This is a genomic window from Porticoccus sp. GXU_MW_L64 (assembly GCF_052983295.1).
Window position 1 is genome coordinate 115,344 of the sequence record NZ_JBRKJK010000010.1, and the last position, 45,572, is coordinate 160,915.

The 45,572-nt window shown below is 55.3% G+C and carries 40 protein-coding genes and 4 tRNA genes (1 of these 44 only partly in view); 38 read left to right on the forward strand and 6 right to left on the reverse strand.

Annotated elements, in window-relative coordinates:
* From uppS to rpoS, 25 genes are all read left to right on the forward strand, one after another.
* Positions 1-343, forward strand: partial view of a polyprenyl diphosphate synthase gene (uppS, locus tag ACVBEJ_RS09870; RefSeq protein ID WP_447129464.1) — the 3' portion only. The gene continues 404 nt to the left of window position 1, outside the view; 343 of the gene's 747 nt are visible here — the last part of the coding sequence; the start codon falls outside the window, past its left edge; the stop codon is at positions 341-343.
* A complete protein-coding gene (locus ACVBEJ_RS09875) occupies positions 336-1,196 on the forward strand; it encodes a phosphatidate cytidylyltransferase (RefSeq protein WP_447129465.1) in 861 nt (286 codons plus the stop codon). The genes uppS and ACVBEJ_RS09875 overlap by 8 nt, the downstream gene beginning before the upstream one ends.
* Before the next feature lie 8 nt (positions 1,197-1,204).
* Positions 1,205-2,368 (forward strand): 1-deoxy-D-xylulose-5-phosphate reductoisomerase, encoded by a 1,164-nt coding sequence (gene ispC, locus ACVBEJ_RS09880; RefSeq protein ID WP_447129466.1) that lies wholly within the window; start codon positions 1,205-1,207, stop codon positions 2,366-2,368.
* Between the two features lie 17 nt (positions 2,369-2,385).
* Positions 2,386-3,780, forward strand: a complete 1,395-nt coding sequence (rseP, locus tag ACVBEJ_RS09885) for an RIP metalloprotease RseP (RefSeq protein WP_447129467.1) — start codon at positions 2,386-2,388, stop codon at positions 3,778-3,780.
* A gap of 5 nt (positions 3,781-3,785) precedes the next feature.
* Positions 3,786-6,305, forward strand: a complete 2,520-nt coding sequence (gene bamA / locus ACVBEJ_RS09890) for an outer membrane protein assembly factor BamA (RefSeq protein ID WP_447129468.1) — start codon at positions 3,786-3,788, stop codon at positions 6,303-6,305.
* A gap of 45 nt (positions 6,306-6,350) precedes the next feature.
* Positions 6,351-6,869: an OmpH family outer membrane protein gene (locus ACVBEJ_RS09895; RefSeq protein WP_447129469.1), complete on the forward strand. Its 519-nt coding sequence runs from the start codon at positions 6,351-6,353 to the stop codon at positions 6,867-6,869.
* Between the two features lie 252 nt (positions 6,870-7,121).
* Positions 7,122-8,168: a UDP-3-O-(3-hydroxymyristoyl)glucosamine N-acyltransferase gene (gene lpxD / locus ACVBEJ_RS09900; protein ID WP_447129470.1), complete on the forward strand. Its 1,047-nt coding sequence runs from the start codon at positions 7,122-7,124 to the stop codon at positions 8,166-8,168.
* A gap of 319 nt (positions 8,169-8,487) precedes the next feature.
* Positions 8,488-8,922, forward strand: a complete 435-nt coding sequence (gene fabZ, locus ACVBEJ_RS09905; protein ID WP_447129471.1) for a 3-hydroxyacyl-ACP dehydratase FabZ — start codon at positions 8,488-8,490, stop codon at positions 8,920-8,922.
* Positions 8,923-8,926: 4 nt separating this feature from the next.
* Entirely contained in the window at positions 8,927-9,697 is a 771-nt protein-coding gene (lpxA, locus tag ACVBEJ_RS09910; RefSeq protein ID WP_447129472.1) for an acyl-ACP--UDP-N-acetylglucosamine O-acyltransferase, read from the forward strand.
* Between the two features lie 131 nt (positions 9,698-9,828).
* Entirely contained in the window at positions 9,829-10,992 is a 1,164-nt protein-coding gene (gene lpxB, locus ACVBEJ_RS09915) for a lipid-A-disaccharide synthase (RefSeq protein WP_447129473.1), read from the forward strand.
* A 25-nt stretch (positions 10,993-11,017) separates the two neighbouring features.
* On the forward strand, positions 11,018-11,653 hold the full coding sequence (gene rnhB / locus ACVBEJ_RS09920) for a ribonuclease HII (RefSeq protein WP_447129474.1): 636 nt from the start codon (positions 11,018-11,020) through the stop codon (positions 11,651-11,653).
* Between the two features lie 166 nt (positions 11,654-11,819).
* A complete protein-coding gene (gene dnaE / locus ACVBEJ_RS09925) occupies positions 11,820-15,503 on the forward strand; it encodes a DNA polymerase III subunit alpha (protein WP_447129475.1) in 3,684 nt (1,227 codons plus the stop codon).
* 267 nt (positions 15,504-15,770) lie between these two features.
* On the forward strand, positions 15,771-16,727 hold the full coding sequence (locus tag ACVBEJ_RS09930) for an acetyl-CoA carboxylase carboxyltransferase subunit alpha (RefSeq protein WP_447129476.1): 957 nt from the start codon (positions 15,771-15,773) through the stop codon (positions 16,725-16,727).
* 390 nt (positions 16,728-17,117) lie between these two features.
* Positions 17,118-18,392 (forward strand): tRNA lysidine(34) synthetase TilS, encoded by a 1,275-nt coding sequence (gene tilS, locus ACVBEJ_RS09935; protein WP_447129477.1) that lies wholly within the window; start codon positions 17,118-17,120, stop codon positions 18,390-18,392.
* Between the two features lie 478 nt (positions 18,393-18,870).
* On the forward strand, positions 18,871-20,499 hold the full coding sequence (locus ACVBEJ_RS09940) for a CTP synthase (RefSeq protein WP_447129478.1): 1,629 nt from the start codon (positions 18,871-18,873) through the stop codon (positions 20,497-20,499).
* The gene (gene kdsA, locus ACVBEJ_RS09945) at positions 20,496-21,344 is read left to right on the forward strand and encodes a 3-deoxy-8-phosphooctulonate synthase (protein ID WP_447129479.1); all 849 of its coding nucleotides are present in this window, start codon (positions 20,496-20,498) and stop codon (positions 21,342-21,344) included. The genes ACVBEJ_RS09940 and kdsA overlap by 4 nt, the downstream gene beginning before the upstream one ends.
* 115 nt (positions 21,345-21,459) lie before the next feature.
* A complete protein-coding gene (gene eno / locus ACVBEJ_RS09950; protein WP_447129480.1) occupies positions 21,460-22,752 on the forward strand; it encodes a phosphopyruvate hydratase in 1,293 nt (430 codons plus the stop codon).
* Between the two features lie 156 nt (positions 22,753-22,908).
* The gene (ftsB, locus tag ACVBEJ_RS09955) at positions 22,909-23,205 is read left to right on the forward strand and encodes a cell division protein FtsB (RefSeq protein ID WP_447129481.1); all 297 of its coding nucleotides are present in this window, start codon (positions 22,909-22,911) and stop codon (positions 23,203-23,205) included.
* Positions 23,198-23,905: a 2-C-methyl-D-erythritol 4-phosphate cytidylyltransferase gene (gene ispD / locus ACVBEJ_RS09960; RefSeq protein ID WP_447129482.1), complete on the forward strand. Its 708-nt coding sequence runs from the start codon at positions 23,198-23,200 to the stop codon at positions 23,903-23,905. Before ftsB ends, ispD begins: the two co-directional genes overlap by 8 nt.
* Positions 23,906-23,911: 6 nt before the next feature.
* On the forward strand, positions 23,912-24,394 hold the full coding sequence (ispF, locus tag ACVBEJ_RS09965; protein ID WP_447129502.1) for a 2-C-methyl-D-erythritol 2,4-cyclodiphosphate synthase: 483 nt from the start codon (positions 23,912-23,914) through the stop codon (positions 24,392-24,394).
* Positions 24,395-24,554: 160 nt separating this feature from the next.
* Positions 24,555-25,529, forward strand: a complete 975-nt coding sequence (gene truD, locus ACVBEJ_RS09970; protein WP_447129483.1) for a tRNA pseudouridine(13) synthase TruD — start codon at positions 24,555-24,557, stop codon at positions 25,527-25,529.
* A gap of 85 nt (positions 25,530-25,614) precedes the next feature.
* Positions 25,615-26,256 carry a protein-L-isoaspartate(D-aspartate) O-methyltransferase gene (locus ACVBEJ_RS09975; RefSeq protein WP_447129503.1) on the forward strand — a complete coding sequence of 214 codons (642 nt, stop codon included), beginning with the start codon at positions 25,615-25,617 and terminating at the stop codon, positions 26,254-26,256.
* 16 nt (positions 26,257-26,272) lie between these two features.
* Positions 26,273-27,208: a DUF368 domain-containing protein gene (locus ACVBEJ_RS09980; protein ID WP_447129484.1), complete on the forward strand. Its 936-nt coding sequence runs from the start codon at positions 26,273-26,275 to the stop codon at positions 27,206-27,208.
* Positions 27,183-27,992: a peptidoglycan DD-metalloendopeptidase family protein gene (locus ACVBEJ_RS09985; RefSeq protein ID WP_447129485.1), complete on the forward strand. Its 810-nt coding sequence runs from the start codon at positions 27,183-27,185 to the stop codon at positions 27,990-27,992. The genes ACVBEJ_RS09980 and ACVBEJ_RS09985 overlap by 26 nt, the downstream gene beginning before the upstream one ends.
* A 318-nt stretch (positions 27,993-28,310) precedes the next feature.
* The gene (gene rpoS / locus ACVBEJ_RS09990; protein WP_447129486.1) at positions 28,311-29,216 is read left to right on the forward strand and encodes an RNA polymerase sigma factor RpoS; all 906 of its coding nucleotides are present in this window, start codon (positions 28,311-28,313) and stop codon (positions 29,214-29,216) included.
* Between the two features lie 91 nt (positions 29,217-29,307).
* On the opposite strand, the gene fdxA is transcribed toward rpoS, so the two are convergent.
* Together fdxA and mutS are read right to left on the reverse strand one after the other, a co-directional pair.
* Entirely contained in the window at positions 29,308-29,631 is a 324-nt protein-coding gene (fdxA, locus tag ACVBEJ_RS09995) for a ferredoxin FdxA (protein ID WP_447129487.1), read from the reverse strand.
* A gap of 144 nt (positions 29,632-29,775) precedes the next feature.
* A complete protein-coding gene (gene mutS / locus ACVBEJ_RS10000; RefSeq protein WP_447129488.1) occupies positions 29,776-32,367 on the reverse strand; it encodes a DNA mismatch repair protein MutS in 2,592 nt (863 codons plus the stop codon).
* Between the two features lie 80 nt (positions 32,368-32,447).
* Here mutS and pncC point away from each other — a divergent pair, with 80 nt between their 5' ends.
* From pncC to csrA, 10 genes are all read left to right on the forward strand, one after another.
* Positions 32,448-32,930 (forward strand): nicotinamide-nucleotide amidase, encoded by a 483-nt coding sequence (gene pncC, locus ACVBEJ_RS10005; RefSeq protein WP_447129489.1) that lies wholly within the window; start codon positions 32,448-32,450, stop codon positions 32,928-32,930.
* Between the two features lie 131 nt (positions 32,931-33,061).
* A complete protein-coding gene (gene recA / locus ACVBEJ_RS10010) occupies positions 33,062-34,093 on the forward strand; it encodes a recombinase RecA (protein ID WP_447129490.1) in 1,032 nt (343 codons plus the stop codon).
* A gap of 53 nt (positions 34,094-34,146) precedes the next feature.
* On the forward strand, positions 34,147-34,605 hold the full coding sequence (locus ACVBEJ_RS10015) for a regulatory protein RecX (RefSeq protein ID WP_447129491.1): 459 nt from the start codon (positions 34,147-34,149) through the stop codon (positions 34,603-34,605).
* A gap of 94 nt (positions 34,606-34,699) precedes the next feature.
* Positions 34,700-35,107, forward strand: a complete 408-nt coding sequence (locus ACVBEJ_RS10020) for a DUF6491 family protein (RefSeq protein WP_447129492.1) — start codon at positions 34,700-34,702, stop codon at positions 35,105-35,107.
* Positions 35,100-35,975, forward strand: a complete 876-nt coding sequence (locus tag ACVBEJ_RS10025; RefSeq protein WP_447129493.1) for a M23 family metallopeptidase — start codon at positions 35,100-35,102, stop codon at positions 35,973-35,975. The genes ACVBEJ_RS10020 and ACVBEJ_RS10025 overlap by 8 nt, the downstream gene beginning before the upstream one ends.
* 65 nt (positions 35,976-36,040) lie before the next feature.
* On the forward strand, positions 36,041-36,223 hold the full coding sequence (locus ACVBEJ_RS10030) for a Trm112 family protein (protein WP_447129494.1): 183 nt from the start codon (positions 36,041-36,043) through the stop codon (positions 36,221-36,223).
* A gap of 6 nt (positions 36,224-36,229) precedes the next feature.
* Positions 36,230-36,580 carry a histidine triad nucleotide-binding protein gene (locus ACVBEJ_RS10035; RefSeq protein ID WP_447129495.1) on the forward strand — a complete coding sequence of 117 codons (351 nt, stop codon included), beginning with the start codon at positions 36,230-36,232 and terminating at the stop codon, positions 36,578-36,580.
* A gap of 81 nt (positions 36,581-36,661) precedes the next feature.
* Entirely contained in the window at positions 36,662-39,274 is a 2,613-nt protein-coding gene (gene alaS / locus ACVBEJ_RS10040; protein WP_447129496.1) for an alanine--tRNA ligase, read from the forward strand.
* Positions 39,275-39,387: 113 nt separating this feature from the next.
* Entirely contained in the window at positions 39,388-40,623 is a 1,236-nt protein-coding gene (locus ACVBEJ_RS10045; protein WP_447129497.1) for an aspartate kinase, read from the forward strand.
* A 191-nt stretch (positions 40,624-40,814) separates the two neighbouring features.
* The gene (csrA, locus tag ACVBEJ_RS10050; RefSeq protein WP_289151850.1) at positions 40,815-41,000 is read left to right on the forward strand and encodes a carbon storage regulator CsrA; all 186 of its coding nucleotides are present in this window, start codon (positions 40,815-40,817) and stop codon (positions 40,998-41,000) included.
* Positions 41,001-41,222: 222 nt separating this feature from the next.
* Here the strand turns inward: csrA and ACVBEJ_RS10055 are convergent, their stop codons facing one another.
* From ACVBEJ_RS10055 to ACVBEJ_RS10065, 3 genes are all read right to left on the reverse strand, one after another.
* The gene (locus ACVBEJ_RS10055; protein ID WP_447129498.1) at positions 41,223-42,827 is read right to left on the reverse strand and encodes a solute:sodium symporter family transporter; all 1,605 of its coding nucleotides are present in this window, start codon (positions 42,825-42,827) and stop codon (positions 41,223-41,225) included.
* A gap of 433 nt (positions 42,828-43,260) precedes the next feature.
* A tRNA-Asp gene (locus tag ACVBEJ_RS10060) sits at positions 43,261-43,337 on the reverse strand.
* 76 nt (positions 43,338-43,413) lie between these two features.
* Positions 43,414-43,489 (reverse strand) — tRNA-Val (locus ACVBEJ_RS10065).
* Positions 43,490-43,648: 159 nt separating this feature from the next.
* Between ACVBEJ_RS10065 and queD the strand changes: the two genes are divergently transcribed.
* Positions 43,649-44,005 carry a 6-carboxytetrahydropterin synthase QueD gene (gene queD, locus ACVBEJ_RS10070; protein WP_447129499.1) on the forward strand — a complete coding sequence of 119 codons (357 nt, stop codon included), beginning with the start codon at positions 43,649-43,651 and terminating at the stop codon, positions 44,003-44,005.
* Here the strand turns inward: queD and ACVBEJ_RS10075 are convergent.
* Positions 43,990-44,919, reverse strand: coding sequence for a TIGR01777 family oxidoreductase (locus ACVBEJ_RS10075; RefSeq protein WP_447129500.1), 930 nt, complete (start codon positions 44,917-44,919; stop codon positions 43,990-43,992). The genes queD and ACVBEJ_RS10075 overlap by 16 nt on opposite strands.
* 140 nt (positions 44,920-45,059) lie before the next feature.
* Between ACVBEJ_RS10075 and ACVBEJ_RS10080 the strand changes: the two genes are divergently transcribed.
* Positions 45,060-45,136, forward strand: a tRNA-Pro gene (locus ACVBEJ_RS10080).
* A gap of 117 nt (positions 45,137-45,253) precedes the next feature.
* Positions 45,254-45,343, forward strand: a tRNA-Ser gene (locus tag ACVBEJ_RS10085).
* Positions 45,344-45,572: the final 229 nt, after the last annotated feature.

Consider the following 45,572-nt stretch of genomic DNA (forward strand, 5'->3'; position numbering starts at 1 on the left):
CTACGGCGGTCACTGGGATATTGCTCAGGCAGCGCAGAAAATTGCCGCTCGCGTGGAACGTGGCGATTTGAGAAGCGAGCAGATAGACGAACATCTCCTTGCCGAAGAAGTGTCGCTGTCGGACCTGCCGCCGGTAGACCTGTGCATTCGCACCGCCTTTGAACAGCGTATCAGCAACTTTCTGTTGTGGCAGATGGCCTATGCAGAATTCCACTTCTCCAAATTGATGTGGCCGGATTTTGACGCCGCAGCCTTCGGGAATGCGGTGCAGGATTACCGCCACCGTCAGCGCCGCTTTGGTAAAACCGCCGAACAAATAGAAGCGGAGGAAGCCGGTGCTTAAACAGCGTATCTTTACAGGCTTGGTGCTGATTGGCCTGTTTCTGGCGGCTCTTTTTTACCTGCCCAAAGCCGGATTTGTCTGGCTGGCGGCTGCGCTGGTGCTGTTGGCGTCCTGGGAGTGGAGCAATCTGGCGGGTTTGCGTTCTTCTCTGGTTCGGCTGGCTTTTGTGGCAGGCAGTGGTTTGCTGATGTGGCTGGCCAGCGATTATGTGCTGCATGCCCACCGGGATAGCCAACTGGTGTTGTTGGCCAGTGCTGCAGGCTGGTGGCTGATCGCCCTGCTGTGGGTCAAGAGCTTCCCCAAAACCAGGCTGCTGTGGGCGAACACCTGGGTCAAAATTTTGATGGGCTGGTTTGTACTGGTTCCCACCTGGCTGGCCCTGGTTGTTTTGTTGTACTCCAACGGTTTTGCCACCCTGCCCAGCGACAATGCCGGGCGCTGGGCGCTGTTGATGGTGGTGTGCATTGTGGTGTTAATGGACACCGGCGGCTACTTTGCCGGCAAACACTTTGGTCGCCGCAAACTGGCCCCCCAGGTCAGCCCGAAAAAAACCTGGGCCGGCGTGGTTGGCGGCCTGTTGGTCAATGGCCTGTTGCTGGTGCTGACTGGTTGGCAGTTGTCGGCAGATACACAATTGTGGCTGCTGCTGTCCTTGTTGATCCTCTGCACGTCGGTGGCATCGGTACTGGGAGACCTGCTGGAAAGCATGGTCAAGCGTCAGCGCAATATCAAAGACAGCGGCGCTATTTTGCCGGGTCATGGTGGCATCCTCGACCGGGTAGATGGTATGACCGCCGCCTTTCCGGTGTTCACCCTTATTTACCTGCTGCATCAGTCCGGCAGTTTGTTATAAAAACCTTTATGGCACGTAAATCCCTCACAGTATTGGGAGCCACCGGCTCCATCGGCGTCAGTACACTGGACGTGGTGGCCCGTCACCCGGATCGCTACTCGGTGTTCGCGCTGACCTGCCACAGCCAGATAGAGCTGCTGGCGCAACAGTGCCGCCAGTTTGTGCCCCGTTATGCGGTGGTCTCTGATAAAAGCCACGCTGCTCCATTGCAACAGCTGATAGCCGACCTGCCCACCGAAGTGCTGGCGGGACCCCAGGCATTGTGTGAGGTGGCTGCCGACAGGGACGTGGATATGGTGATGGCCGCCATCGTCGGCGCTGCGGGTCTGTTATCCACGTTGGCCGCTGCCGAGAGCGGCAAACGGGTATTGCTGGCCAACAAGGAATCTCTGGTGATGGCGGGCAGCCTGTTTATGCAGGCGGTGCAACGGGGCGGCGCCGAATTGCTGCCCATCGACAGCGAACACAACGCTATCTTCCAGTGTTTGCCAGAAGGGTATAATCACTTTGAGCGAGCCGGTGTTCGCAAAATTTTGCTGACCGGTTCCGGCGGGCCGTTTCGCACCACGCCACTGACACAGTTGTCAGCGGTGACACCGGATCAGGCCTGCGCTCACCCCAATTGGTCCATGGGGCGCAAAATCTCCGTGGATTCCGCCACCATGATGAACAAGGGCCTGGAGCTGATCGAAGCCTGCTGGCTGTTTGCTGTCAGTCCGGATTTGGTGGAGGTGGTGGTACACCCGCAGAGTGTGGTGCACTCCATGGTGGAATACGTGGATGGCAGTGTGCTGGCCCAGCTGGGCAACCCGGATATGCGTATCCCCATCGCCCACGCCATGGCCTGGCCCCAACGCATAGACTCCGGCGTGTCGTCCCTGGATATGGTGGCGGCGGCGCGACTGGACTTTGAGGCCCCGGATGAACAGCGTTTCCCGGCCTTGCGGCTGGCGCGCCAGGCAGCGGCGGCGGGTAAAGATCTGGCCACTGCTTTGAATGCGGTAAACGAGGTGGCAGTGGCGGCGTTTTTACAGGGTCGGCTGGCGTTCCCGCGCATTGCCGAACTGGTCGATGAGGTGTTGCAGCAGTGGCAGGCCAGTGAACCGAACAGTATTGATGCTGTCCAAGCGAGCGATCAGATGGCTCGCCAGAAAGCCACAGAGTTGTTATAGAGGGTGTTGGTTCCGCAATGGATATTCTGAGTAAAGCGTTTTATTTCCTGATTGCTATCGCCATTTTGGTGAGCTTTCACGAGTACGGTCATTTTTGGGTGGCCCGCCGCTGCGGTATCAAAGTGCTGCGCTTTTCCATCGGCTTCGGCAAGCCCATTGTCACCTGGACAGACAAACTTGGCACTGAGTATGTTATCGCCTGGATTCCCCTGGGCGGCTATGTACGCATGGTGGATGAGCGCGAAGACGATGTTGATCCCGACGATTTGCCCTACGCCTTTAATCGCAAACCGGTATGGCAGCGTATGGCGGTGGTGCTGGCTGGGCCGGCGGCCAATTTTTTGCTTGCCATTGTGTTTTACTGGTTGATTGCGCTGTTTGGTGTTGCCGGATACGCGCCCTTTGTAAAAGAGGTAACCCCCGGTTCTGTTGCGGAACGGGCTGGTTTGTCTCCCGGTATGGAAATAGTGGCTGTCGATGGTGTGCCGATAAACAGCCTTCAAGACCTCAACAAACGCCTCGTTTTGCGTCTGGGCGACAGGGATACCGTGCGTTTCTCAGTGTTTGAAAATGGAGTGTCCACACCAATAGAACTGAGTGCAGAACTGGGTGTTTGGGAAATAGATGATAAAAACCCGGACCTGTTAAAAGCACTTGGTATGACCTGGGGGCTCCCGGAAAACAAAGAGACACTTTCAGAGGTCAGCCCTGTTGTAGGTATGGTTGTTGAAGGTAGCGCGGCCCACAAAGCGGGCTTGCAATATGGCGACCAAATGGTGGCCGTTGATGGTGTGGCAACCACATCCTGGAACCAGTGGGCAGAGTATATTAGCCAGCGTCCCGGTGAGTTGATTGTTATGGACGTGCGCAGAAGCGGGCAGTTGCTGTCTGTGGATATTACTCCCGATGCCGTTGAGCAGGATGGTGCAACTGTTGGCCGGGTCGGTGTGGGGCATTATTTTTTCCGCACTGATCGCTATGGGCCGCTGGATGCCATCGGTTACGGTGTTGGGGAAACCTGGAGCACCATTGCCATGACTCTGCAAACCCTTGGCAAAATGGTGACCGGTGATATTTCCTTTAAGCACTTGAGTGGGCCACTGGGCATTGCTACAGTGGCCAGCCAAAGTGCCCAGAGCGGTCTGATATCGTTCCTCGGGTTGCTGGCGCTGCTCAGTGTGAGTTTGGGCGTTCTCAATCTGTTGCCGATACCGGTACTTGATGGTGGACACTTTATGTACTACCTGGTAGAGGCCATCAAAGGCAGCCCGGTATCTGAAAAAGTACAGTTGATTGGCTACAAAATTGGCCTGTTTCTGGTGATGGGATTAATGATTTTTGCCATTGGCAATGATATTCGCCGCGAGCTTCCGGATGACAGCGCGGCGGAACAAAACACAAGTGATCAATAATAACGATGACAACAATCAAGAAGTCTATGCAGCAACGCAAGTGGGTAGGGTTTTGCCTGGCAATGGCGCTGTTCAGCGGCAGTGCATACGCCAAGGTCTTTGAAATTCGCGATATTGACATTCAGGGCTTGCAGCGGGTTTCCGCAGGTAAGGTATTTGCCGCACTGCCGGTGTCGGTGGGTGACCTGGTGGACGAGGAGTCTCTGCGTCAGGCGGCCAGGGCGCTGTTCAAAACCGGCAATTTTGAAGACATTGCCTTCGCCGAAGACGGTGGTCGCCTGATTATTGTGATCAAAGAACGTCCGGCGGTAGAGTCCATCACCATCGACGGCAGTAAAAAGATTCCCGAGGAGCAGTTGTTGTCCAGTATGCGCGACAACGGCCTGGCGGAAGGGCGTATCTTCAAACGCGATGTACTGGATGGCATTGCCCAGAGCCTGAAAGGGGAGTACGCCAAGAACGGCCTGTACGGTTCTTCGGTGGAAAGCCGCATTGAACAACTGCCGCGCAACCGGGTGGCGGTGTATCTGGATATTACCGAGGGCAAGCCCGCCGCCATCAAACACATCAATATTGTTGGCAACGAAGCGTTTCGCGAAAGCGAGTTGCGCGAAGATTTTGAGTTGACCACCACCAACTGGTTGTCCTGGTTTCGCAACGACGACAAGTACAGCCGGGAAAAACTCACCGGCGACCTGGAACGCTTGGAATCCCACTACAAAAACCGCGGTTATCTGGGGTTCAGAGTTACCTCCACACAGGTATCCGTGAGCCCTGACAAGCAGTCTGTGTATCTGACCATCAATATTGAAGAAGGCGATATTTACAAAGTCAGCGAGGTGGCTTTGTCCGGTGATCTGGTGATTCCCGAGGAGCAGATTCGCCGCCTGATTTTTCTTCGGGAAGGACAAACCTATTCACAGGAACTGGCAGACCTGAGTACGGATTACATCGTTCAGCGCCTTGGTAACGACGGCTATACCTTTGCCGAAGTGCAGGCATTGCCGGAGCTGAATCGGGAAGACAGTACCGCCAAAATCACCGTTGCCATCAACCCCAAAAAGCGAGTGTATGTGCGCCGTATCAATATTCGCGGCAACACCAAAACCGCCGATGACGTAGTGCGTCGGGAAATGCTGCAAATGGAAGGGGCGGTGGCCTCCAATGCCCGCATCGAAGGCAGTAAATTGCGCCTGCAGCGCACCGCTTTTGTGAAGCGGGATTCCATCGAAGTGGACACTCCGGAAGTGCCCGGGGTGGACGACCAGGTGGATATGAACCTCTCTTTCGAGGAGCAGCCCTCCGGCTCCATCGGTGCCCAGCTGGGCTTTTCGCAGACCTCCGGTTTGCAGCTGGGTGGCAATCTGCAAGAGAATAACTTTCTGGGAACCGGTAAAACTGTGGGCTTTGCCCTTAACAGCAACGACTTCCAGAAAGCGCTGACTATTTCTTACTCCGACCCTTATTTTAACGTGGACGGGGTCAGTGCCGGTTTTTCCATTTTTGCCCGGGAGAGTGACTTTTCCCGCTTTAATCTCAGTGGTTTTAATACCGAGAATCAGGGTATTAATGTCAATTTCAGCTACCCGCTGTCCAATACCCAGCGCCTCAGTTATGGCTTTGGTTACGAATTTCAGCAATTGGGTGAAAGTACCCGTTCGGCGGAAGTGTTGAAGTTTGTTGCCGACAACGGCTTTAAAAACGATATATTTACCCTGAATCTGGGGTGGATACAATCTACTCTGAACAGCAGCATTTTTGCCACCAACGGTACTCGCCAGAGCCTGAACCTGGAATTGTCTCCCCCCGGCGCCAGTGATCTTTCCTACTACCGTTTGACCTACAGTGGCCAGAAGTATTTCCCCTTGAACCGATTGAGCAAATACCTCAATGGTTGGTCACTGCGCTTGCGTACCGAGCTGGGTTATGGGGATGGCCTTGGTGATACCGAGCGCCTGCCGTTTTATAAAAACTTCTACGGCGGTGGCTTTAACTCCATTCGTGGCTTCGAGCGCAACACCCTGGGGCCCAGAAGTATTCGCGGTGTTATCACCGTGCCTGATGATGTGGATGTCAATGACCCCGCTGCATTACAGACGCTTTTGCAAAGTAGCCTGCCCGGTGGCCTGATTGTTGATACCACAGACCCGTTTGGTGGCAACGTATCTATTGAAGCCAGTGCGGAAGTGATATTCCCGCTGCCGTTTATTAAAGATCAGTCTCAAGTTCAGGCCAGCTTTTTTGTGGACGCGGGGAATATTTTTGACACCAATTGTTCAACGGGGATTAGCACATTTCAGGATCCACGGAGTACGCTTGGTAGCGATCAACCTATTCTGCTTCCGGGGCAATCTGACTTGAATTGCTTTAAGCCAGATGTGGGTGAATTGCGCTACTCATTCGGTCTGGGCGCCACCTGGCTTTCTGGTTTTGGCCCCATTACCTTCAGTATTTCCAAACCCTTTAATGCTGGCCCTCTGGACGAGGAAGAGAGTTTCCAGTTCTCACTGGGTAACCAGTTTTAATTACACTCATATTTATTTAACTTGATCATAGATTGGAGAAACACCGTGCGTTACATCAAAACAACTCTTTTTGCCCTGATTGCCCTGTTCAGCTTTGCGGCAGCAGCGGAAAGTAAAATTGCCGTGTGCGACCTGGGCAAAGCCATCACCAGTTCTGAACTGGCGAAAAAGCGTTACGAGGAACTGGCGGCAGAATCCAACCTGGCAAAGCTGAAGGCGGAGTCAGACGGTATTTTGGCAGAAGCCCAAAAGCTGCAAAAAGATTTTGAAACCAATAACCTCAGTTGGGACGATGCCAAAAAAGCCAAAGCCAACCGGGAAATGGAAGCCTTTAAAGCGGATTTGCAATTGCTGGAGCGCAAGTTCCAGGCAGAACAGCAAGCGGTACAACGCTCTTTGTTGCAGGAAGTTCAGCCAATTGCCTTTGAACAGCTGCAAGCCCTGATCGATGAAGAAAAAATCGACATCCTGATCAACAAGGAAGCGGCTCTGTGGAACAACGGCGCGGTGGACATTACCAACAAACTGATTGACCGTATGAACAAGTCTGTTACCCAGAAGTAACGGATATTGTCCTGAATAAATCGAAGGGTCTTATAGCACTTGAGACCCTTCACTGCGTTCAGGATGACGCAGAAATTGCGCAAACAATTTAACGACCCGCCGTGTTGCTGACACTGCGGGTCGTTTATTATTGGGCAGACGATTATGTCATCGCGAGCGCAGCGCGGCGATCCAGTGCCTTTAGATTGCCACATCGCTTTCCCCTGAAACGAAAGGCTCCTCGCAATGGCAGTGCAGATATAGGAGAGGGTTATGCCACAACAAATGACACTGGGTGAATTGGCGCACCAACTGGGTGCGGAGTTGCGCGGTGACGCCGCTTGCCAGATACACAGCCTTGCCACCTTGCAAGAGGCCACCGAAGGGCAGATATCCTTTCTGGCCAACCCCGCTTATGAGCGCTTTCTGGAAACAACCGAAGCGTCTGCGGTCATTCTCAGCCCAAAACTGGCGGACAAATACGGCGGCAATGCCTTGCTGCTGGACAACCCCTATCTGGGCTATGCCCACCTTTCCAGACTGCTGGATAACGCCCCCGAAACTGCAGCGGGTATTCACCCCGCCGCGGTGGTGGCTGCCAGTGCGCAACTTCACCCCAGCGTGTGCGTTGCCGCCAATGCGGTGATTGGCGAAGGGGTGGTAATCGGGGCCGACAGTGTTATCGGTGCTGGCACGGTTATTGGCGATAACACCACGCTGGGGGAGGGGTGTCGCCTGGCAGCCAATGTTACGGTTTACCACGGTGTTGCAATGGGCAGCCAGGTCACCATTCACAGTGGTGCGGTTATCGGTGCCGACGGCTTTGGCTTTGCCCCTGACAGCTCGCCTGAGTCAAAGGGCAGCTGGGTGAAAATTTATCAGCTTGGCGGTGTGGTGATTGGCAACCGGGTGGAAATCGGCGCCAATACCACCATCGACCGTGGGGCGCTGGGCAATACCGAGATCGCCGACGGCGTGATTATCGACAACCAGGTGATGATCGCCCACAACGTCAAAGTGGGTGAGCACACCGCCATGGCCGCCTTTACCGGTATTTCCGGCAGCACCACCATTGGTAAACACTGCACGTTTGCCGGGCGCTCTGGCTCTGTGGGGCATATTGATATTGGCGATAACGTACATGTGGCCGGAACCGCAGTGATAATGAAAAGTGTGAGTGAAGCTGGCGCCTACGGATCCGGTACCCCCACCAGCCCGATTCGGGAATGGCGCCGCAATTCCGCCCGATTCAACCAGTTGGACGACATGAGCAAACGCCTGCGCAGGCTGGAAAGGCGTTTCCCGGAAGTTGATGAATAAAGCTCCTGTCATTGCGAGGCCGCAGGCCGTGGCAATCTCATCCAGAATGACAGAGGAGCCAGTGATAGCGGCTTACTAAAGTCAGGCTCCCTGCTTTTTGTCATTCTGAGCGCAGCGAAGAATCTCTGTGCCAGTTCAAAATTCGAGATCCTTCGCTTGGCTCAGGATGACAAGTGAGCGGATTGTTAGCGTGCGACCTCAGACGTGCAACGTGCGGCCAGAGCCTCACTCCCAATCCGCCTCGCAATCCCCAAGCCAGTTGCATTATAATGCGCGGCTTGCTTAGGCCCCCGGTGGCTGAGAACTTTTTGGAGCACCCATGGATATCAACAAAATCAAACACTATCTGCCCCACCGCTACCCGTTTTTGCTGGTGGATCGCGTTACCGAGATTGAGTCCGGTGACCACATTGTGGGTTATAAAAACATCACCGCCAATGAAGAAGTGTTTAACGGTCATTTCCCCCAGGCTCCCATTTTTCCCGGCGTTATGATTGTTGAAGCGCTGGCGCAGATTTCCGGTATTCTCGGCTTTGCCGATGAGAAAGACGATCACGATGAAAACACCCTCTACCTGTTTGCCGGTGTCGATGGTGTACGCTTCCGCCGCCAGGTGGTGCCCGGTGACAAACTGGTGCTGGAGTCCAAACTGCTGTCCCGCAAACGCCATATCCTCAAGTTCGAGGCCCGTGCCACTGTAGACGGTGAGCTGGCCTGTGAAGCCAAATTGATGTGCGCACTCAAGCAGGTATAAACCTGTGATTAGCCCCCACGCGATTGTCGACCCGTCGGCGCTGCTGGCCGACGATGTGGAGGTTGGCCCGTTCTCCATCATTGGCCCCAATGTGGAGATCGGCGAAGGTACGGTTATCGATTCCCATGTGGTGATCAAAGGCCCCACGGTGATCGGCAAGCACAACCGTATTTTCCAGTTTTCCTCCGTGGGTGAAGACACCCCCGACCTGAAATACAAAGGTGAACCCACGCGCCTGGTGATGGGCGATCACAACACCATCCGCGAAGGCGTCACCATTCACCGGGGCACTATTCAGGACCGCTCCGAAACCACCATCGGCAACCACAATTTGCTGATGGCCTACGCTCATGTGGGCCACGACAGTGTTATTGGCAACCACTGTATTTTAGTGAATAACGTCGCCCTGGCTGGCCATGTGTGGATTGGTGATTGGGCGATACTGGCGGGTTACGCGATGGTGGCCCAGTACTGCAAAGTGGGCGCCCACAGCTTTACCGGCGCCGCCGGTTTTATCAATCGCGATGTGCCCGCCTATGTGATGGCTGCGGGCAATCCGGTGGAACCAAAAACTGTCAACGTGGAAGGTTTGAAGCGCCGGGGCTTTTCAAAAGATCAGATTCGCGCTATCAGCAAAGCCTACAAAATCCTGTACCGTCGCGGCCTGTCGCTGGAGGATGCGTTGGTCGAACTGCAAACCATGGCAGATGCGGAATCTGCGGTTCAGCCGATGATTGACAGCATTAAAACGGCTAAAGGCGGGATAATTCGCTAGTCCACCCCCGTTATTGCGGGCGTAGCAATGGCAACTTTCTTCTTGTCATTCTGAGCGTAGCGAAGAATCTCCTGATTTGATAAAGCCATAGAGATCCTTCGCTGCGCTCAGGATGACGACAGGTGCATTTGATGACTTCCGACACTTCAATCTTCACCATCGGCATAGTCGCCGGCGAAGCCTCCGGTGACCAGCTCGGCGCAGGTCTGATCGCCGCCTTAAAAAAGCGCTTTCCCAATGTCCGCTTTGAAGGGGTGGGTGGCGAAAAGATGATTGCCGAGGGCTTTTACAGCCTATACCCCATGGAGCGTCTGTCTGTGATGGGCATTGTCGAGCCCCTCAAGCGCCTGCCCGAACTGCTGCGCATGCGCGGTGACCTGTACAAACACTTTCGCGATACCAAACCCGCACTCTTTATTGGTATCGACTCCCCGGATTTTGTGATTCATCTGGAAGGTAAATTGCGCCGCGCCGGAGTGACCACCGCGCACTACGTCAGCCCCTCGGTGTGGGCCTGGCGTCAGGGTCGGGTAAAAACCATCGCCAAAAGCGTTGATCGCATCCTCACTTTGTTTCCTTTCGAATCCCGTTTTTACCAACAACATGGGGTTGCGGAAACCTGTGTGGGGCACCCGCTGGCAGATTCTTTGCCTATGGAAACAGACATGGCCAGCGCCCGCGAACGGTTGGGAATGACCGGTGACAAGCCGATAGTTGCCATTTTACCCGGCAGCCGTGGCTCGGAAGTGGCGCAATTGGGGCCTTTGTTTTTGCAAGTCGCCCAACGCCTGGCACAAAACGTTGATGGTATTCGCTTTGTAATCCCCGCCGCCAACCCTCATCGTCGCCAGCAGATTGATACTCTGGTGGAACAGTTTCCCGAGCTGGATATCACTGTTGTCGATGGTAATGCTCTGGGGGTGATGGCTGCGGCAGATGTTCTGCTGGTAGCCTCCGGCACCGTCACCCTGGAAGCCATGCTGCTGAAAAAACCCATGGTAGTGAGTTACCGCATGGGCAAAGGCTCTTACGCGATTTTTTCACGCTTGGTCAAAGTGCCCCATGTGGCCCTGCCCAATTTGCTGGCAGACAAGCGCCTGGTGCCGGAGCTGATTCAGGACGATGCCACAGTGGACAATATCAGCCGTGAATTGCTGGACTACCTCAGTAACCCGGAACGCACCGAGGCGTTAAAACAGGAATTTACTCGCCTGCACCAACTGCTGCGCCGCAACGCCAGCGAAACCGCTGCCGATGCACTCTCTAGCTTGATTCAGGGGAGTAGGGTGGATTAGCGCCAGCGTATTCCGCCAAAAAGTTATGGCAAAGAAAAAAGTTTCTGCTCCCGAACCTTACCGCGTCGACTACAACGGCCAGCTACTCGCCGGCGTCGACGAAGTAGGCCGGGGCCCGCTGGCCGGTGATGTAGTCACCGCAGCCGTCATACTCGACCCGTTACAGTCCATCGAGGGCTTGGGAGATTCCAAAAAAATCTCTGAAAAACGCCGCGAACAACTCTACCAGGAAATTACCCACAAAGCCCTGGCCTGGTGTGTGGGGCGCGCCAGCGTAGCGGAAATTGACCGCTACAATATTCTGCAGGCCACCATGATGGCGATGTATCGCGCCGTTACCGGTTTGTCGGTGCAGCCGGAATATGTGGCGGTGGACGGCAACAAAATGCCCAAATGGTCTTACCGTGGTGAAACCGTGGTAAAAGGCGACGCCAAAGTAGCGGAAATCGGCGCCGCCTCCATTGTTGCCAAAGTCACCCGTGATCGGGAAATGGCGGCTTTTGATCACGACTACCCCGGCTACGGCTTTGCCGCCCACAAAGGCTACGCCACCCAACAGCACACCGATGCCATCAAACGGCTCGGCCCCTGCGCGATTCACCGCCGCTCCTTCGAACCGGTAAAGGGCATGTTGGAGGTGGAGCAGTTGCCTTTAGTATGAGTTGACAGGGCGCGCTGCGCGCTTACAGCACGGGCTACGCCCTCACAGATAACAGGTTGTGTTTTCCTGTAGCGCGAAGCGCGTCCTGTCACCTGTATCCTGTTGCCTTTCTTGCTAGAATCCTCGCTCTACTCGTCACACCAAAAATCAGAATAAATATCTAGATATGACCCAGCCTTTCGTCCACCTCCGCCTGCACACCGAATACTCTCTGATCGACGGTCTGGTTCGTATCAAACCCCTGGTGGCTAAGGTGGCGGAGTTGGGCATGCCGGCGCTGGCGATTACGGATTTCTGCAATTTTTATGGGCTGGTGAAGTTTTACAAAGCGGTTCAGGGCAGTGGTATCAAACCCATTGCCGGCTGCGATTTGCTGGTGGCCGGTGAAGACAGTGAGGATGAACCCAGCCTGTTGACACTGTTGGTGCAAAACGGCGCAGGTTACAAAAACCTCACCAAGTTGATTTCCCGCGCCTATCAACAGGGTCAGTCTCAAGGTCGCCCGGTGGTGCAACCCCAGTGGATCAGCGAGTGCGCCGAGGGTTTGATTGCCCTGTCTGGTGGGCGTATGGGCAATGTGGGGCGGGCGTTATTGTCGGGTAACCGCGATCAGGCGGCCGAGTTTCTGAGTCGCTGGCAAAAAGATTTTCCCGACCGTTTCTATCTGGAATTACAGCGCACTGGCCGTCCCCATGAAGAACGCTACCTGCATGCGGCAGTAGATTTGGCTGGCGAAGCCGGTTGTCCGGTGGTGGCCACCAACGAAGTGTGCTTTCTGACCGCCGACGAATTCGACGCCCACGAAGCCCGGGTGTGCATTCACGATGGCCGGGTGCTGGACGACCCCCGCCGCGCCCGCAATTACAGCGAGCAACAGTATTTGCGATCCCCGCAAGAAATGGCCGAGTTGTTTGCGGATATTCCCGAAGCCCTGCAAAACACCGTGGAAATTGCCAAGCGCTGCACTTTGGATATCGAGCTGGGCACCTATTATCTGCCGGACTATCCCATTCCCGAAGATTTTGAAAACGATCCGTTTTTCAAAAACCACACTGCCTATAAAGAACTGGAAGATTTCGCCAAAAAAGCCATGGCGGGCAAGTGGCAGGGCCGGGAGGACAGTGCGGAATACAACGATATGGTGCGCACCAATGTGTTCTTCCAGAAAATTTCCTACGAGGGACTGGAGTGGCGCTTAACGGATATTCTCGATAAAAACGACCCGGATTACGCCGCCAAAAAACAGCCCTACAACGAACGTCTGCGTTTCGAGCTGAATATTATTATGCAGATGGGCTTCCCCGGCTATTTTCTGATTGTGATGGACTTTATCCAGTGGGCCAAAGACAACGACATTCCCGTGGGGCCGGGGCGGGGCTCTGGTGCCGGTTCCCTGGTGGCCTACGCCCAGAAAATCACCGACCTGGACCCGCTGGAGTACGACCTTCTGTTTGAGCGCTTCCTCAATCCGGAGCGGGTATCCATGCCCGACTTCGATATCGACTTCTGCATGGACAACCGCGACAAGGTGATCAGCTACGTGGCGGACACCTATGGCCGGGATGCGGTGTCGCAAATCATCACCTTTGGCACTATGGCGGCCAAAGCGGTGGTGCGGGACGTGGCGCGGGTGCAGGGCAAGTCTTACGGGTTGGCAGACAAACTGTCGAAAATGATTCCCCCGGACGTGGGCATGACCCTGGCCAAAGCTCTGGCGGGGGAAGAGGTGCTGAGGGAGTTTCTGGAAGGTGATGAAGAAGCCCAGGAAATCTGGGATATGGCGGTGCAGCTGGAAGGGGTGGCGCGCAACGTGGGCAAACACGCCGGGGGCGTGGTGATTGCCCCCACCTGTATTACCGACTTTGCACCGCTGTTTTGCGACGAATCCGGCGAGGGGTTGGTCACCCAGTTCGACAAGAACGATGTGGAAGACGCGGGCCTGGTGAAATTCGACTTTCTGGGCCTGCGCACCCTCACCATTATCGACTGGGCGCTGGATATGGTGAACAAAACCCGCGCTCGCAACGGTGAAGACCCGCTGGATATCAACACCATTGAGCTGGACGATAGCGACACCTTCAAACTGCTGAAAAAAGCCCAGACCACAGCAGTGTTCCAGTTGGAATCCCGGGGCATGAAAGACCTGATCAAACGCCTGCAGCCGGACAACGTGGAAGACATGATCGCACTGGTGGCCCTGTTCCGCCCCGGCCCGCTGGACTCCGGCATGGTGGACGACTTCGTCAACCGCAAACACGGCCGCGCGGAAGTGGCTTACCCGGACGCCAAATATCAGCACGACAAACTCAAGCCCATCCTGGAGCCCACCTATGGGGTTATCGTCTACCAGGAGCAGGTGATGCAAATCGCACAGGAACTGGCGGGCTACAGCCTCGGCGGTGCCGATTTGTTACGCCGAGCCATGGGCAAGAAAAAGCCGGAGGAAATGGCCAAACAGCGCAGTACCTTTGAGGATGGTGCTAAAGGGCAGGGGGTAGACCCGGAGCTGGCCATGAAAATCTTCGACCTGGTGGAGAAGTTTGCCGGTTACGGATTTAACAAGTCTCACTCGGCCGCTTATGCATTGGTGTCCTACCAAACAGCCTGGCTCAAAGCCCACTACCCATCGCAATTTATGGCCGCCACCATGTCGTCGGACATGGACAAAACCGACAAGGTGGTGACCTTTATTGAAGAATGCCGGGAAATGAACCGCATGCCCCTGCCGCCGGATGTAAACACCGGTGAGTTCTATTTTACCGTGGACGAGCAGGACAACATTATCTACGGACTGGGAGCGATCAAGGGTCTCGGCGAAGGCCCCATCGATAATATCCTGGAGGCCCGCAAAGAGGGGCCATTTAAAGATCTGTTCGACTTCTGTAACCGGGTGGACTCCCGCAAAGTCAACAAGCGCGCTCTGGAAGCTCTGATTCGCAGCGGTGCACTGGATCGCATTGGCCCCCAGCAGGAAGACGACTTAAGCCGCAGCCGCGCCATTATGCTGGCAGCCATGGAGGAAGCGGTGAAACTGGCGGATCAGAACGCCCGCAACCGGGACAGCGGCATGGGCGACCTGTTTGGCAGCACGCCCCAGGAAAGCGCTCCGGAAATCAGCTACACCAGTTTTAACCGGGTGCCTGGCCTGAGCATCAAAGAGCGCCTCAACGGTGAGAAAGACACCCTGGGCCTGTATCTGACCGGTCACCCGGTGGATGAATACGACCGCGAGCTGAAGCAGTTTGTCTCAGCCCGCATCAACGACTTGCAACCCAAGCCCAGAGAAGTGCAAGTGGTGGCCGGCTTGGTGGTGGATATGCGGGTGCGCAAAAACAAGAAGGGCGAGCCCTGGGCCAGTGTCAGCCTGGATGACCGCAGTGGTCGTATGGAGGCGCTGGTGTTTGCCGACCGCTTTCGCGACTACCGGGAAAAAATCGCCAAAGACGAGATTCTGGTGCTGGAAGGGGAAGTGCAGACGGATGACTTTTCCGGCGGTCTGGCGATTCGCGCCGAAACCGTACGAACCCTGTCCGATGCCAGAGACCTTGCGGTAAAACAACTGTCTTTGAGGTACAGCCCACAAAATCGCCAGGCAGACAGTGCGTCGCAATTGGCCGCAGTGCTGGCGGATTATCGCGGTGGTCCGGCGGCCATTACCGTGAATTGCCGCAACACCAACGCCAGTGGCGACGTGGCCTTGGGGGATAACTGGAAAGTATCAATACGGGACGACCTGCTGCATAAACTGCGGGAACAGCTGGGTGTGGACAACGTATCGCTGGCTTATGAAGGATCCAAGCTGAAAACCGCAGAGATTAAAGGGGCGAATCGCTACCGGCGGCGGGAATGAGGTTAATTCTGTCATCCTGAGCGCAGCGAAGGATCTCACAGGTTGCTGCTAGCACGAGATCCTCCGCTGCGCTCAGGATGACAACAAGGCAAAGGCTTATGACACCGCCCCCCCCCCCTCCCAAAACCAATGGGCATAGCCCAACCAACAAAGCTAGTGGCCATTTCAGGCAACAAATAGTACCCTACGCGCATCTGCCCCTACGCCCATATAAGTGCTTATAAAAGCGCCTATAATTGGCTTAAAAACAACGGGAAAAAACGCCGAATGAATCTCAATTACCTCGATTTTGAACAGCCCATTGCGGACCTGGAAGCCAAAATTGAAGAACTGCAGCTGGTTGGCAACGACAACGACCTCAACATCACCGAGGAAATTGCCAAGCTGCGGGACAAATCCCACAAGCTCACCGAAAGCATCTATTCCAGCCTGACTCCCTGGCAGGTAGTGCAGGTGGCACGCCATCCCCAGCGCCCCTACACCGTGGACTACATCAAACGGGTATTTACGGATTTTGATGAGCTGCACGGTGACCGCCACTTCGGTGACGACCACGCCATCGTCGGCGGCACTGCCCGCCTTAACGGTATGTCAGTGATGGTCATCGGCGAGGAAAAAGGCCGCGGCGTCAACGACAAAATTCATCGCAATTTCGGTATGCCCAAGCCGGAAGGTTATCGCAAGGCCCTGCGCCTGATGGAAATGGCGGAACGCTTCAAAATGCCGGTTATCACCCTGATCGACACACCGGGAGCCTATCCGGGTATCGACTCCGAGGAGCGCGGTATTTCTGAAGCCATTGCGCAAAATCTGGCCGTGATGTCACGGCTGCAAACCCCCATGATCTGCACCGTAATCGGCGAAGGCAGCTCCGGCGGCGCGTTGGCCATCGGTGTGGGCGACCACCTCAACATGTTGCAGTATTCCACCTACTTCGTGATATCACCGGAAGGCTGCGCCAACATCATTTGGAAAACCGCTGAAAAAGCGCCCGATGCGGCTCAGGCCATGGGGGTGACTTCAGATACCCTTGAATCCCTGGGTATTGTGGATGAAACCATCCCCGAACCCCTCGGTGGAGCCCACCGGGATATTGAAGCCATGTCCCAGACCCTGCGGGAACGCCTCAGCGCGCAACTGGAACACCTTAAAGACATTCCCATGGAAAGGTTGCTGGAAAAACGCTTCGAGCGTTTGATGGCGTACGGTAACCCAGAAGCCTGATTGCCGACCGTAGACCGTAGGGTGGATTAGCGCAGCGTAATTCACCATCTGAGCAAACGGTGGATTACGCTGCGCTAGGGGGTGTTAACAATTAATGAGTCACTACTGTTGTCCCTGAAAAGGCGTCAGTCAAGGCATGAGGAGTGCGGTTTGGTCGCTCCCCTCTCTATAGTGGGAAGTAGCGACGAATAACGCAGGATGACGCCTTTTCAGGGACAACCCGAAGGGCTGGGCTCACTTACTTTTGTAATGAAAGTCGCCCCAGCTGCGTTATCGGTCGCTTATGTAGAGTGACTACACAGCACTCCCTCTGCCTTGCTGGAGCAAAAAATGAACTCCAGCAGTAGCGGCTCATTAATTGTTAACACCCCCTAACCCACCCTACTTAATATGTTCACCACTGACCTCCTCGCCACCGATCTGCCCGCCCTGCAAGCGGCGGGGCGAGTTTTTGTCGGATACAGCGGAGGCCTGGACTCACACGTACTGCTACACGCATTGGCCTCCACCCTGGGGCCAGACAATGTCACCGCCCTGCATATCAACCATCAAATCTCCCCTAACGCCAATAACTGGCAAGCCCATTGCGCCGAACAGTGCCGTCAGCTGAATGTGCCACTGCAGGCATTTCGAGTGGCGCTGGAAGCTGGTGAAAGCCTCGAACTGGCCGCACGTAATGCCCGCTACGAAATTTTTGAAGCAGCTCTGGAAAGCGGTGATTTGCTGTTGCTGGCCCATCACGCCGACGACCAGGCTGAAACTGTACTCTACCGCCTGATGCGCTGCTCCGGCCCCCGTGGTTTGAGTGGAATACCACGCTCCCGCCCACTGGGTAAAGGGCAGTTACTACGGCCATTGTTGGGTATCGCGCGCAAAGATATTCACCAATATGCGCAGCATCACAACTTGCAATGGGTGGAGGACGAGTCGAATCAGCAGCTGACTTACGACCGCAATTACCTGCGTCACAATGTAGTTCCAAATATAGAACAGCGCTGGCCAGACCTTGCGAAGCGTCTTTCCCAAGTGGCGAGCCTGTGCGCCGACAGCGACGAACTCAATCGCCAGCTGGCGACAGCGGATTTACAGGCTGCCAATGAAAGGCAGGAGCGCCTCGGTGTCAGTATTGACCAGCGATCACTCACCCAATTGAGCCATCTGCGCCGCCATAACCTGATTCGCTTTTGGTTGCAAAAGCACGCTTATTCCATGCCTCCCAGAAATCGGTTGGAACGCATCCACCGTGAATTTCTGGACGCCAAAACCGATGCCAACCCAATCATCGACTTTTGCGACTGCCAGTTGCGCCGTTACAACAATCGCATCTACCTGCTGCCGTCTATGCCGCCACCACCGGATGCGCAAACAGAGGTTATCTGGGATGGTAAACAGCCTCTGCACATAGAGGGTTGCGGCCAACTAACCGCTGCTGAACCATTTGCCCAACCGGTAACCGTGCGCTTTCGAAAAGGCGGCGAACGCTGCCAGCCACACAGCCGCAATAGCTCGCAAACCCTGAAAAAGCTGTTGCAGGAATATCAGTTGGAGCCCTGGTTGAGGGAGCGGGTGCCACTGTTGTATGAATCGAAAAGTGATTTTCTGTTGGCCGCCGCGGATGTTTTTACAGCCGAATATTTACCTCGAATTTGGTGGTCAGTCATTTGAATCGGGTGGTTTCCATGAATCCATTCTGTTATCCTGCTCTCCCATCTTGATCGAGATGGGTTCAGGCGACTTGGCACCGTAAGGGGCCGTTCTGCAAGCCTCTCCTTCGCTGATTTAAGGGCACTTCTAAAAATTGATTGTGGCCTCTGCGCGATCTGACAAGCGTTATCGCAAGGCGGCTCGCGCAGGGCAAGGCTGGTTGTCCTTGGCAAGTGAGCCAACACCGCGATAACGCTTGTCAGGCCGCGCCCTTCGGGGCATTCAGGCTGATCCGCCCTCGGTGTTGCGCCTTCTTGACAGGCAATCAGCATGCCTGCGAAGCCGCGTCTTGATGGCGAATCAGCCTGAAAGCCAGAGGCCGCAAGCAATTATTAGAAGTGCCCACTATTCAAAACAATAACTTATTGCGTTAGTGCTGACTATTGATGGTGCTGCCGTTTTGCTGTTTGTGGCGTTTGGCAGTCCTGGATGGAATTTTATGACACGTTTTATTTTTGTAACTGGCGGTGTGGTTTCTTCCCTGGGTAAAGGCATTGCCTCCGCTTCTCTGGGAGCGGTGTTGGAGTCTCGGGGGCTCAACGTTACCATTCTCAAACTCGACCCGTACCTGAATGTGGACCCGGGCACCATGAGCCCGTTTCAGCACGGTGAGGTGTTTGTGACCGAAGACGGTGCTGAAACCGATCTGGACCTGGGCCACTACGAGCGCTTTCTGCGCTCGAAAATGAGCAAGCGTAATAACTTCACTAGTGGCCGGGTGTACGAAACCATTTTGCGGCGCGAACGCCGGGGCGATTACCTGGGCGGCACGGTGCAGGTGATTCCCCATGTCACCGATGAAATCAAACGCCGGGTGATCGTCGGTGGCGAGGGCTATGATGTGGCCATCGTCGAAATCGGCGGCACCGTGGGGGATATCGAATCGCAACCCTTCCTGGAAGCCATTCGCCAATTGCGGGTAGAGCTGGGCATGGAGCGCGCCATGCTGATGCACCTGACTCTGGTGCCTTACATCGCCACCGCTGGCGAAGTAAAAACCAAGCCCACCCAGCACTCGGTAAAAGAACTGCGCTCCATCGGCTTGCAGCCGGATGTGTTGTTGTGCCGCTCGGAAGTGGAAGTGAGCGAGTCGGAGCTGAAAAAAATCGCCCTGTTTACCAATGTGGAACAGCGCGCCGTGGTGCCGCTGCTGGATGCCAAAACCATCTATCACGTTCCCAGTTACCTGCATCGCTGGGGGCTGGATCAGTTTGTGGTGGATCGCCTGCGGCTGGAGTGTGGCGAGGCAGACCTGAGTGACTGGGAGTGGGTGGCGGACAACTTCCTCAACCCGGAAAAGGAAGTCATCGTGGCCATGGTGGGCAAATACATGGAGTTGCTGGATGCATACAAGTCCCTTAACGAAGCCCTCAGCCACGCCGGTATTCATCACAAAACCAAGGTGAAAATCAATTACATCAACGCCGAGGATGTAGAACAGAAGGGCACCGTTATTCTGCAAGACGCCGACGCCATTTTGGTGCCTGGTGGCTTTGGTCAGCGCGGGCTGGAAGGCAAAATTGCTGCCGTGCGCTACGCCCGTGAAAACAAGGTGCCGTACCTGGGTATTTGCCTGGGAATGCAGGTGGCGGTGATCGAATACGCCCGCAACGTCTGCGACCTGGGCAATGCCACCAGCACCGAATTTGACCCGGAAACCGACCACCCCATCGTCGGCCTGATTACCGAGTGGGTGGATGAAACCGGCCAGGTGGAAGTGCGCGATACGGATTCTGACCTGGGCGGCACCATGCGCCTGGGCACTCAGCAGTCGCTATTTGTGGAAGGTTCCAAAGCGGCACAGATATACGGCAGTGACGTGGCCAATGAGCGTCACCGTCACCGTTATGAAGTCAATAACAACTACGTGGCACAACTGGAAGGTGCTGGCTTGAAAATCGGCGGTTGGTCGGAAGTGAACCATCTGGTGGAAACTGTGGAAATTGCCGATCACCCCTGGTTCTTTGCCTGCCAGTTCCACCCGGAGTTTACCTCCACACCGCGAGACGGCCACCCCATGTTTTCCAGCTATATTCGCGCTGCCCTGGCACATCGAGGTGAAGCATGAATCAGGTCATCGAGGTTGCCGGAATCCCGGTTGCCAACCACAAGCCTTTTGCGTTGTTTGGTGGTATGAATGTACTGGAATCCCGCGACCTGGCGCTGCAAATCGCCGAACACTATGTGAAGGTGACCGGCGAACTGGGCATTCCCTACGTATTCAAGGCCTCCTTCGACAAGGCCAACCGCTCCTCGGTACATTCCTTCCGCGGCCCTGGTATGGATGAAGGCCTGAAGATTTTTGAAGAGATTAAAAACACCTTCAATGTGCCGGTGATTACCGATGTGCACGAAATTGAACAATGCCAGCCGGTAGCGGATGTGGTGGATGTGATTCAGCTGCCAGCATTCCTGGCGCGGCAGACCGACCTGGTGGAAGCCATGGCCAAAACCGGCGCGGTGATCAACGTCAAAAAGCCCCAGTTTATGAGCCCGCCCCAGGTCAACAATCTGGTGGACAAATTCAAAGAGTGTGGCAACGACAAGATCATGCTGTGCGAGCGCGGAGCCTGCTTTGGTTACGACAACCTGGTGGTGGATATGCTGGGCTTTCGCACCATGAAAGAAGTGAGCAACGGTGCGCCGCTGATTTTCGATGTTACCCACGCCCTGCAATGCCGCGACCCCATGGGCGCCGCCTCCGGTGGCCGCCGCCATCAGGTAGCGGAGCTGGCCCGCGCGGGTATGGCGGTGGGAGTGGCCGGGTTGTTTTTGGAGGCTCATCCCGACCCGGACAAAGCCCTGTGCGACGGCCCCAGCGCCTTGCCGCTGGACAAACTCAAACCGTTTTTGCAACAGGTAAAAGCGGTGGATGAGTTGGTGAAGAATTTGCCGGAGCTGGATATTCAGTAATCCCTGACAACCCGTCATCCTGAGCGCAGCGAAGGATCTCTCAGATTGGCTAAACCACGAGATCCTTCGCTGCGCTCAGGATGACAGAGAATTATTTACATACAGAGAGACCACCATGACAAATATCGCAGATATTCGCGCCTACGAAGTCCTCGACTCCCGCGGCAACCCCACCGTCGAGGCAGACGTTATTCTGGAAAACGGCATTGTCGGTTCCGCCTGTGCCCCCTCCGGTGCGTCCACCGGCTCCCGGGAAGCCCTGGAACTGCGCGATGGCGACACAAACCGCTATCTGGGTAAAGGCGTGCAAAAGGCCGTGGCCAACATTAACGGTACCATCCGCGAGCTGCTGGTGGGCAAAGACGTGACTGCCCAGCGCGAGTTGGACGCCGCCATGATCGCCGCTGATGGCACCGACAACAAAGCCAATTTGGGTGCCAATGCGGTGCTGGCAGTGTCCCTGGCAGCGGCCAAAGCCGCCGCACAAGCCAAGGGCATGCCTCTGTACGCCCACATCGCCGAAATCAATGGCAGCGCTGGCCAGTACAGTATGCCGGTGCCCATGATGAATATTCTCAACGGCGGCGAGCACGCCGACAACAACGTGGACATTCAGGAGTTTATGGTGCAGCCCGTGAGCGCGCCGACCTTTGCTGAAGGCCTGCGCATGGGGGCGGAAATCTTCCACTCCCTGAAAAAAGTGCTGGGTGCTCGCAACCTAAATACCGCCGTGGGCGATGAAGGTGGCTTTGCCCCTAACCTGGCCTCCAACGAAGAAGCCCTGGCGGTGATCGCCGAGGCGGTGGCCAACGCCGGTTACGAGCTGGACAAAGACGTCACTCTGGCTCTGGACTGCGCGTCTTCCGAGTTCTATAAAGACGGCCAGTACAATCTGTCCGGTGAGGGCAAACAGTTTGACTCCAATGGCTTTGCCGACTACCTGGCGGAACTGGTGGCCAAATACCCGATTATTTCCATCGAAGACGGCCTGGATGAGAGTGACTGGGACGGCTGGAAAGTGCTCACCGACAAAATCGGCGACAAGTGTCAGCTGGTGGGTGACGACCTGTTTGTCACCAATACCAAAATTCTCAAAGAGGGCATCGACAAGGGGGTGGGTAACTCCATCCTGATCAAGTTCAATCAGATTGGCTCGCTCAGCGAGACTCTCGATGCTATCCAGATGGCCAAAGATGCCGGCTACACCGCGGTGATCTCTCACCGTTCCGGTGAAACTGAAGACACCACCATCGCAGACCTGGCCGTAGCCACCGCTGCAGGTCAGATCAAAACCGGCTCCCTGTGCCGCTCCGACCGGGTTGCCAAATACAACCGCCTGCTGCGTATTGAAGCCGAGCTGGGTGGTGATAAAGCGCCGTATCGAGGCCGGTCAGAGTTTAAAAACTGACAGCGCTGACCACCTCAACACTGTCATCCTGAGCGCAGCGAGGGATATCTTTGATTGACCGCGGTATGAGATTCTTCGCTGCGCTCAGAATGACAATACGCAAAACGGCGGGGCTATCTGTATGTTGGCTTCGCCGTTTTGCATTACACTGCCCCCATGCGTTGGCTTATCGCAATTCTTGTCGTTTTCCTTGTCGCCCTGCAGTATCGCCTGTGGTTTGGCGAGGGCAGTGTTGCCCAAAAGGTGGAGTTGGAAAAAGCGGTGAAAGAACAACAGGCCATCAATCAAGAGGCAGCGGCTCGCAACCAGGCCATTGGCGAAGAAGTGAAAGCCCTGAAAAACGGAATGGATGCCATTGAGGAGCGGGCCCGCAGTGATCTGGGCATGATCAAGGACGGCGAGACCTTTTATATTGTTGTCGAAAAAGACAAAAAGAAAAAAGACAATGAATAACCCCACAGACAAACTATGGGCGGTGGTTCCCGCTGCCGGTGCCGGTCGCCGTTTTGGTGGTGACTGCCCCAAGCAATACCAGTCATTGTTGGGCAAAGCGGTTGCCCGATGGACCCTTGAGCGCCTGCTGGCGGTTGAGCAGATAACATCCTGTGTGGTGGCCATCAGCCCGGACGATCAATACTGGCCGCAGTTGGGGTTGCAGCAGCCCCGCATTACCGTCACTGATGGTGGTGCCGAGCGCGCCGACAGCGTGCGACTGGCACTGCAATGCCTTGACGGGCAGGCCGCAGATGGCGACTGGGTATTGGTGCACGATATTGCCCGCCCTTGTGTGCGGGTGGCCGACATTCACAATCTGTTGCAACAACTGGCGAATCACCCGGTGGGAGGTATCCTGGCGGCCCCCATTGCCGACACCGTAAAACGAGTTGCCGCCAATGGCTCTGTAGTTGCCACTGAAGATCGCAACCAGTTGTGGCGCGCACTGACACCGCAGATGTTTCGCTACGGCGCCCTTTGCAAAGCACTGGATAACGCCAAACAAACCGGCTTTCAGCCCACTGACGAGGCCTCTGCCATTGAACACGCCGGGGTAGGGCATCAAGTGGTGGCGGGCCAGAGAGACAATATCAAAATCACCCAGCCGGAAGACCTGGCCGTTGCCGCCGCCATTTTGACGGCACAGATGGAGGAATAACCCGTGATGCGAATTGGCCAGGGTTACGATGTACACGCCTTTGGTGACGGCGACCACCTGATGCTGGGGGGCGTTGCCATCCCTTACCGGCACGGCTTTGTTGCCCATTCCGACGGCGATGTATTGATTCACGCCCTCTGTGATGCATTGTTGGGGGCGGCGGCGCTGGGGGATATAGGCCGCCACTTTCCGGATACCGACCCGCAATACAAGGGCGCCGACAGCCGCCAGTTGCTGCGTCATGTGGTGGCGTTGCTGGCGGACAATGGCTGGCAGCTGGGCAATGCGGATATCACCATCGTCGCCCAGGCACCGAAAATGGCCCCCCATATTGACGGGATGACAAACAACCTGGCTGCCGACCTCAATGCCCGGCCAGGGCAGGTCAACGTAAAAGCCACCACCACCGAAAAACTCGGTTTTGAAGGCCGCAGTGAAGGCATTGCCTGTCATGCGGTGGTGCTGATTACCGCGAACCCGTCATCCTGAGCGTAGTGAAGGATCTCTTTGTAAGACGGCTACGAGATCCTTCGCTACGCTCAGGATGACAATAATAGTTGTAGGGTGGATTAGCGAAGCGTAATCCACCGCGTACTCGAACATGGCGGATTACGCTGCGCTAATCCGCCCTACGAAAAAACAAACATCGATGGATTTAAATTTCCCTTATGCCCACGGCGGCCCGCTGGGTGAGGCCAGCTTCCGCACCGAACCAGAAGACTTTGTGGTTGATGAGGCACTGGGTTTTGAACCCTGCGGCGATGGCGAGCACCTGTTATTGCATATTCGCAAATGCAACCAGAACACCCGCTGGCTGGCGCAACAGTTGGCGGATATCGCCGGGCTGCGGCCCGTGGATGTGGGCTATTGCGGCCTTAAAGACCGTCGTGCGGTCACCAGTCAGTGGTTCAGCCTCCATGTGCCAAAACAGCCAGTGGAGCTGGACCGGATCAATGCCATGGAAGGGGTCAATTTGCTGGCCAGCGCTCGTCACAATCGCAAATTGCGCCGCGGTGACCACGGGGGAAACCAGTTTGTCATTCGCCTGCGTTGCCTATCCGGTGATCAGCAAAAACTGCAACAACGCCTTGAACAAATCGCGGCCCAGGGGGTGCCCAACTATTTTGGTGAGCAGCGCTTTGGTCATCAGGGCAACAACCTGCGGGAATTTGAACAACGCTTTGTAGGGCAGTCTGGCGATGTTCGCGCCAACCATCGCAAGCGCGGCCGCCGCCCCGGTGGTGACGGCGGCATTGTGCTCTCGGCGGGGCGTTCCTACCTGTTTAATCGCGTGCTGGCGCAGCGGGTGGAGCAGGGCAACTGGTCTACCAGCTTGCCGGGAGAAGATATTCCCACAGGCGCCATGTGGGGCCGCGGGCGCAGTACCGCACCAGAAGCGGTAAGAGAGCTGGAACAAAAAGTGGCACAAGCGCTGCCCGGGTGGTGCGATGCGCTGGAGCACAGTGGGCTGACTCAGGAGCGCAGGCCTTTGCAGTTGCTCGCAGAGAATCTGCAATGGCAGTTTGATGGCGGGGATTTAACTCTCTCTTTTATGCTGTCACCGGGAATGTATGCAACGGCTTTATTAAGGGAGTTGTTGGTACTGAATGCGCCCGAGCCGTGATATAGTCGCGCAATCTTTTAAGAGCTGAAAAACAGGAGTCAACGTGAGTACCTTTGGGCTGTCTGCCAAAGTGGGGGGGGTTGGAATGACCTCGCAACGAACCCGCGAACGTCTGATTCAACGGCTGGTGGAGCAGGGAATTACCAGTCAGGCGGTGCTGGATGTTATTCGCAATACGCCGCGCCATCTGTTTTTGGACGAAGCGCTGTCGCACCGCGCTTACGAAGACACTGCTCTGCCCATTGGCCACAAACAAACCCTGTCACAGCCCTATATTGTGGCGCGTATGACCGAGTTGCTGCTGTCTCGCGGCCCCCTCAACAAGGTGCTGGAAATTGGCACCGGTTCCGGTTACCAAACAGCGGTTTTGGCACAATTGGTGGGGCAGGTGTACAGCGTGGAGCGCATCCGGCCACTGCTCAGTCGCTCGCGGGAACTGTTGCGCCGCCTGGGGTACCGAAATGTTACCGCGTCCCTTTCCGATGGCGGTTTTGGCTGGGCGGATTACGCCCTCTATGACGGCATTATCAGCACCGCCGCGCCACAAACCCTGCCGGATGAATTGCTGCGCCAGCTGGCCCCCAACGGTGTGCTGGTGATTCCCATTGGTCCCGATGGCGAGCAGGAGTTGCGCCTGATTACCCGCGAAGGAGACAGCAATAATTTTTCCGAAGAAGTCATCGAGCCGGTGCGCTTTGTGCCGCTGCTCAGCGGTGTGACTCGCTAAGAGTTATCTGGACGTCATGCGCCGACCTGTTGACTACCTGCTGCTGTTTTTCAAAGGCGCTGCCATGGGAGCTGCGGATGTGGTGCCGGGTGTATCCGGTGGCACCATCGCTTTTATCAGTGGCATCTATCAGCGCCTGATCAATGCCATTCGCGCGGTCAATCTGGCCAATCTCAAACTGCTGCTGTCGGGCCGCATCAAGGATTTTTGGCAGGCCATCGATGGTACCTTTCTGTGTGTGTTGTTCTCTGGCATTTTGCTGAGTATTTTCTCTCTGGCAAAGCTGGTGAGTTACGGCATGGAGGAACACCCTGTTTTACTGTGGTCGTTTTTCTTCGGTCTGATTGTCGCGTCTATTATCTGGATGCTGGGTAACCTGGATCGCTGGCGCTGGCAGGAAGGACTGGCGATTGTTCTCGGCACAGTGGCGGCGGCGGGCCTGTTCTGGATGCCGGGGGCGGCGGCCAGCGAATCCCTGCTGATGATTTTTGCCGCCGGTGCGGTGGCCATATGTGCGATGATTCTGCCGGGTATTTCCGGCAGTTTTATCCTGGTATTAATTGGCTTGTATCCGGTACTGATAGAAGCCATCAGCGAATTACAATTGACGGTGCTGGTTGTCTTTGCCGTTGGCTGTGCGGTGGGACTGATGAGTTTTTCGCGGCTGCTGGGGTGGTTGCTGGAGCATTACCGCAGCATAACTCTGGGGTTGCTTACCGGTTTTCTGGTGGGCTCGCTGGCCATTGTCTGGCCCTGGAAAGAAAAGCTCATTGTGATGTTTACCGCCTCTGGTAAAGAGGTGGTTCTAAAGCAGCGCAATCTGTTGCCGGAGGAATACTGGCAGCTGTTTGGCGACGATCCGCAAACCTGGCTGGCAATTTTGCTGGCGGTGCTGGGCGTTGCATTGGTGTTGGGATTAGAGCGACTTGGAGGCCGCCATAAAAGCGTTTAACACCCCCTTGCTGCTGGCTGCTTTTTTGGGGCTGCAAGTGGCTTGTTCCAGCCACACTGTTGCCCCGGTTTCTGATCGCTATGTGGTGAGGCCCGATACTGTTGACAGCCATTGGGTGTCTCGCGGTGAGACCCTTTATTCTATCGCCTGGCGCTACGGCCTGGAACACCGCAAGCTGGCAGCCGCCAATGGCATCCGCGCGCCCTATACCATCTTTCCGGGCCAGCGTTTGACGCTGGATTTAACACAGACGGCCAAACCCCGGGTTGCCGCCTCAGCACCACAATCAACACCCGCCAAACCCGCACCGAAAAAACCGGCCAACAAGCCTGTAGCCAAACCTGTATCCAAACCAGCAGTACGCAACCCGCAACCCGCAACCCGCAATCCGAAACCCGCCACTGCCAGCAGCAAAGACTGGCGCTGGCAGTGGCCGCTGAAGGGCCGGTTGGTGCGTTATTACGACGCCAATAAGCGCTTTAAGGGTGTTTACTTGCACGCCCAGCAGGGTACCCCGGTAAAAGCCGCAGCCCCCGGTCAGGTGGTGTATGCGGGGAATGGCCTGCCCACCTATGGTCCATCGCTGATCATTAAACACAGCGACGCTTATCTGAGCTTCTACGCCCTTAACCGCAAACTGTTGGTCAAGGAAGGGGATCGGGTTTCCGCTGGCCAAAAACTGGCGGAAGTGGGGGGCGACATCAGCAATCGCGACCGCATCTATTTTGAAATTCGCCGCAATGGACAGTCCACCGACCCCATTCGATTGTTGCCCAAACGCTGATTGGCACTGTGTTGTTTATTAACCCGGCAATGCAAAAGGCGTCCTGCCTTTTGTATTGCGCGCTCAATAACTTTCACATAAAAGAAAGTAACGCACTTGCGCGGAAGTGCTTGATTTTATTGAGCTTGCGCTGGCTTTGCCAGCGGCGGCACATCTCTGTGCCGCATTATTAAACGCAACCTATAAAGTTGCCGGTTTAATATCTTGTCATTCTGAGCGTGCCGAGAATTCCACAAGGTTCGCTGCGCTCAGGATGACAGCATTCCACTGACATCGTATTATTCAACCCGGAACCCAATAAAAATTACGAGGGTTGAAATGGCGGATCGGAATACCGCAAACCAAAAGCCGACGGTAGCTGACACAGCGCCGGCGGAACGCAACGAACAGGTAATGGATGCTGCCAGCCTCTACATGAAAGAGATTGGCTTTGTGCCCTTGCTCACCGCCAAAGAAGAAGTTCATTACGCCCGCCAATTTCGCGCTGGTGACGAATCCGCCCGCAAGCGCATGATCGAAAGCAACTTGCGCCTGGTGGTGAAAATCTCCCGTCGCTACGTCAATCGCGGCCTCGCCTTGCTGGATTTAATCGAGGAGGGCAATCTGGGGCTGATGCATGCGGTGGAAAAATTCGATCCGGAGCTGGGTTACCGTTTTTCCACCTATGCTACCTGGTGGATTCGCCAGACCATTGAGCGGGCCATTATGAACCAGACCCGCACCATCCGCTTGCCCATTCATGTGGTCAAGGAAATCAACGTCTACCTGCGCGCCGCGCGCCAACTGGCGCAGAAACTCGATCACGACCCCAGTGCCGACGAAATTGCCGACCTGCTGGACAAACCCATCGATGAGGTTTACCGCATGCTGGGCCTCAATGAGCGGGTGGGTTCTGTAGATATTACACTGGGTTACGACAACAGCCGCACTCTGGTAGATACCATCGTCGATGAGCAGGACGGTGACCCGGAACACCTGGTGGAAGACAGCGATATGGTCGCCGCCCTGGAGCACTGGGTGGACGAACTGCCGGAAAAACAACGGGAGGTTATTGCCCGGCGCTTTGGCATTCAGGGTTATGAAGTGTCTACTTTGGAGCAAGTGGGCAAAGAAGTAGGCCTGACCCGCGAGCGGGTACGGCAAATACAGATAGATGCGTTAAAGCGGTTAAAGGAATTGCTGAAACGGCAGGGGCTGGATAGTGATACGGTGTTTGAGGAATGAGAATCCAGTTGCGGGTTACGGGTTACGGGTAACACCAAAACAGGAGCCAACGGCTCCTGTTTTAACGTGCGACGTCAGACGTGCGACCAAATCATCTTTCCAACAACGCCAATTTCCCCGGCTTGCCATCCCATTCCGCCGCATCTTCCGGCGCCTCTTTCATCTCGGTAATATTGGGCCACACTTCTGCCAATTCCGCGTTCAACTCCAGAAATACCTCCTGGTCATCGGGCAGTTCGTCTTCGGAGAAAATGGCATCCACCGGGCACTCCGGTTCGCACAGGGCGCAGTCGATGCACTCGTCCGGGTGAATCACCAAAAAATTGGGGCCTTCGTAAAAGCAGTCTACCGGGCACACTTCAACGCAGTCTGTGTGTTTGCATTTGATGCAGTTTTCACCCACCACAAAGGTCATGGTTTGTTCTCCTGAATTGGTATTGCTGTCATTGCGAGGAGCCTTTCATAAAAGAAAGGTGACGCGGCAATCTCTTGATATCGAAGTGCCTGGCTGGAGATCGCCGCGCTGCGCTCGCGATGACGGTGTTTAAAATCGCGCGCATTATACCTGTTTCAGAAACTCTTGCAGCTTATACAACTCATCCAGGGCCTGGCGCGGGGTGAGGTTGTTGGGGTCAATGGCGGAAATGGCCTGACGCAGCTTTTTGCCGCTGTCGTCCGCAAACAGTTCTGCCTGGGCCGGTTGCAAAGGGGCTTTGGCGGGTACCTGGGGTTCAACGGTCTGGTGGCTGGCGGATTCGAGAATTGCCAGCTCCTGGCGAGCCAGGGCCAATACGCTGTTTGGCAACCCCGCCAGTTTTGCCACCTGAATACCGTAACTCTGGCTGGCCGGGCCTTCCTGAATGGCGTGCAGGAACACGATGCTGTCGTTGTACTCGGTGGCGTCCAGGTGCACGTTGGCGACCGTAGCCAGCTTGTCCGGCAGGGCGGTGAGCTCAAAGTAGTGAGTGGCGAACAGGGTAAAGGCGCGCACCTGCTCCGCCAGGTGAATGGCACAGGCCCAGGCCAGCGACAGCCCATCGAAGGTACTGGTACCACGGCCGATTTCGTCCATCAACACCAGGCTGCGGTCAGTGGCGTTGTGGAGGATATTGGCGGTTTCGGTCATTTCCACCATAAAGGTAGAGCGGCCACCGGCCAGGTCATCAGAGGAACCAATACGGGTAAAGATACGATCCACCAGGCCGATGGTGGCAGCTTCTGCGGGTACCGGCGAGCCGATGTGGGCCAGCAGGGTAATCAGTGCCGCCTGGCGCATATAGGTGGATTTACCGCCCATGTTGGGACCGGTGATAACCAGCATGCGGCGGTCGTTGTGAAAGCTCAGATCGTTGGCCACAAAAGGAGTGTCCAGCACTTGTTCCACCACCGGATGACGGCCTGCCTGAATATTGAGCCCCGGTTCCTCGCTGAGTTTTGGCTGCATCAGGTTCAGGCTGTCGCCGCGCTCGGCCAGGTTGGTGAGTACATCCAGTTCCGATACCGCAGCCGCGCACATTTGCAGCGGCCCCAGTTGTTCGTTGAGGGTTTCCACCAGCGTTTCGTACAGCACTTTTTCCCGCGCCAGAGCGCGGCTTTTGGCAGACAGGGCCTTGTCTTCAAATTCTTTCAATTCCGGGGTGATAAAGCGCTCGGCGTTTTTCAGGGTCTGGCGGCGAATATATTCGGCGGGTGCCTGTTCGGAGTTGGCTTTGGTAATTTCGATGTAATAACCGTGCACCCGGTTGTAGCCCACTTTCAGGGTGTTGATGCCAGTGCGCTCGCGCTCGCGGGTTTCCAGCTGCACCAGATAGTCACCGGCGTTGGCGCTGATGCCGCGCAGTTCGTCCAGCTCGCTGTCGTAGCCTTGGGCAATTACGCCACCGTCGCGAATCACCACCGGCGGGTTGTCGATTACCGCTTTTTGCAGCAGCTCTACCAGCTCAGGGAATTCACCCGCTTCCCGCGCCAGTTGTGCCAGCTGCGGGGCCTCGGTCAATTTCAGTTCATTTTGCAATTGCGGCAGCACCGCCAGGGAGTCGCGCAGTCGGGTAAGGTCGCGGGGGCGGGCAGAGCGCAGCGCTACCCGGCCAAGAATGCGCTCCATATCCCCTACCTGACGCAGCTGTTCCGCCAGCAGTTCGTAGCGGTAGTTATTGCGCAGTTCGGCAACCGCCTGTTGGCGGCCCACCAGAATCTGCATATTGCGCAGCGGGCGATTGAGCCAGCGCTGCAACAGGCGGCCACCCATGGCGGTGTTGGTGTTGTCCATCACCGCCAACAATGTGTTGTCGATGCCGCCATTGAGGTTGCTGTCAATTTCCAGATTACGGCGGGTGGCGGCGTCGAGAATCACGCTGTCGTCGCGATTTTCCACAGAAATACCGCGAATGTGGGGCAGTTCGGTGCGCTGGGTGTCTTTGGCGTATTGCAGCAGGCAGCCGGCGGCGCACACCGCCAGTTGCAACTCCTCACAGCCAAAGCCACTGAGGTCGTGAGTACCAAACTGGCTGCACAGAAGGCGCTGGGCACTGTCGCTGTCGAACTCCCAGGGCGGGCGTCGGCGGGTGCCGGGGCGCTGTTCGATGGAGTCGATGGCAGGGAATTCTTCACTGAGCAGCAGCTCTGCCGGGTTCAACCGTTGCAGTTCCCCCAGCAAGCCCTCGCTACCGATAACTTCCTGCACCTGCAAGCGGCCGCTGCCGATATCCAGAGTGGCGATGCCAAAGAATTCTCCCTGGCAGACCACCGCTGCCAACAGGTTATCCCGGCGTTCTTCCAATAACGCTTCGTCGGAAATGGTGCCGGGAGTCACAATGCGCACCACTTTGCGCTCCACTGGCCCCTTGCTGGTGGCCGGATCGCCAATCTGTTCACAGATGGCGATGGAAACCCCTTGTTTGACCAGTCGTGCCAGATAGCCTTCCACCGCGTGATAGGGGACTCCGGCCATGGGGATGGGGTTGCCGCCGGACTTGCCGCGGGCGGTGAGGGTCACATCCAGTAATTGCGCAGCTTTTTTGGCGTCATCGAAAAACAGTTCGTAGAAATCCCCCATGCGATAGAACACCAGCTCGTTGGGGTGTTCGGATTTGATGCGCAAGTATTGCTGCATCATGGGTGTGTGCTGTTCGAGAGAAACCTGGGTGGTCATGGAGTGCAAAAGCCGGAAATGAAACAAGAGAATGAGATTCTACGGGATAAAGGTGATTGAACAAACTATAATCCGTGGCCATGAACAGTGCTGTTATTGATCTCGCTGAGCAGCTGGGTAGCCGGCTTTTGGACAAAGGTTGGCAGGCCACCTGTGCCGAATCCTGCACCGGCGGTGGCGTGGCTCAGGCCATTACCGCTGTGGCGGGCAGCTCCCGGTGGTTTGAGGCGGGCTTTGTCACCTATTCCAATGGCATCAAGCAGCAGTTATTGGGGGTGTCCGAAGGCACTTTGAACGAGCAGGGTGCGGTCAGCGAAGCGGTGGTCAAAGAAATGGCCGCCGGAGCCTTGCGGGTATCCGGCGCGCAACTGGCGGTGGCCGTCAGCGGCATAGCCGGCCCTGATGGTGGCACGGCGCAAAAACCGGTGGGCACTGTGTGGTTTGCCTGGCTGAGTCAGGGTGGCCAGTGTGTTTGCCGGTGTTGCTGTTTTTCCGGCGACCGGGGGCAGGTTCGCCAGCAGGCGGTAGAGTACGCCTTACAGGGGTTGCTGGAGCTGCTATAAATAAATTTACTGTATAACTATACAGTTTGGTTTTTTTGGTTTATATTGCCGATCAAGCACTGGTGATTTGTACAGTAATTCGAAAATGATGGGGGTATGACCCCAATACCATGAACAGCGAGGTAAAAGCGATGGACGCCAATAAAGAGAAAGCTCTGCAGGCAGCACTGACCCAAATTGATCGTCAGTTTGGCAAAGGCACCGTAATGCGCATGGGGGACCGGGAGCAGGTGGCTATCCCCAGTATTTCCACCGGCTCCCTGGGGCTGGACGTGGCCCTGGGTATTGGCGGCTTGCCGAAAGGCCGTATTGTGGAAATTTACGGGCCGGAGTCCTCCGGTAAAACCACCTTGACCCTGTCGGTGATTGCCGAAGCGCAAAAGAAGGGTGGCACCTGCGCCTTTATCGACGCGGAGCACGCCCTGGACCCCATCTATGCGGAAAAGCTCGGCGTCAACGTGGAAGACCTGATTCTCTCCCAGCCGGATACCGGTGAGCAGGCGCTGGAAGTCACCGATATGCTGGTGCGATCTGGTGCCATCGACGTACTGGTGGTGGACTCGGTAGCGGCGCTGACCCCAAAAGCGGAAATTGAAGGGGAAATGGGCGATCACCACGTGGGCCTGCAAGCGCGCCTGATGTCCCAGGCGTTGCGCAAAATCACTGGCAACATCAAAAATGCCAACTGCCTGGTGATCTTTATTAACCAGATTCGCATGAAAATCGGTGTTATGTTCGGCAACCCGGAAACCACCACCGGCGGCAACGCCCTGAAATTCTACTCTTCGGTACGCCTGGATATCCGCCGCATCGGTGCGGTGAAAGAGGGCGACGAGGTAATGGGCAATGAAACCCGCGTCAAAGTGGTGAAAAACAAGGTATCTCCCCCCTTTAAGCAGAGCGAGTTCCAGATACTTTACGGCAAAGGCATTAACCGCCAGGGCGAAGTGATTGATATGGGCGTCAAACTGGGGCTGGTGGATAAAGCCGGCGCCTGGTACTCCTATAAAGGCAGCAAAATTGGTCAGGGCAAGAACAACGCCTGCGAATATTTGCGTGAAAACCCTGAGATTGGCCAGGAAATCGAAAGTGCCATTCGCAGTCAGCTACTCAATGCCACAACTGCCAGCGAAGAAGACAAAGGGCCGGAACTGGTTGACTGATCAGGCTCTTAAAAGCCCCGCACCTTCGCGGGGCTTTTAGCTGAGGCAATAGAATGCCCGATGTGGATATCAATACAGTCAGGCTAACCGCCATGAACCTGCTGGCTCGGCGGGAGCACAGCTTGAGCGAGCTGCGCACCAAGTTAGTGGCACGTTATGGCGAGTGCAGTGAAATTGCCCCGGTTTTGGATGCCTTGCAACAGCAGGGACTACAGTCTGACCAACGCTTTGCCGAAGCCTTTTTACGCAGCCGCCTGCGCAAAGGGCAGGGGCCGTATCGCATTCGCAATGAATTCAAGCAGCGGGGTATACCTGCGCAGGTGGCCGAGGAGCTGTTTCAACAGCAGCAAACAGACTGGTTTGAACTTGCCCGCCAGGTGGCTCAACGTCGTTTTGGTGAGGCAAGCCCGGCGGATATCAAAGAACACAGCAAGCGAGCCCGCTTTCTTCAGTACCGGGGTTTTAGCGGCGAGCAGATTCGCTATGCTCTGGAATCGCGGCCACAGGAATAACCTGTCTGTGTCACCTGATTGCACGGTAGGCACCGTCAACGAATCCTTATACACTTCCGTTCTGTAAGCAGCTATTACCTGTTGGGAGTTTGATGTGTCGAAGCGTTTTGCAGCACGATACCTGATTATTGCCTTTGTCTGTCTGGCGGCCCGGGCTGTAGCGGAAGAACAGTCACTGCCGGATGATTACCACCTTGATCCCAAAAAATGGGGCATTCACAACGGTTGTATCAGTACCAATCGCATCCGCAGTATGAACTTTGTCAGTGATCAGAGTGCCGTGCTGAAAATAGCGGGCAAAAAGTACATTCTGATGACACTGACCCGCCCCTGTCACGGGGTACAGCGCCGGGGCATTTCCTATGAAACTCGCACCGGCAAACTATGCGCCCGCTTTGATCGAATTACATCCATGGAGACAGGGCTAAGCTGCCAGATAAAGAGCTTTGAGCCCTACCTGTTGCCGGAAGAAGTCAGTGACGCAGAGGTGGTGGATGATTGATCGCATCCAATTGCGGATCTTGTCATTGCTTGTCGGGTTGCTGTTGTCTGTACTCTGTCGGGCCAATGATTCGGCAAATGAATTGCCGGGTATCATACTCAGTGGTGAATTTCAGCAGGGTGGCCTGATACTGGGGCGCGCTAACAAGGGTTTTCAGGTGCGTGCTGATGGCAGGCTTTTACAGCAAAGCCCGGAAGGTGTTTTTCTTCTGGGTCTGGCGCGTAGCGCCCCTGAACAGATTTCGCTGACATCTGTTGCCCCCAGTGGTACAGAAGTATCCAGGAAATACCCGGTTGCGCAGCGGGACTACCGTATACAACGTGTGGATGGTGTTCCCCAGCGCACCGTAGACCCTCCGGCCCCGGAAGTGTTGGTGCGTATTCGCAAAGAATCCGCCCAGGTTAAGAAGGCTCGCAGCCGCCGTGACTCGCGCCAGGATTTTTTGCACGGCTTTGCCTGGCCCTTAAAGGGCACTATCACCGGTGTTTACGGTAGCCAGCGCATCTACAATGGTGTGCCGAAAAGCCCCCACTACGGTATTGATATCGCTGCACCGCAAGGGGAAGTGGTGCGTGCCCCGGCCCCCGGTGTGGTGTCGTTGGTGCACGGCGATATGTACTATTCCGGCGGCACTCTCATTGTCGACCACGGCCACGGCCTGTCATCCACATTTATTCATCTCAGTGAATCCCTGGTTGTCGAAGGCCAGCGGGTTAACGCAGGTGAGCCAATTGCCAAAGTGGGTTCCACGGGTCGTTCTACCGGCCCCCATCTGGATTGGCGCATGAATTGGCTGGATGTGCGTATTGATCCGCAGTTAGTGCTGAAAGCGTTACCTTCCAGTCGGCAGGTGACAGGTGACAGATGACAGCCGTGGAGTTGTTTAGCGCTTTCCCGTAAAATCGCCCTCCTCAGTTTTTGATGTGACCCCCGATGGATAAGAAACTACTCAGCATTCTGGTGTGTCCGGTGACCAAAGCGCCGCTGGAATACGACCGTGATAATCAGGAATTGGTGTGTCGCGCCAGTGGCCTCGCGTATCCTGTTCGCGATGGCATTCCAGTGATGCTGGAGAGCGAAGCCCGCCCCCTGAGCAGCGACGAAAAACTGAAGTAAGCAACCATGTCTGAAATCACCCTGTTTACTCGCATTATCAATCGCGACATTCCTGCGGATATCGTCTATGAAGATGAACACTGCATTGCCATCAAGGATATTGCTCCAAAGGCACCGGTTCACTTGCTGGTAATCCCCAAAAAGCCCATTCCCCGTTTGGTGGATGCCAACGAGGAAGACAAGGCGCTGCTTGGTCATTTGATGTTGGCTGCCGGGGAAGTTGCTCGCCAGGCGGGAGTAGGGGATGGCTTTCGCTTGATTGCCAACAACGGCGCCAGTGCCGGGCAGACGGTATTTCATTTGCACCTGCATATTCTGGGTGATAAAGAATTTTCTGAAGCTCAGCTGGGCTTTTAAAGTCTGTAGACACAATCGCAACTTGACGGACCTCCCCCCACGGTAGCGGGGCAGGCCCAACTATTTGAGAACAAACGATCCATGAAAAGCGCAGAAATCCGCGATGCCTTCCTGAACTTTTTTGCCAGCAAAGGCCACAGCGTAGTTGAAAGCAGCTCGCTGATACCTGGCAACGACCCCACCTTGCTGTTTACCAATGCGGGCATGGTGCCTTTCAAGGATGTTTTTCTGGGGGACGAAAAGCGCAACTACAGCCGCGCTACCAGTTCCCAGCGTTGTGTACGTGCCGGTGGCAAGCACAACGACCTGGAAAATGTCGGCTACACCGCTCGCCATCACACCTTCTTTGAAATGCTGGGCAACTTCAGCTTTGGCGACTATTTCAAGCGCGATGCCATTCAGTACGCCTGGGAGTTTCTCACCAAGGTGCTGGGCCTGCCTGAAGAACGCCTGTGGGTAACAGTGCATGTTTCAGACGATGAAGCGGCGGATATCTGGTTAAAGGAAATGGGTGTCAGCCCGGAGCGCTTTTCTCGTCTCGACGAAGACAATTTCTGGGCCATGGGTGACACCGGCCCCTGCGGTCCCAGTTCAGAGATTTTTTACGACCATGGCGAAGACGTTCCCGGTGGGCCTCCTGGTAGCGAAAATGACGATCTGGATCGCTATATCGAAATCTGGAACCTGGTGTTTATGCAATACCAGCGCGATGCTGATGGCACCATGACGCCACTGCCCAAACCCTCCATTGATACCGGTATGGGGTTGGAGCGCATTGCCGCAGTGATGCAGGGAGAGCACAACAATTACGACATCGATCTGTTTCGCAACCTGATCGCCGCCGCTGCAGAGGTGACCGGCGAAGCTGCTCTTGGAAAAGAGGGGCTGCAAAACAAGTCACTAAGAGTCATTGCCGACCATATTCGCTCGTCAGCATTTTTGATTGTCGATGGTGTACTGCCATCCAATGAAGGCCGTGGCTATGTGCTGCGCCGCATTATCCGCCGCGCGCTGCGCCAGGGGCACAAATTGGGCGTCAGCGAACCATTTTTCTATCGCCTGGTGGCGGCACTGGTGGCGGAAATGGGAACGGCGTACCCGGAGTTGGCCAGTCGCCAGGGGCAGGTAGAAAAAGTGCTCAAAGCCGAGGAAGAACAATTCGCCAAAACCCTGGACAAAGGCATGGCGGTGCTGGAGCAGGCGCTGGCCGATATGTCGGGCAGCGAATTGCCCGGTGAGGTGGTGTTTCAACTCTACGACACCTATGGCTTCCCAACGGATCTCACCAACGATATTTGCCGCGAGCGCAATTTGAGCATAGATATCGACGGTTACCAGAAACAGATGGACGCGCAAAAAGCCCGCGCTCGCGCTGCCAGCAACTTTTCTGTGGATTACAGCGCATCGGTGAACCTGGAGGGCAGCACTGAGTTTGCTGGCTATCAGCAGTTGCAACAACAGGGTGCCGTTACCGCACTGTTGGTGGCTGGAGAATCAGTGCAACAGCTGGTGGCGGAGCAGGAAGGGGTTGTGGTGTTGGATCGCACCGCTTTTTATGCCGAGGGTGGTGGTCAGGTGGGCGACAGCGGTTATTTGGAGCTGGCCAATGGCCGTTTTGAAGTTCACGACTGTATTGTGCAGGGCGACAATCATTTGCACGTTGGCGTGATGCAGCAAGGTACGGTGCAAGTGGGCGATCAAGCCTCCAGTTCTGTGAATGCAGATGTGCGCACAGCCACCGCGTTGAACCACTCCGCCACCCACTTGTTACACGCAGCACTGCGCCAGGTGTTGGGCGATCACGTTACCCAGCAGGGTTCCCTGGTGGATGCAGAGCGTCTGCGCTTTGATTTCTCTCACTTTGAAGCCATGAGTGCAGAACAGGTGAAGCAAGTCGAACAGATGGTGAATACCCAGATACGCCGCAACACGCCGGTAACCGCTGAAGTCATGTCTATGGAAGCCGCCAAAGAGAGCGGTGCCATGATGTTGTTTGGCGAAAAATACGGCGACGAAGTGCGGGTGCTGACCATGGGCGATGGCTTTTCTGTGGAGCTCTGTGGCGGTACCCATGTGCAGCGCACCGGCGATATTGGCCTGCTGCGCATTACCGCAGAATCCGGTATTGCCGCCGGTGTACGGCGCATTGAGGCAGTAACCGGTAGTGGTGCCATTGCACTGTTCGACCAACTGGAAACTCGCCTGCAAGCGGTTGCCGCTACCGTAAAGAGCTCTGTGGCGACGGTGGAAGACAAAGTGATTCAGTTAATGGAGCGGCACCGGGATTTGAGCAAGGAGCTGGAAGCGGCTAAAGCCAAACTCGCCAGCTCTGCAGGTGGTGACCTGGTGGCCCAGGCACAGGAAGTTGGAGGCGTGAAAGTTCTGGCAACCGTGGTTGAAGGTGTTGACGGTAAAGCCCTCAGAGATGTGATGGATCAAATCAAGTCCAAACTGGATAAGGGGGTTATCTTGCTGGCCGCTGTCAGTGGCGACAAAATCTCTTTGGTGGCGGGCGTTACCAAGCCGGTTACGGGCCAGGTAAAAGCGGGTGATTTGATGAAGTTTGTTGCCGAGCAGGTGGGCGGCAAAGGCGGGGGCCGACCGGATATGGCCCAGGGCGGCGGCACCGATGTAGCGGCGCTGCCAGCGGCAGTGGACAGTGTGCTTGGTTGGGTGACTGGCAAGTTGCAGTAGCATTTTGTCGATTTGATGACACTATTATTGGAAGCGCCCTTAACTTTCTCATCAAATTGCTGTTTAATCGCTCGTTTTTTACGAAATTGCAGATTAGGGCAATTATTTAACCAATGAATCTGATTGTTCAAAAATACGGTGGAACTTCCGTTGGTTCGGTAGAACGCATCGAGGCAGTGGCCGACAAGGTGGTGGACTTTCACCGTCGTGGTCACTCCATGGTGATTGTGTTGTCTGCCATGAGTGGTGAAACCAATCGACTGATTGGCCTGGCCAAAGAAATTCATCACGAACCCACACCACGGGAAATGGATGTGCTGGTGTCTACCGGCGAGCAGGTAACCATTGCGCTGCTCACCATGGCACTGCACAAGCGCGGCTGTGATGCCCGTTCTTACACCGGCTCGCAAGTGCGCATCCTGACCGATGGCGCGCACACCAAGGCACGAATTGAAGATATTGATGTCCATCGTATGAACAGTGATCTTCAGCAGGGCCGCGTGGTAGTCGTTGCCGGCTTTCAGGGCACTGATGCCGAAGGAAATATCACCACTTTGGGTCGCGGTGGTTCGGATACCACAGCGGTTGCTCTGGCGGCTGCACTGAAAGCGAATGAATGCCAGATATATACCGATGTGGACGGCGTTTACACCACAGACCCACGGGTAGTTCCCAATGCTCGCCGCCTCGATACCATTACCTTCGAGGAAATGCTCGAACTGGCCAGCGAGGGTGCCAAAGTGCTGCAAATCCGCTCTGTGGAATTTGCAGGTAAATACAAAGTGCCGCTGCGCGTGCTGTCCAGTTTCAGCGATGGCAGTGGTACCCTGATTACCTTTGAGGAGAACGAGGAGATGGAAAAACCGGTTGTTACCGGCATCGCCTTCAACCGCGAAGAAGCCAAAGTGACTGTGCGCGGAATACCGGATCATCCCGGTGTGGCCTACAATGTACTTGCCCCAGTGGGCGAAGCGGGTGTGGATGTGGATGTTATCTGTCAGAATGTGGCAGAAGATGATGCGCCGGCGTCACTGACGTTTACTGTCAATCGCAGTGAACTGCCCCAGGCACAAGCGGTTGCCGAACGCGTGGCGAAAGAGCTGCAGGCGAAAGCCGTTGAAACCGATGACCAGATCGCCAAACTGTCTGTGGTGGGCGTGGGCATGAAATCCCACTCCGGCGTTGCCTCTACCATGTTCAAGGCGCTGTCGGACCACAATATCAACATCCAGCTGATTACCACCTCCGAAATCAAAATTACTGTGGTGATTGAGGAAAAATACCTGGAACTGGCGGTGCGTGCCCTGCACGATGCTTTTGAACTGGACGTGGCAAAAAGCGACACATAAAATCAGTCGTTAATAGAATAGTGGGCTATTCTTGATATAGAAAATTGAAACAGGACGTTAAAACAGGATTTTTGGAAAAAGAGTGCACTTGGCTCTTTTTCTGGAAGGGTGGTTGGCCAATAACAATACAACAGGCCAACCTGTAAAAGCAGCGGTGTGGACACCGCAGGAAGCAGTATAGGAGTTATAGCATGTTAATACTTACTCGCCGTGTCGGTGAAACCCTGGTTATCGGTGATGACGTTACCGTTACCGTATTGGGTGTTAAGGGCAACCAGGTACGCCTGGGGGTCAATGCACCCAAAGATGTATCGGTACACCGGGAAGAAATTTACCAGCGTATTCAGCAAGAGAAAATGATGCAGGGGCAATCCTGAATCATCTGTTGTTAAGCGGTAATCGAACAAAGGCGAGGAAGCAATTTCTCGCCTTTGTTGTATCTGCAAAACCGTCAATAAAAATGCCTGTGGTGGGGCGGTTGCACTTCAACCAAATCCATGCGATATCGGCGAACTTTGTGCATTTGGCAAAATTGCCGTAGGGTGGATTAGCCTGCGAAGCGGCGTAATCCACCATAGCGGCGGCCATTCTCTCAGGGCTTATTTTGCAAAGGCTGCGTAGATGGCAATAACGGCAATAATCAGGATAACGCCCGCTATCCTGGCGCCTTTCCAGGGCGTCATATCAATGGAGGTGTTGGTTTCAAGCTCCCATGCCTCTGCGCGCGGAGCCACTTTTGAGGCGATAAACATAATCGCCACCAGCGAGCCAAAAACAATACCCATCAGGTGGAAGTTGCTGAAGCCAGTCAGTTGCTCAACAGATGCGCCACCGTGGGTTGCCGGATACACAATCAAGCCGGCAACCAACACAACAAGCCCGATAACCAACGAATAGAACGCGGCACTGGAAGGTACACGCTTGTTCAGCATGCCCATGACTACCACGGAAAAAATCGGGATGAAGTAAATGCCGTTCATGGTTTGCAGGTAGCTGAAAATACTCGAAGTTTTGGATAACAGCGGCGCGCCTATCATGGCGGCAATGGCGATGACCGTGACGAACAACTTGGCGGTTTTAACGGTCTGCTCGTCACTGGCCTCGGGGTTGATGGAGTTTTTGTAAAGGCCGATGGAGAACAGCGCAGAGGTGGAATTAAGTGCGGCGTTAAAAGAGCTGAGAATGGCGCCGACCATGACCGCGGCAAAGAACCCGGAAAGCTGGGGCGGCAGTACCTCGGAAACCAGTTTGCCGTAGGCGTCGTCGTTGCTGACGCCCTGCCCGTAAAACAGGTGGTAGGCAATCAGGCCCGGCAGCACCAGGTAAACCGGCCCAAGCAATTTCAAACCGCCGGTCAGCAGCACACCTTTTTGCCCTTCCGCCAGACTGCTGGCGCCGAAGGTTCTTTGGATAATCTGCTGGTTGGTACACCAGTAAAACAGGTTTAGCAGGGCAACACCGGTAAACAGCGTAGCGAATGGCACTTCCGAGCCGGCTTCACCAGTTGAGTCCATTCGTTCGGAGTGCTCGGTGTTCAAAATTTCCCAGCCACCGGCAATACCGGCGTCTCCGCCCAGTACATACAAGGCGAACGCGGCAATCATAAAGCCACCGATAAGCAGGCCAACACCGTTGATGGTATCGAGCACCGCCAGGGTCTTCAGGCCGCCAAACCGTGAGTAGCACATACCCGCTGCGCCAATGGCAATACAGGTAACAAGTAACAGGGTAAATTCACTCTCAATACCGGTCAGGCTGCGCAGATCCATAATGTTTATCAGGCCTTTGGCGCCACTGTACAGCACAATGGGTATAAGCAGCAGCGCATAGGCAGCAAGAAACACAGAGTTTGTCAGCGCCTGGGTTCTTTTATCAAAACGCTGCTCCAGGAATTGCGGTACGGTGGTGATTCCCGAACGCAGAAATTTCGGCAAAAAGTACACTGCCATCAGCACCAGAGCGACCACCGCGATGACTTCCCAGGCCATAACGCTCAAGCCGTTCTTGTAGGCTGAGCCATTCAGACCGACCATTTGCTCGGTGGACAGGTTTGTCAGCAGCAAAGACCCGGCAATCACCGGAAAGGTCAGGCTGCGACCCCCGAGGAAAAATCCGTCACTGCTGGTGCGTTCGTCATTGCGAGTAATGTACCAGGTGAGGCCGGCGGCAAAGAGCGTGAAAAGTAGGAAGGATATAATGGTCATGCTGGTTTCCCCATAATCAAAAGGGTTGGGTCAATGGTTCAGACTCGGTTGATCTTATAATTAGATGCGCCGTTCCCCGGTTCCTGAACAAACACTCAGTTACAAATATACAAGTGGCAGACGTAAATTTCGACAGATCGGGTTCAGCTGTTCCCAAGGCGGTGAAAGCGGGATGTAGAGCCTCTCAACAGGTCACAGAATCTATCAAATGAGCAGTCTAACGCAACAGGGTTCCCCTGTCCTGTAAAAATATCATATTTATATGTCGGAAGTTATTGTTTCAAGCCGTAGCTTATGGGAGTGCTTGAGATTTGGGGGTCACAAGGAATAGAGGCAAGAGCCAGTTTGAAGGCTATTCAGAAGAAGCTACCGATGAAAAACCGGATAAAAAAAAGGCTGATAAATAAAGAAATTTATTTATCAGCCTTTTGTATGGCGACCCGGAAGGGACTCGAACCCTCGACCTCCGGCGTGACAGGCCGGCATTCTAACCAACTGAACTACCGGGCCGCTGTTCTTTCCTGTTCTTTGCAGAACGTCACTTACTTGCCTGTCACAAATAAGGCTCTACACCTTATAAAGTAAGTGGTGGGTGGTACAGGGATCGAACCTGTGACCTACGGCTTGTAAGGCCGTTGCTCTCCCAGCTGAGCTAACCACCCCTCGAAAGAGATGCGCATTCTACCCAATTCCGATGGTCTGTCAAACGGTTTTTGAAGAATTTTTTAGCGCAGCAAACGCTATACACAGGCCCATTGCAGGACTACCATAACCCGCCTGTTCAACCCTTGGCCAACCGACTCAAAACAACGGCAATCACCATGGAAATATTCAAGGAATTCAGCTTCGAAGCAGCCCATCGCCTGCCCAATGTTCCCGAGGGGCACAAGTGTGCACGTCTTCATGGGCACTCCTTTCTGGTGGCTGTTTACGTGGCGGGGCCGGTTGGCGACGACACCGGCTGGGTGATGGATTTTGGCGATATCAAGGCGGCGTTCAGGCCAATCTATAATCAGCTGGATCACTACTACTTGAACGATATTGAAGGCCTGGAAAACCCCACCAGCGAGAACATCGCCCGCTGGATTTGGCAGCGTTTGAAACCGGAACTGCCGGAGCTGTCAAAGATCGTGATTCGAGAAACCTGCACCAGTGGGTGCGTTTACCGCGGCAGTTGATTTTCATTGCCCAACAGGTTGCTCAAGGCCTGGGACAGTTCCGGGTACAAAAACTGAAACCCGGCATCGGTTATTTTCTGCGGCATTACTCGCTGCCCACTCAATAGTAATTCTTCCGCCATTTCGCCAAATAATAGTGTCGCTACCGGTGCTGGCATTGGCAACAGCATGGGGCGATTCAGGGTACTGGCCAACTGTTGGCTGAACTGTCGGTTGGTCACAGGCCAAGGGGCCGTAGCATTCACCGCCCCTCGCATTTGTGGGTGATTCAGACAGTGGGTGATCATACCTGTCAGGTCGTCGATATGTACCCAGGAAAACCACTGATTCCCCGTGCCCAGCTTGCCGCCCAAGCCCAGTTTGAAGGCTGGCAACATGCGCGCCAGAGCCCCTTCGTCAGCTCCCAGCACCACGCCAATTCGCAGGTAGCAAACCCGGCAGCCAAGACTGGTAAAGGTGCTGGCCGCGGCCTCCCAATCGCGGCAAAGGCGGTGGGAAAAGCAATCCTGACCTCGGGACTGTTCGGTTAACGGCTCATCCCCCCGGGGCCCGTAATAGCCAATTGCAGAACCATTGATTAACACCTGGGGGGGCTTTGGCGCCTGCACAAAATAATCGTACAGTCGTTTGGTGGTCTGAATGCGGCTGTCGCGAAACTGTTGTTTGCGGCGCTCATTCCAGCGCCCTGCGGCCAACGGTTCTCCCGCCAGATTGATAACCCCCTGAAAGGCTGTGGCGGAATCCAGCTCCGCCAGGGATGAGTATAGCCTGACGCCATCGGGCATATCCGCAGAAACTCCAGTGGGGCGGCGGCTGATCACATGCACGCCATAGCCCTCTGCCAGCAAACGCCGGCAAAGATACTTGCCGATAAAGCCCGAACCACCGGTTACCAGAATCTGCTTTGAGTCCATAATTAGCCATTGAAGCCACTACATATCAGTAACATAGCAAAGTTTTAAAAAGCGGATATCAAAAGTTGCTACGGAATTGTCGCAAGGCCGCAAAATTTCATTGCATTGCCGTGGCCAATCAGTATCATATGCGCCTCTTTCGGGGCGTAGCGCAGCCTGGTAGCGCACTACACTGGGGGTGTAGTGGTCGCAGGTTCAAATCCTGCCGTCCCGACCATTATTGAGAGATGGGCGTCCGCAGGACGATCCCGCAGGGACGAGAGCCGCAAGGCTCGAAGCAACGCGCACCGGTGCGTCTTCAAGGTTGAAGGAACTGCCGGAATACAACTTTAACGGTGAGCTGGCCGAGTGGCTGAAGGCGCACCCCTGCTAAGGGTGTATACGTTGATCCGTATCCAGGGTTCGAATCCCTGGCTCACCGCCATAAAAAAAACCCAGCTCTCGCGAGTTGGGTTTTTTTATGGCGGTGAGCCAGGGTGAGGACGCTGGCGGTTCGACAAAATGGCAGGACAGCCATTTTGTAACCCTTGGCTCTGAATCGCCCCGGGTTGATCGGAGGCAGTTTAATTTGAGTCATGCGGCTTCGCTTGACTCGGTTTGATAATACAGCATTTCATATTCAGCCGGAGGCACATCGCCGATGGGTCGAAGCA

Coding starts and splice junctions, on each gene's coding strand:
- ispC (WP_447129466.1), top strand. CDS start 1,205: ATGGCACGTAAATCCCTCACAGTATTGGGAGCCACCGGCTCCATCGGC.
- rseP (WP_447129467.1), top strand. CDS start 2,386: ATGGATATTCTGAGTAAAGCGTTTTATTTCCTGATTGCTATCGCCATT.
- bamA (WP_447129468.1), top strand. CDS start 3,786: ATGACAACAATCAAGAAGTCTATGCAGCAACGCAAGTGGGTAGGGTTT.
- lpxD (WP_447129470.1), top strand. CDS start 7,122: ATGCCACAACAAATGACACTGGGTGAATTGGCGCACCAACTGGGTGCG.
- fabZ (WP_447129471.1), top strand. CDS start 8,488: ATGGATATCAACAAAATCAAACACTATCTGCCCCACCGCTACCCGTTT.
- lpxB (WP_447129473.1), top strand. CDS start 9,829: ATGACTTCCGACACTTCAATCTTCACCATCGGCATAGTCGCCGGCGAA.
- rnhB (WP_447129474.1), top strand. CDS start 11,018: ATGGCAAAGAAAAAAGTTTCTGCTCCCGAACCTTACCGCGTCGACTAC.
- dnaE (WP_447129475.1), top strand. CDS start 11,820: ATGACCCAGCCTTTCGTCCACCTCCGCCTGCACACCGAATACTCTCTG.
- ACVBEJ_RS09930 (WP_447129476.1), top strand. CDS start 15,771: ATGAATCTCAATTACCTCGATTTTGAACAGCCCATTGCGGACCTGGAA.
- tilS (WP_447129477.1), top strand. CDS start 17,118: ATGTTCACCACTGACCTCCTCGCCACCGATCTGCCCGCCCTGCAAGCG.
- ACVBEJ_RS09940 (WP_447129478.1), top strand. CDS start 18,871: ATGACACGTTTTATTTTTGTAACTGGCGGTGTGGTTTCTTCCCTGGGT.
- kdsA (WP_447129479.1), top strand. CDS start 20,496: ATGAATCAGGTCATCGAGGTTGCCGGAATCCCGGTTGCCAACCACAAG.
- eno (WP_447129480.1), top strand. CDS start 21,460: ATGACAAATATCGCAGATATTCGCGCCTACGAAGTCCTCGACTCCCGC.
- ftsB (WP_447129481.1), top strand. CDS start 22,909: ATGCGTTGGCTTATCGCAATTCTTGTCGTTTTCCTTGTCGCCCTGCAG.
- ispD (WP_447129482.1), top strand. CDS start 23,198: ATGAATAACCCCACAGACAAACTATGGGCGGTGGTTCCCGCTGCCGGT.
- ispF (WP_447129502.1), top strand. CDS start 23,912: ATGCGAATTGGCCAGGGTTACGATGTACACGCCTTTGGTGACGGCGAC.
- truD (WP_447129483.1), top strand. CDS start 24,555: ATGGATTTAAATTTCCCTTATGCCCACGGCGGCCCGCTGGGTGAGGCC.
- ACVBEJ_RS09975 (WP_447129503.1), top strand. CDS start 25,615: ATGACCTCGCAACGAACCCGCGAACGTCTGATTCAACGGCTGGTGGAG.
- ACVBEJ_RS09980 (WP_447129484.1), top strand. CDS start 26,273: ATGCGCCGACCTGTTGACTACCTGCTGCTGTTTTTCAAAGGCGCTGCC.
- rpoS (WP_447129486.1), top strand. CDS start 28,311: ATGGCGGATCGGAATACCGCAAACCAAAAGCCGACGGTAGCTGACACA.
- fdxA (WP_447129487.1), bottom strand. CDS start 29,631: ATGACCTTTGTGGTGGGTGAAAACTGCATCAAATGCAAACACACAGAC.
- mutS (WP_447129488.1), bottom strand. CDS start 32,367: ATGACCACCCAGGTTTCTCTCGAACAGCACACACCCATGATGCAGCAA.
- pncC (WP_447129489.1), top strand. CDS start 32,448: ATGAACAGTGCTGTTATTGATCTCGCTGAGCAGCTGGGTAGCCGGCTT.
- recA (WP_447129490.1), top strand. CDS start 33,062: ATGGACGCCAATAAAGAGAAAGCTCTGCAGGCAGCACTGACCCAAATT.
- ACVBEJ_RS10015 (WP_447129491.1), top strand. CDS start 34,147: ATGCCCGATGTGGATATCAATACAGTCAGGCTAACCGCCATGAACCTG.
- ACVBEJ_RS10025 (WP_447129493.1), top strand. CDS start 35,100: ATGATTGATCGCATCCAATTGCGGATCTTGTCATTGCTTGTCGGGTTG.
- ACVBEJ_RS10030 (WP_447129494.1), top strand. CDS start 36,041: ATGGATAAGAAACTACTCAGCATTCTGGTGTGTCCGGTGACCAAAGCG.
- ACVBEJ_RS10035 (WP_447129495.1), top strand. CDS start 36,230: ATGTCTGAAATCACCCTGTTTACTCGCATTATCAATCGCGACATTCCT.
- alaS (WP_447129496.1), top strand. CDS start 36,662: ATGAAAAGCGCAGAAATCCGCGATGCCTTCCTGAACTTTTTTGCCAGC.
- ACVBEJ_RS10045 (WP_447129497.1), top strand. CDS start 39,388: ATGAATCTGATTGTTCAAAAATACGGTGGAACTTCCGTTGGTTCGGTA.
- csrA (WP_289151850.1), top strand. CDS start 40,815: ATGTTAATACTTACTCGCCGTGTCGGTGAAACCCTGGTTATCGGTGAT.
- ACVBEJ_RS10055 (WP_447129498.1), bottom strand. CDS start 42,827: ATGACCATTATATCCTTCCTACTTTTCACGCTCTTTGCCGCCGGCCTC.
- queD (WP_447129499.1), top strand. CDS start 43,649: ATGGAAATATTCAAGGAATTCAGCTTCGAAGCAGCCCATCGCCTGCCC.
- ACVBEJ_RS10075 (WP_447129500.1), bottom strand. CDS start 44,919: ATGGACTCAAAGCAGATTCTGGTAACCGGTGGTTCGGGCTTTATCGGC.